A 57,671-nucleotide genomic window follows, 5' to 3' on the forward strand; every position below is an offset into this window, starting at 1 on the left:
TCGTGGGCTTCCCCGGCGAGACCGAGGAGGACTTCGAGCAGACGATGCACGTGGTCCGCGAGGCCCGCTTCACCCAGGCCTTCACGTTCCAGTACTCCAAGCGGCCCGGCACCCCGGCCGCGACCATGGAGAACCAGATCTCCAAGGAGGTCGTCCAGGCGCGCTACGAGCGTCTCGTCGCCCTCCAGGAGGAGATCTCCTGGGACGAGAACAAGAAGCAGGTCGGCCGCACCCTGGAGCTGATGGTCGCGGAGGGCGAGGGCCGCAAGGACGGCGCCACCCACCGCCTCTCCGGCCGCGCCCCCGACAACCGCCTCGTCCACTTCACCAAGCCGGAGCAGGAGGTCCGCCCCGGCGACGTCGTCACGGTCGAGATCACCTACGCCGCCCCGCACCACCTCCTCGCCGAGGGCGCCGTCCTCGACGTGCGCCGCACGCGCGCGGGCGACGCCTGGGAGAAGCGCACGGCGGAGAAGACCGCCAAGCCGGCCGGCGTCCTCCTGGGCCTCCCCAAGATCGGCGTCCCGGCCCCCCTCCCGGCAACGACGAGCGCCTGCACGGCCCACTGACCGCACGACGCACGCCACACCCCGCCCGAGGGCCCCGACGGCGAGCACCGGCGAAGGCCCGTGGCCCGCAACGGGTGCCGCGCGCTTCACACCGGCCGTCCGTGGCGACTGCGCATGCCGGGTGAGGCAGGGGCGGCAACGTGGTGTGCCCTGCGTCCCGGGTGGTGTGCTCTGCGTCCCGGGTGGTGCGCCCCGTGCCTCGCGTCGGTCGGGACGTGGTGGGGCGGGGGGTCGCAGTAGGCTGCCGATCATGCTTGTCGCCGCCGCTGTGTGTCCCTGCCCGCCCGTCCTCGTCCCGGAGGTCGCGGCGGGTGCCGCCGCCGAGCTGGATGCCGCGCGTGCCGCCTGCACGGACGCGCTCGGTGTGCTCGCCGCCGCCCGGCCCGACCTGCTGGTCGTCGTCGGGCCCGCCGAGCGGGCCGCGCGGGGCGTGTTCCCGCAGGGCAGCCGGGGGACCTTCCGCGGCTTCGGCGTGGCTGCCGACGTACGGCTCGGTGGTGGCGGCGACGGTGCGGACGAGGGGCGGGCGTTGCCTGCCTCGCTCGCCGTCGGCGCCTGGCTGCTGGAGAGGACCGACTGGGTCGGCGCCCCCGTCGAGGGGCTCGGGGTGGGCGATGATCTGGCACCCGAGCGGTGCGCCGAGGCCGGACGGGAGATCGCCGGCCGGGCCGCCCGGGTCGCGCTGCTGGTGATGGGCGACGCCAGCGCCTGCCGCACCCTCAAGGCCCCCGGCTACCTGGACGAGCGGGCGGCCCCCTTCGACGCCGGGGTCGCCCGTGCGCTCGGCGCCGCCGACCTGGCCGCGCTCGGCGGCCTCGACCCGGAGCTGGCGCGGGAGCTCAAGGCCGCCGGCCGCGCCCCCTGGCAGATCCTGGCCGGCGCGGCCGAGGACGCGGACCTCGCCGGCGCCCTGCTCTACGAGGACGCCCCGTACGGCGTCGGCTACCTCGTGGCGGCCTGGTCCTGACCGGAGGACGGCGGACGGCCGGGAGTCCGGTGACTCTCGGCCGTCCGCCGATCTCCGTGGTCCGTCCCGCTCAGGAAGCCGGCGGGGGACCCTCCGGCCGGGTCGGGGTGGTGCGGTCGGTCGGCTCGGCGCCACCCATGGCGTCCGGGTGCACGAACCGGTCCATGGCTCCCTTGGCCTTGCCCGTACCCGTGTGGATCTTGTCGCTGTACTTGCCCTTGGTCTTCTCGTCGACGACCCGCGCGGCCTTGTCGATGCCGTGCTGGAGCTTGTCGAACTTGTCCTCGTGCTGCTGCGCGAGGTGAGAGGCCTTGTCCTTGGCCGGGGCGAGCTTGGCCTTCAAACTGTCCAGAAGACGCATGGTCCACCTTCCCTCGTGGGCCGTCATGTGCGGGCGTTCTCACCGGCCTCGTTGTCGGCGGCCTCCTTGGCCGACTGCTGCCTGGGGATCTCGGTGCTCTCACCGGCGGCGACCGCGGCGGGCCTCGTCTCCGTCGTCGTGGCCGCGCCGTCTCCGCCGTCCTCGCCGGCCCCGGAACCGGCCGGCCCGGTGCCGTCCGGCTGGTGGCCCTCCGGCCCGGTGGTGACCGGCGCCTCGACGCTCGGCGCCTCGACGTCCGGCTCCTCCGTCGGCTTCGGCTTCCTCCCGAGGAATCGTGCAAAAACGCCCATATCCACTCCATACGTTACTCGTGCGGGCGAAATCCCGCGTCACCCGGTGCGTCCGTCTGCGTCACGCGGGTCACCGCCTCCCGGCGGTCGCGGCCGGGATCTCGCAACGGGCAACGAAGCCGGACACGGGGCCGTCACGTAACTCGTTCGAGACCCGCTTCCGAGGTTTGCGAGACTGGTGCGGTGAGCAGTGAACCCCTCGCCCCCCGTGTCATCGCCGTCGTCGGTCCCACCGCGGCCGGAAAGTCCGACCTCGGCGTCCACCTGGCCAAACGGCTCGGCGGCGAGGTCGTCAACGCCGACTCCATGCAGCTGTACCGGGGGATGGACATCGGCACCGCCAAGCTGACGCCCGACGAGCGGGACGGCGTGCCGCACCACCTGCTCGACATCTGGGACGTCACCGTCACCGCCTCCGTCGCCGAGTACCAGCGGCTCGCCCGCGCCCGCATCGACGCCCTGCTCGCCGAGGGTCGCTGGCCGATCCTGGTCGGCGGCTCCGGGCTCTACGTCCGCGGCGCCGTCGACAACCTGGAGTTCCCCGGCACCGACCCCGAGGTCAGGGCCCGTCTGGAGGAGGAACTCGCGCTGCGCGGCTCGGGCGCCCTGCACGCCCGGCTGGCCGCCGCCGACCCCGAGGCCGGCCGTGCCATCCTGCCCAGCAACGGCCGCCGTATCGTCCGCGCCCTAGAAGTGATCGAGATCACCGGCCAGCCCTTCACGGCCAACCTCCCCGGCCACGACTCGGTGTACGACACCGTCCAGATCGGCGTCGACGTGGCCCGCCCCGAACTCGACGAGCGCATCGCGCTGCGCGTCGACCGGATGTGGGAGGCCGGTCTCGTGGACGAGGTGCGTGCACTGGAGGCGCACGGGTTGCGCGAGGGCCGCACGGCGGCGCGCGCCCTCGGCTACCAGCAGGTCCTCGCGGCGCTCGCCGGGGAGTGCACGGAAGCGGAGGCGCGGACCGAGACCGTACGTGCCACCAAGCGCTTCGCGCGCCGTCAGGATTCGTGGTTCAGGCGCGACCCGCGGGTGCACTGGTTGAGTGGGGCCGCGGCGGACCGCGAGGAACTTCCGCGGCTGGCCCTGGCGTTGGTCGAACGACCGGTCACAGCCTGATCACGTCATGGCATCGGGATGCGCCACCGGTCATCCCGGCCTCCGGTGCCGTGCCATCATCGAGCTTCGATCGCAAGTGGAGTCCTAGGTTGGGAGGGCGCGTGGCGATGGAGGCCGGCCCTCGCGACACCGCACAAGACACCGAGCACGTCGCCCTCGAACCGGACGAGTCCGAGGAGGCCGACGGGCGGCTCTCGCCGGACGGCCCGGACGACGACACGGTGGGCGGGGTGACCGCCGACGGCCCCGAGCCGGAGGAGATGTTCGCGAGCGGCCCCGAGGTCGAGGTCGAACTCCGTCCGCAGCGCCGCCTGCGTCTGTGGCAGCTCGCCCCCATCGTGGCCCTGGCCGCGGTCGGCTCCCTGATGTTCGCCTTCCCGCTCGCCTTCGACTTCGGCGACAGCGGCGCGGTCATCGCGATGCTGGGCCTCCTCATCTGCTCCTGTGCCGCGGGCTGGGGCATGATGGCGGCCCGCAGGGTCGGCTACACGCTGCCGGGCTTCCCGCCGAAGGGCGCGGGCCGCAGGCCCGACTGGCGCGTGGTGATCGGTTACGTGGCCCTGGTGGCGATCGTGGTCGTCCTGGCCGTCTGGCGCGTGGCAAGACTGCGCTGAGAGGCGCCCCGAGCCGACCTGCGCCCCTTCACCGGCGCGGCCGGACCGCCGCGCGCCCCCTCCCGTACCCTCGAAGGATGAGCATCCCCTTCCTCAAGGGCCACGGCACCGAGAACGACTTCGTGATCGTCCCCGACCCCGGCAACGCCCTCGACCTCACCCCGGCCGCCGTGGCCGCCCTCTGCGACCGCCGCGCGGGCGTCGGCGCCGACGGCGTGCTGCACGTCGTGCGGTCCGCCGCGCATCCCGAGGCCAAGGGGATGGCCGCCGAAGCGGAGTGGTTCATGGACTACCGCAACGGCGACGGCTCGATCGCCGAGATGTGCGGCAACGGCGTCCGCGTCTTCGCCCGCTACCTCCAGCACGCCGGCCACGCCACGGAGGGCGACCTCGCCGTCGCCACCCGCGGCGGCGTCAAGGCCGTCCACATCGACAAGGCCGGCGACATCACCGTCGGCATGGGCCGCGCCCGACTCCCCGAGGGTGACGTCACCGTGAGCGTCGGCGAGCGCAGCTGGCCCGCCCGGAACGTGAACATGGGCAACCCGCACGCCGTCGCCTTCGTCGAGGACCTCACCGACGCCGGCGACCTCCACACCCCGCCCCCTTTCAGCCCTCCGTCGGCCTACCCGGACGGGGTCAACGTCGAGTTCGTCGTCGACCGCGGCCCCCGTCACGTCGCGATGCGCGTCCACGAGCGCGGCTCCGGCGAGACCCGCTCCTGCGGCACCGGCGCCTGCGCGGTCGCCGTGGCCGCCGCCCGGCGCGACGGAGCCGACCCCGCGGCCACCGGCACCCCGGCGACCTACACCGTGGACGTGCCCGGCGGACGGCTCGTCATCACCGAACGACCCGACGGCGAGATCGAGATGACCGGTCCCGCCGTGATCGTGGCCGAGGGCGAGCTCGATGCCGAGTGGCTGGAAAACGCCGTCCGTTGAGCCGACCGTACGTCGCGAACCGTGGTCCGGGGGGTCGTGCAACACCCGGATCCACGGCCCGCGTTGCCTGCTGTGGCGAGAAACACCGGTCACCCGCTGAACAGGTGGCGCAAAATCGTAAACCTTTGGAGCGTCGCTCGAATGGGTGATCCGTTTCACGCTCGGCCGGAGGCGGTCAATCGGGCGTGATGGGCTCGATAGCATCAAGCACCGGCACGGACGGGGGAACGTCGCCAATCCCTGAGCCGCGTATGCCCTGGGGCCCCGTCCGCCGGTACACGAGCCGGAGGTGCCCATGAGTGCGGAGGCCACGAACCCTGCGACGCCCGGACCTGTAGTGCCCTCAGCGGCCCGCAGGAAGGCCCGCCCCCGGATCGACCTGCGCAGGCTCGGCCGGGCCGCGTTGCTCGGCAACGCCGCGCGCGGGAAGCTCCCCGACGCCATCGGCCACGTCGCCGAGGCGCACCGCGCCCACTACCCCGACGCCGACCTCGAACCGCTGCGCCGCGCCTATGTGCTGGCCGAGTCCTCGCACCGCGGCCAGATGCGCAAGAGCGGCGAGCCGTACATCACGCATCCCCTCGCGGTCACCCTGATCCTCGCCGAACTCGGCGCCGAGACCACGACCCTGACGGCGTCCCTGCTCCACGACACCGTCGAGGACACCGATGTGACGCTCGACCAGGTCCGGGAACAGTTCGGCGAGGAGGTCCGTTATCTGGTCGACGGGGTGACGAAACTCGAGAAGGTCGACTACGGGGCCGCCGCCGAACCCGAGACGTTCCGGAAGATGCTCGTCGCCACCGGCAGCGACGTCCGTGTGATGTCGATCAAGCTCGCCGACCGCCTGCACAACATGCGCACCCTCGGCGTGATGCGCCCCGAGAAACAGGAGCGCATCGCCAAGGTCACCCGCGACGTCCTCATCCCGCTCGCCGAACGCCTGGGCGTGCAGGCCCTGAAGACCGAGCTGGAGGACCTCGTCTTCGCCATCCTCCACCCGGAGGAGTACCGGCACACCCGCGAGCTGATCGCGGGCAACGCGGCGCGCGCCGACGACCCCCTCGCCGAGATCGCCGACGAGGTGCGCGGGGTGCTGCGCGAGGCCGACATCCCGGCCGAGGTCCTCATCCGGCCCCGGCACTTCGTCTCCGTCCACCGTGTCGGCCGCAAACGCGGCGAACTGCGCGGCGCCGACTTCGGCCGGCTCCTGGTGCTGGTCAACGAGGACGCGGACTGTTACGCCGTCCTCGGCGAGCTGCACACCTGTCTGACCCCGGTGGTCTCCGAGTTCAAGGACTTCATCGCCGTACCGAAGTTCAACCTGTACCAGTCGCTGCACACCGCGGTGGCGCGCGCCGACGGCCAGGTGGCCGAGGTCCTCATCCGCACCCACCAGATGCACAAGGTCGCCGAGGCCGGAGTCGTCGCCCTCGGCAACCCCTACGCCCAGGCCGCCGACGCCCCCGCCGCCGACGACACGGCCGACGGCGAGCGCGCCGACCCCACCCGGCCCGGCTGGCTCTCCCGCCTCCTCGACTGGCAGAAGGCCGCGCCCGACACCGACACCTTCTGGTCCACCCTGCGCGAGGACCTCGCCCAGGACCGCGAGATCACCGTCTTCCGCCCCGACGGCGGCACCCTCGGCCTCCCCGAGGGCGCCACCTGCGTCGACGCCGCCTACGCCCAGTACGGCGAGGACGCGCACGCCTGTATCGGCGCCCGCGTCAACGGCCGCCTCGCCACCCTCAGCACGGTCCTGAAGGACGGCGACACCGTCCAGCTGCTGATGGGCCAGGACCCCGCCTCCGAGCCCTCCAGGGAGTGGCTGGAGCACGCCCACACGCCCGCCGCGCGCATCGCCATCCAGCGCTGGCTCGCCACCCACCCGGACAGTGCTGAGGAGCCCCAGGCCCCCGCCGCCGTCCCCACCCGCCCCACCCCGGAGGCCCCGGCGCTCGCCGTCCGCACCGACGGCGCCGTGGTCGCCGACCGGCCCGACGCGACCGTACGGCTGGCCGGCTGCTGCACCCCCGTACCCCCCGACGAGGTCGCCGGCTTCGCCGTCCGCGGGGGAGTGGTCACCGTGCACCGCGTGGAGTGCGCCGCGGTCGCCCACATGAAGAGCACCGGACGCCCCGAGGTCTCCGTGAGCTGGGGCGACAGCACCGCCTGCCGGGTCACCCTGGTCGCCGAATCGTTCGGCCGTCCGCATCTGCTCGCCGACCTCACCGAGGCCATGGCCCAGGAGGGCGCCGAGATCGTCTCGGCCACCGTGGAACCGCCCAGTCAGCAGCGCGTCCGCCACACCTACACGGTCGAACTGCCCGACGCGGCCCACCTGCCGGACCTGATGCGCGCGATGCGCAACGTGCCGGGTGTGTACGACGTCGGCCGGGCGCAACATCAGTGAAGTACCCGTTCGAGTGGATTGAGTGCGAGTCGTCCCCCTGAGCCGGGGGTGCACTGGTAGCGGTGGTCCATGCCGCTCACCCTCCGCACCCGCCCGCTCGCGGGACGCATCCGCCCGCCGAAGAGGTGCGGCCGCCAGCCCCGGCGCTGGAAGGCCGCACTCCTCGCCTCCGCAGTCTCCGTCGCCCTGCTCGGCGCCAGTGCCCCGCCGGCCCCGCTGGGCATCGGCGACCGGCTCTTCCCGTACCTCGGCAACCCGGGCTACGACGTGGCGTCGTACGACCTCTCCCTCACCTACTCCGGCAGCAACGACAAGCCGCTCCAGGCCGTCACCACCATCGATGCCTGGACGACCGCCGACCTGGACCGGCTCAACCTCGACTTCGCGCACGGCAAGGTCGAGTCCGTCGAGGTCGACGGCCGTCCCGCCGCCTTCGCCGGGGCCGGCGAGGACCTGGTCGTCACCCCCGACGAGCCGCTGCGGCTGGGCAGCTGGACCCGGATCACCGTGCGGCACACCAGCGACCCGGTGCCCGCCAAGGGCCAGGACGGCGGCTGGGTGCGCACCACGGACGGGCTCGCGATGGCCAACCAGGCCGACGCCGCCCACCTGGTCTTCCCGTGCAACGACCACCCCTCCGACAAGGCGATGTTCACCTTCCACGTGACCGCCCCCAACGGCTACACCGTCGTCGCCAACGGGCTGCCCACCGAGACCACCCGGATCGGCCGCACGACCACCTGGACCTACCGCACCCAGCACCCCATGGCCACCGAGCTGGCCCAGGTCTCCATCGGCCGCTCCGCCGTACTGCACCGCAAGGGGCCGCACGGGCTGCCCGTCCGGGACGTCGTCCCCAGCGCCGACGCCAAGGCCCTCGAACCCTGGCTGGCCAAGACCCCGGACCAGATCGCCTGGATGGAGAGCAAGGTCGGGGTGTTCCCGTTCGAGACCTACGGCGTGCTCATGGCCCAGGCGTCCACCGGCTTCGAGCTGGAGACCCAGACCCTCTCCCTCTTCGAGAAGGGCCTGTTCACCGAGCCCGCGTACCCCAAGTGGTACATCGAGTCGATCATGGTGCACGAGCTGTCCCACCAGTGGTTCGGCGACAGCGTCAGCCCGCGCGTCTGGTCCGACGTCTGGCTGAACGAGGGCCACGCCACCTGGTACGAGGAGCTGTACGCGGAGGAGAAGGGCAAGCAGCCCATGATCAACCGCATGAAGGCCGCCTACGGAGCCTCCGACCGCTGGCGCGCCGCCGGCGGACCGCCCGCCCGGCCCAAGGTCCCCGAACCCGGCCAGAAGATCGGCATCTTCCGCCCGAACATCTACGACGGCGCCGCCCTCGCCCTCTACGCCCTGCGCCAGGAGATCGGCAAGCCCGCCTTCGAGCGCCTGGAGCGGATCTGGGTCCAGCGCCACCGGGACGCCACCGCCACCACGTCCGACTACGTCCGGCTCGCCTCCGCCGTCGCCGGCCGCGACCTCACCGGCTTCTTCGACGCCTGGCTGTACGGCGCGAAGACCCCGCCGATGCCCGGCCACCCCGACTGGAAGCAGGCCCCGGCGCCGGCCAAGCAGTCCCACCGGTGACGACAGGGCGGCCCCTGCGATAACACGGTGCCGGGACGGGGCGTACCGTGCGACCATCGTGTCGTCGGCGCGCACGGGTCGCGGGGAATCCTCCGGGGTACTCGTACGTTGACAGAGCAGCGGGACGACACCCGCCGGCACCGGCACCCCATCGACGCGAAGGACCCAATGACCTCCTCTTCTTCCGCTTCCCAGGACAACAGGCGCCTCGCGCACGACTACCCCGACGGTCTTCGGGCCGATGCCCTGATGGAAGAGGACGTCGCCTGGAGCCACGAGATCGACGGAGAGCGGGACGGCGACCAGTTCGACCGCTCCGAGCGCGCGGCCCTGCGCCGCGTGGTCGGCCTCTCCACCGAGCTCGAGGACGTCACCGAGGTCGAGTACCGGCAGCTCCGTCTGGAGCGGGTCGTGCTGGTCGGGGTGTGGACCTCGGGCACCGTGCAGGACGCGGACAACTCCCTCGCGGAGCTGGCCGCCCTCGCCGAGACCGCGGGCGCCCTCGTACTCGACGGCGTCATCCAGCGCCGCGACAAGCCCGACGCGGCCACCTACATCGGCTCCGGCAAGGCCCTGGAGCTGCGCGACATCGTCGTCGAGACCGGCGCCGACACCGTCATCTGCGACGGTGAGCTGAGCCCGGGCCAGCTGATCCAGCTGGAGGACGTCGTCAAGGTCAAGGTCGTCGACCGGACCGCCCTCATCCTGGACATCTTCGCCCAGCACGCCAAGTCCCGGGAGGGCAAGGCACAGGTCGCGCTCGCGCAGATGCAGTACATGCTGCCGCGACTGCGCGGCTGGGGTCAGTCGCTGTCCCGTCAGATGGGCGGCGGCAAGGGCGGCGGCCTCGCCACCCGTGGTCCCGGTGAGACCAAGATCGAGACGGACCGGCGCCGGATCCGCGAGAAGATGGCGAAGATGCGCCGGGAGATCGCGGAGATGAAGACCGGCCGCGAGATCAAGCGCCAGGAGCGCCGCCGCAACAAGGTGCCGTCCGTCGCCATCGCGGGCTACACCAACGCCGGCAAGTCCTCCCTGCTCAACCGCCTCACCGGCGCCGGTGTCCTGGTCGAGAACGCCCTGTTCGCGACCCTGGACCCGACGGTCCGCAGGGCGGAGACCCCGAGCGGCCGCCTCTACACCCTGGCGGACACCGTCGGCTTCGTCCGGCACCTGCCCCACCACCTGGTCGAGGCGTTCCGCTCCACCATGGAGGAGGTCGGCGACTCCGACCTGATCCTGCACGTGGTCGACGGCTCGCACCCGGTCCCGGAGGAGCAGCTCGCCGCCGTGCGCGAGGTGATCAGGGACGTCGGCGCCACCGACGTACCCGAGATCGTCGTGATCAACAAGGCGGACGCGGCGGACCCGCTGGTCCTCCAGCGCCTGCTGCGCAACGAGAAGCGTTCCCTCGCCGTCTCGGCCCGCACCGGCCAGGGCATCCAGGAACTGCTGGCCCTGATCGACAACGACCTGCCCCGCCCGGCGGTCGAGATCGAGGCCTTGGTCCCCTACACCCACGGCAAGCTCGTCGCCCGCGCCCACAACGAGGGCGAGGTGCTGTCGGAGGAACACACCGCCGAGGGCACGCTCCTCAAGGTCCGCGTCCACGAGGAACTGGCGGCCGAACTGGCGCCGTATGTTCCGGCGCCGACTGTGTGACGCCTGGCGCAGGTGAAGGCCCCGCTCCCTTTCGAGGGAGCGGGGCCATCACCTTCAGCTACCGAGGGGCGCTGGGTCGCCGCATGGCTGGATCAGCCGCCCTCACTGATCGGCGAACTTCTCGCTGACCGCCTCGTACACACCCTTCGCCACCGCACCGAACCGCGGTCCGGCCAGCCACCCCGAACTCACCGGGCCGATCGACGTGTTGGACACCAGCGCCGACTTGCCGTCGGAGCCCGTCTCCACCCAGCCGCCTCCCGACGCACCGCCGGTCATCGTGCAGCCGATCCGGTACATGGTCGGCGCCGACGTGTCGATCGACAGCCGTCCCGGCTTGTCCGCGCACTGGTACAGCAACGACCCGTCGTACGGTTTCGCCGCCGGGTACCCCGTGGCCGTGATGCTGGACACCTTCGGCACGGCCGGGGCGTCGAAGTTCACCGGCAGCGCCGAACCGACCGTCTCCTCCAGGGACTTGCCGCCGCTGCCCTGCTCCGGGGTCACATGGATCACGGCGTAGTCGTACGACGCGCCGTCACCCCCCGTCTCCCCGCCCTGGTCGATCCACTGCTGCGAGGTCATCGCCCCGTCACCCCACCACACGCCGTAGGGTGCGATCTGCGAACGGGTGGCGCCCGCCAGCGCGGACCCGGTCAGCCCCTGGTCGTTGTACGACGGCACGAACGCGATGTTGCGGTACCAGCCGCCGCTCTTGCCGGCGTGCACGCAGTGGCCCGCCGTCCACACCAGGTTGGACTTGCCCGGGTGCGCGGGGTCCTCGACGACCGTCGCCGAGCAGACCATCGTGCCCTCGGGGGAGTCGAAGAACACCTTCCCGGACGTGGCCGCGCTGGAGTGGTACGCCGGCCGCACCGCCTTCGCCCGGACCGGGTCCGGCGTCGGGTCGGTCACCCCCTGGTCACCGGAGATGTCGTTGGCGTCGACGCCCTTGTCCTTGTCCGGGTCGTCGGCGTCCCGCATCCGGTCCGGGTTCCACAGCCCCTTGATGATCGGGTTGATGAAGTCGTCGGCCTCGCGCAGCCAGTCGTCCTTGTCCCAGTTCTTCCAGGCGCCGTGCTTCCACTTGTCGATGTCGATCCCGTGCTCTTTGAGCTTGTTCTTGATGTCGTCCGGGATCTTGATCTTGCCGTCGCCGGTGTCACCGGTGGCGGACGCGGACGCCTGCCCGCCGGCGTTGTCGTCGGTGCCGGAGCCGTCGCAGGCGGTGGCGGTCAGTGCCAGCGCCGAGGCGAGGGCGACGGCCGCCAGCGCACGGGGCGCGCCCCTTCCGCGGCGTAGGGCGAACGGCGGCCGGATGGATCGCATGGTGGTGACTCCCCCTGTCGGTAAGGAACTTCAGGCGCCACACACTATGCGCTCGCTGTGGGGGAGTTCCGATGGAAGGGCAACGGTTTCGCTACGGCCCGTATGCCCAGGCCACCCCGGCTGCGCCGGTGCTCGCGGGGGTCTGTACGGGGGAGTTCGAGGTCATGGGCGGAGTGGTGCGCCGTAGACATCGAATGAAGATCGTTACTTATCACCGTGTGACTATTATGGCGACTTGTGAGCGTATGGGCGGGGCGGTTCTCTCGGTACGGACCGAGCGGCGCGCCCGCCCGGCCGGCCCCGGCGGCGCCCGTCTCGACGGACTGACCGCGGCCGTCGTGGGCCTCGGATACGTCGGACTGCCGACGGCGCTCGGACTGTGGACGGCGGGGGCGGGGATCTCCTCGGCGTCGACATCAGCACCCGCCGACTGGACGACATCCGCCACGGCCGCGCCGACCTGCTACCCGACCAGCACGCGAGCCTGTCGCCCTCGCCGACGAACTCTCCGACGCCTGCGAGCACCTCGGCCTCTCCCCGCACCGCGTGATCGAGGCCGCCGTCGCCAAGCCGTACGGCGTCATGCCGTGGGCCAGGGCGAGACCGGCGGCTTCGCCCTGGCCGTCCGCAACGGGACCCGCAACGGGACCCGCGACGGGACCCGCGACGGGACCGGGACCGGGACCCGCGGCCTGCCCTGGCCGCGGGTGGTCGCGCTGCGGGTCTCCTAGCCGGCCCTCGTCACCACCGGGGCAGGCGCAGCTCGTACTCCGGGTGGATCCGGCGCATGTAGCCCGTGTCGTCGCGCGAGCGCATGCCCGAGTCGAGGTAGAGCCGGTGCAGCCGGTCCAGGGCCTCGTGGTCGAGTTCGACTCCGAGCCCCGGGCCGGTGGGCACCGCCACCTCGCCGTCACGGAACTCCAGCACACCGGGGACGATCACGTCGTCCGCGCTGTTCCACGGGTAGTGCGTGTCGCAGGAGTGGTCCAGGTTCGGGATCGCCGCCGCCACATGCGTCATCGCGGCGAGGCTGATGCCCAGATGCGAGTTGGAGTGCATGGACAGCGCCAGCCCGAACGCCTCGCAGACCGCGGCGAGTTCACGGGTACGGCGCAGCCCGCCCCAGTAGTGGTGGTCGGTGAGCAGCACCTGGATCGCGTCCTGCTCGACCGCCGGCCGCAGATGCTCCCAGGCGATCACGCACATGTTGGTGGCCAGCGGGAGCGGCGAGTCCTTCGCCACCGCGGCCATGCCCCCGATGGTCGCCGTCGGGTCCTCCAGGTATTCGAGGACGTCGGCCAGCTCACGCGCCACGTACCCCGAAGTCTCCACCGTCCAGGCGGTGTTCGGGTCCAGCCGCAGCGGCTGCCCCGGGAACGCCTCGGCCAGCGCCCGCATCGCCGCGATCTCCTCGTCCGGCGCGAACACACCCCCCTTCAGCTTGAACGAGCGGAACCCGTACCGCTCCTGCATCAGCCGCGCCTGCTCGACGATCCCGGCCGGGTCCAGGGCCGCGCCCCAGTCGTCGCCGACCGCCTCGCGGCCGTCCAGCGCGGGGTGCTCCGCCCACTTGTAGAAGAGGTACGCGGCGAACGGCACCGAGTCCCGCACCCGGCCGCCGAGCAGATCGCTGATCGGGCGGCCGAGCAGCCTGCCCTGCGCGTCGAGGCAGGCCACCTCCACCGCGCTCGTGGTCCAGCCGCGCTCGTGCGAACTGGGCACGGCCGGCAGCAGGGCCGCGTCGATCGCTGCCGCCACGGCCGTCGTGTCGAAGACGTCCATGCCCACGACCACCTTCGCGGCCGCCTCCAGCCGCTCCAGCCGGGCCGTGCCGCCCGGGGACTCGCCGAGCCCCACCGTGCCGTCCTCCAGCACGAGCTGGAGCACGATCCGCAGGGCGAGCGGCTCGTGGACGCCGTTCGAGTTCAGCAGGGGCGGGTCGCGGAAGGCGATGGGGGTGATGACCAGTTCCCTGATCCGGGTGGGCTTCATGCGTGGACGACCTCCAGTCCGTGGTCGATGAGTTTGGCGAGCCGTGCGACATGCTCCGGCGCGGCGTCGACGAGCGGTGCGCGTACGCCGCCCACGTCCAGACCGCGGATCGTCACCCCGGCCTTGACCAGCGCCACCGCGTACCCCGGCACCTCGTCGCGGAGCCGGACCAGCGGGCCGTAGAACTCGTCGAGCAGGGTGCGTACGACCGTCTCGTCGCCCGCCGCGAGCGCCCGGTGGAAGGCCAGGGCGATCTCCGGGGCGAAGGCGAACACCGCCGAGGAGTACAGGCCGACGCCGATGCCCCGGTAGGCGGGCGCGGTCATCTCGGCGGTGGGCAGACCGTTGAAGAAGGCGAAGTCGTCACCGCCGGGGACGGCCCGCACGGCACGGACGATCCGGTGCATCCGCTCGATGTCGCCGAGACCGTCCTTGAGGCCGGCGACCCGGGGCAGGGCGGCGATCGCGGCCGCGGTGTCCTCGGTCAGCCGGGCCGTACCGCGCTGGTAGAAGATCACCGGCAGCGCGGAGGCGGCGGTCACCTCCTCGACGTACCGCACCAGGCCCTGCTGCGGGGCGTTCACCAGGTACGGCGGCAGCAGCAGGATCCCGTCGGCGCCCGCCCGCTCGATACGGGCCGCCTGGTCGCGGGCGACCGGGACGGGGCCGCCCGCCGCCGCCAGCACCGGCACCCGGCCGGCGGTGACGGTGACCGCGACCCGGGTGGCCCGCTCGATCTCGTCGGCGGTCAGCGCGTGGAACTCACCGGTGCCGCAGGCGGCGAACACGCCTCCGGCACCGGCCGTCACACCGGCCTCGATGTGCCGGGCGAGCAGGTCCTCGTCCAGCGAGCCGTCCGCCGCGAACGGCGTGACCGGGAAGAACAGCACTCCTTGGAACTTCATGGCTCCCTCGTCGTGGGGCAGGTGGGTGGGCAGGTGCGGGGGTCAGCCCTTGGTGGCACCGGCCGCGATGCCGGTGACCAGCGAGCGCTGGAGGAGCAGGTAGACGATCAGGCTGGGGACGAGCGCGATGACCGCACCGGCCAGCACCACCCCCGAGCCGACCTCGGGGTCGGTGCGCAGGACGGACAGGGCGACGGTGACCGTGTAGTCGGTGGGGTCCTTGGAGGCGATCAGGGGCAGCAGGTACTGGTCCCAGATCATGACGAACCCGAGCACCCCGGCCACGCCCAGCGCCGGCTTGCACAGCGGCAGGACGATCTGCCACAGCATCCGGAACTCGCCGACACCGTCGAGACGCGCGGCCTCCTCGATCTCCGTGGGGATGTCCTTCATGAACTCGGTCAGCAGCATCACCGAGAAACCCCAGGCGCCGAGCGGCAGGATCACGCCCCACACCGTCCCCTTGAGGTCGACGCCGACCACCGGGACATGGCCCAGCACCAGGGAGAGCGGGATGGCGATGACCTCCTCGGGCAGCATCATCGTCAGCATGAACAGGGTCAGCACCAGCGCCTGGCCGCGGAACCGGTGCCGGGCCAGCGCGTACGCGGCCAGCACCGACACCGCCAGCTGGAGCAGCAGCGCGCCGCCCGCGACGACCAGCGAGTTGGTGAAGTAGTCCCAGATGCCGCGCTCCCCGGCGACCCGGACGTTCAGCAGCGTGGGGTGGTGCGGGAGGAAGGACAGCGAGGAGCCGCTCGGGTTCCTGCTGAGGGCGCCGGACAGGACGGTCAGGAACGGCCCGGCGAAGATCGCCAGCGCGAGCGCGCAGAGCAGGATGCGCAGCGCCCAGGCGGCACCCGGCCGGTCGCTCCAGCCGAGCGCGGTGTCGAACCGGGCCGGGGTGGCCCGTCCCTTCGCGGCCTTGGCGGGGGCCGCGGGCACCGGGGTCCGCACGGCGTCGATGGCGGGCGCGCTCATCGCACGTCTCCCCTCTTGCGGAAGTAGTTGACCGTGACGGTGAGCAGCAGCGTCACGCAGAGCAGCACGACGGAGGCCGCGGAGGCGCCGCCGATGTCGTTGCGGGTGAAGCCCAGGGTGTAGGCGCGGGTCATCCAGACCTCGGTGGAGCCCGCGGGGCCGCCGCCGGTCAGGACGTACACCTCGGTGAAGACCCGGAGCCCGCGGATGGCGGCCAGGGTGAGGACGATGCCGAGGGCGGGGCGGATGGCGGGATAGGTGACATGCCACAGGCGCTGCCGCAGCGAGACCCCGTCCATCGCGGCCGCCTCGTACAACGACCGGTCCACGCCCGCGAGTCCGGCCAGGATGATCACCATGTTGTAGGGGGCGGCGATCCAGATGCCCATGGCCATCGTCGACCACAGCGCGGTGTCCGGGTTGTCGAGGAACTGCGTGGTGCCGAGCCCGAAGACGCCCAGCACGCCGTTGATCACGCCGTCGGAGGTCGGGTAGTACAGCAGCCGCCACATCTCGCCGACCACCGCGGTCGCGGTGACGACCGGCAGGAAGACGGCGGTCCGGACCAGCTTCAGGGACCGCGTCTGGCCTTCGAGCAGCAGCGCCAGCACGAAGCCGACGACGATCGCGCCGAGCGACTGCCCGATGCCGAGGACGAGCGTGTGGCCGACCGCGTCCTGGAAGCGGTGGTCGCCGAGGACCCGGGAGTAGTTGTCGAGGCCGACCCACTGGTCGCCGAGGAACGGCCGCACCTTGAAGAAGCTCAGCCAGACGCCCTTGCCCATCGGCAGGAACTTGAAGACGAGGGCGAGCAGCAGCCCCGGGGCGAGGAAGAGCCACGGCAGCAGCGCCGTGCGGACGGAGCGGCCGCGCGCTCGCGGCGGGGTGGCCGGCGAGGCGGTCGCCGGGGTGGTCACGGTCGCGGTCACTTGAGCAGCCCCTGGTCCTTGAGATCGCCGGCGAGGGTGTCGTCGAGCTCCTTGAGCCCGGCGGCGACATCGCTGCCGCAGTAGGTGAACAGCGCGTTGAGGGTGTCGGCGGTGTCCTGCTTGACCGGAGCGAAGTCCGGCGCGTTCGGGAACTGCTCCGAGGCGTTCTCGTACGCCTTCTGCACGACGCTCCAGCGGTCGTCGCCGCGCACCTGCGCCGCGTCCAGCGTGGAGTTGACGGGGATGCGGACGACCGGCTGGTTCTTGCCGGTCATCGCGAGCCGCTGCCCCTCGGGCGAGACCAGGAACGCGGCGAGCGCTTCTTCCTGCTCGGTCTTGCCGGCCTTCGCGCCGAAGTAGATGTTCTCGCCGTCGGCCAGCACGGTGGAGCCCGCCGGACCCGCCGGTGCGGGCACCACCTCGTACTTGTCCTTGCCGAGCGTGGAGTCGTAGGTGGTGATGTTGTACGGCCCGGTCAGGTACATCCCGGCGTTGCCGTCCTGGAAGTTGGTGGCGGTGCCGGTGACCGCGGTGACCGCGCCGGGCTGGATGACACCGTTGTCACCGCAGAAGAGCTTGTTCTTCAGCCAGGTGACGGTGCGTACGGCCGCGGCCGAGTCCGCGACGGGGCGGTAGGTGCCCTCGCCGTCCGGTTCGATGAGCTTCGCCCCGCCCTGCCACAGGAAGCTGGCGCCCCACCAGGCGACGTACCCGTTCTGCGCGCTGCCCGGGACGACGATTCCGTACGTGTCCTTCTTGCCGTTCCCGTCCGGGTCCCGGTCGGCGAAGGCCTTCGCGACGGTCAGCATCTCGTCCCACGTGGTGGGTGCCTTGAGACCGAGCTTCTTCAGCCAGTCCTTGCGGATCATCAGGGTCTGGGCCTGGCGTGAGTACGGGATGCCGTAGTGGTTGCCGTCCAGCCCGATGGTCGACGTCCATGTCTTCGCACTGATCTCGTCGTGCCCCGCGATGGAGTCCGGGTCGACGGCCTTCAGCAGCCCCTGGGACTGGTAGCTCCCCATCAGCGCGGTGTCGTTGATCATCACGTCGGGCAGGTCCTTGGTGGACGCCCGGCTCTGCAACTGCTGGTCGAAGTTGATGACCGGCTGGTAGTCGATCTTTATCCCGGTCTTCTTGGTGAAGGCGGCGAAGACGCGCTCGTAGGTGGCGGCGGGGTCGGGGTTGCTCCGGGTCCAGACCTCCAGCGTGTTCGGGTCGCCGGCGCCCGCGGTGTCGGAACCGGAGCCGCAGGCGGCCGTTCCGAAGGCGAGTCCCGCTGCGGCGAGGACGGCTGCCAGGCGGCGACGTCGTCGGCGAACGCCCATGGGACCTCCGTGTTCCATGTTCATATCCGTGAACTCTCTTCACGAATCTAAATGATTGGCCAAGCTACGAATCGTTTCATCCGTATGTCAATACATGGCCGGAAGATTTCGCCCGGTCCGGCCCGTCGCCCGTCCGCTGCCCGCCCGTTGTCCGCCCCGCGTCCCTCCGCCACCAGTCCGCGGTCCCTGCGGCGCAAGTCCGGCGCCTGTGGTGGCGTTCGGTCCGGGCGTCGGCCCGGCGCCGGCCCGGCGTCCGGCCTGGCAGCGGTGCGGCGCCCGGCCCGGCATCTGTCCGGTATCGGTCCGGCATCGGCCCTGCGTTCGGTTTCGTGAAGGCAAGGATCTTGAGGCAACCCGTAACCCGTCGGACGGTCCGGGGTTGTAGCGGTGGGGGTCCGGCTGCCTGTGCCCGGCGCCCGCCGAGCAACTCGCCTCTGACCAGCGGGGAGGACAGCCAGCCGTGGCCGTGACGGAGTCGGTGACCGGGGGGACGTCCGGGGGAGCGCACGCGGCGCACGAGGGCATTCTGAGGCGCCAGTCGGCGCGTGAATCGAGGGCCCGGACCTACGCCCGCGCCCTGCCCATCGTGCCCGTCCGGGCCCGCGGTCTGACCATCGAGGGCGCCGACGGCCGCCGCTACCTGGACTGCCTCTCCGGCGCCGGCACCCTCGCGCTCGGCCACAACCACCCCGTCGTGCTGGAGGCGATCCGCAAGGTCCTCGACTCCGGCGCCCCGCTCTCCGTCCTCGACCTGGCGACCCCCGTCAAGGACGCCTTCATCACCGAACTGTTCCGCACCCTGCCGCCCGGCCTCGCCGACCGCGCCCGCGTCCAGTTCTGCGGGCCCGCCGGCACGGACGCCGTCGAGGCCGCCCTCAAACTCGTCCGGACCGCGACCGGCCGCACCGGCATCCTCGCCTTCACCGGTGCCTACCACGGGATGACCTCCGGCGCCCTGGCCGCCTCCGGCGGAGCAGCCGACGTCCGCGTCGCCCGGCTGCCCTACCCGCAGGACTACCGCTGCCCCTTCGGCGTCGGCGGCCCCCACGGCGCCGAACTCGCCGCCCGCTGGACCGAGTCCGTCCTCGACGACCCCAAGTCCGGCGTCCCGCTCCCCGCCGGCATGATCCTCGAACCCGTCCAGGGCGAGGGCGGAGTGATCCCCGCGCCCGACGACTGGCTCCGCCGGATGCGCCGCCTCACCGCCGACCGCGGCATCCCCCTGATCGCCGACGAGATCCAGACCGGCGTCGGCCGCACCGGCGCCTTCTGGGCCGTCGAGCACAGCGGAGTCACCCCCGACGTGATGGTCCTCTCCAAGGCCATCGGCGGCAGCCTCCCCCTCGCCGTCGTCGTCTACCGCGACGACCTCGACGTCTGGGAACCCGGCGCCCACGCGGGCACGTTCCGCGGCAACCAGCTCGCGATGGCCGCCGGTACGGCCACCCTCGCCCACGTCCGCGAGAACGGCCTCGCCGAACGAGCCGCCCTCCTCGGCTCCCGCATGCTCTCCCGACTCCGCGACCTCCAGACGGAGTTCCCGTGTGTCGGGGACGTCCGGGGCCGGGGCCTGATGATCGGTGTCGAACTGGTGGACCCGGAGTCGGAGACCGGGTCGGGGGACGGAGGGAGCCCCGGCGCGTTGGGCGGGGAGGGGAGCTCTTGGGGGCACCGTGACGTGGTGGAGGGGGCGGGCTCGGGCTACGGAGACGCCGCGGAGGGCATGGCTTCGGGCCACGGCGAGACGGCGGCGGAGCGCGCTCGGGGGCGGCGAGGGCGTGGCGACGCGGCCGGCGCGAGGGCATGGAGGTACGGCTCCGGGGCGGACACGGCGGCGCGGGACCCACGCGAGCCGGCCGACGCACGGCACTCGGACTCCTGGGACGAGACCGGGACGGGGCCGGGGGACTTCCGTGGTGCGGCGGGGATGGAGCCGGGGAACTCCCGTGGCGTGGCGGCGGAGCGGAGCCGGGCGGTGAGCCTTGCCGGGCCGCACGGCGAACACCGGTCGCGACCGCGCCCCGCCGCCCCCGAACTGGCCGCCGCCGTGCAACGAGCCTGCCTGGAGCGCGGCCTGATCGTCGAACTCGGCGGCCGCCACGCCGGTGTCGTACGCCTCCTCCCGCCGCTGACCATCACCGACGAACAGGCGGACGCCGTGCTGGACCGCCTCTCCGACGCCGTCGCCGCGGTGGCCCGTGACCCCGCCGCACACGGCGTCCGCAACCGCTGAAACCCGCATCATCCCCACCCCTCCCGCCTCTCCCACCTCTCCCACCAGGACATTCAGCACTCGAACCACCCCCGACCGACCCGGTCCGCCCCTCACCACGGCGAACTCCCGCACCGCACGAGCCCCGAGGACTCCCCCTTGAACGCCACCCCCACCCCCGACGACCACGGAGACCAAGGCCCACAGGGACGCCCCGTTCCGCTCGCCGAGTCGGTTCCCCAGCAACGAGGCCGCACCCTCCAGCCCGAGCGACCCCGCGAAGACACCGGGGACCTCCTGGAACACCCCGACCCGCACACCGCCGCCCAGGCCGCCGCCGTGGAGAACCTGCTGCGCTGCTGGGCACGGGAGACGGACCTCCCCGCGCCCGACACCGGCACCCTCCGCATCCCGCTGCCCGCCAGCGGTACGGCCCTGATCACCCCGGTCCGCCACTGGTCCCCCGCCGGCTGGCACCGCTTCGGCCCACCTCGCCTGGCCGGCACCCCCGACACCGCCCCACCCGTCGACGCGGTCACCCTCGCCGCCCTCCTCACACGCGAGACGCACGGGCGGGGCGAGAACGGCGGCCCTGGCGGCCCCGCCGGTAACGTGGACGGACGAGCCGACGGGGCGGGCCGAACCGACGGCGCGAGCGGACGCGCCGTGGGCGTAGGGAGGCAGGCCGAGGGAGGCACACCTCGTTGGGGCGACGGCCAGGACGGCCGAGCCGAGGGCCAAGGTGGTCGAGCCGATGGCCAGGGCGGCGGAGTGGAGGGCTTGGGCGGTCGGGCCGACGGTCTGGACGGTCGAGCCGAGGGCTTGGGCAGGTGGGCCGGGAGTGTGTTCGGCCGCACCGACCACGTTCCCGGCCAAGCCGACGGCACCCGCCGCTCCGCCAACGGCAGCCCCGGCCGATCTCTCGGCACCTCCGACATCGCCGGGCTCTCACCCGACATCGCCGAGGGTTCATCAGACATCGCCCGGAGTTCACTGGGCAACGCCGGGGTCACACCTGGCGCCGGGGACGGCCGCGATGCGTTGGGCATTCCGGAGGCTGCACCCGGCGACGGCGACGGCGACGGCCACGCTGACCGCGACAGCGAACCCGGAGTCGCGGGCGTCACCGCTGGTGCTGGTGCTGGTGCTGGTGCTGGTGCTGGTGCCGGTGCCGGTGCCGGTGCCGGCGACGACGCCCCCGGCATCCCCGGCATCCCCGGCAGCCCCTGGTCCAACCCCGGCGGTCCTCAACCCACCCCCACCCCAGGCCCCGAGCCCACCCCCTCCGCCCCGCTCACCCCCGACGACGGTGACCTCGTGGCCCGGGTCGCCGACTCCCTGCGCCGCACGGTCACCTTCATCACCGACCGGCGTACCCGTCCCGCCGACGGCCCCGACCGTTTTCTCGCCGCCGAGCAGGCGCTTCTGCTCGGGCACCCGCTGCACCCGACCCCGAAGAGCCGCGAGGGTCTCACCGAGTCCGAAGCCCGGCTCTACTCACCGGAGCTGCGCGGCTCCTTCCCCCTCCACTGGATGGCCGTCTCCTTCTCCCTTCTTGCCACCGACTCGGCCTGGACCGAACGCGGTCGCCCCGTCACCGCGCCGACACTCCTGGAACGCCTCGCCGGAGCGGCCCTGTCGCTGCCGTTGCCCGACGGCTTCGCCGCCGCCCTGCCCCTGCATCCCTGGCAGGCCCGCGAGGTCCGCCACCGTGAGGAGACCGCGGCCCTCCTCGACGCCGGACTCCTCCGTGACCTGGGCCCTCTCGGCGCCCCCTGGTCTCCCACCTCCTCCGTACGCACCGTGCACCGCACCGGCGCCCCCGCCATGCTCAAACTGTCGCTCGGCCTGCGCATCACCAACTCCCGCCGGGAGAACCTCCGCAAGGAACTCCACCGAGGCGTCGAGGTGCACCGCCTGCTGCGCACCGGCCTCGCCAAGCAGTGGCAGGCGGCCCACCCCGGCTTCGACATCGTGCGCGACCCCGCCTGGCTGGCTGTCGACAGCCGGGACGGCCGACCCGTGCCAGGACTCGACGTGATGATCCGGCACAACCCGTTCACCCCGACCGACGACGTGTCCTGCGTCGCGGGCCTGGTCGCACCCCGGCCCCTCGACACCTCGGCCGCGAAGGGCCGGCCCCGGCCGTACCGCTCCCGGCTGGCCAGGGTCGTCGCCCAGCTCGCCGAGCGCACCGGACGCCCCGTCGGCGCTGTCGCCACCGAGTGGTTCCTGCGCTACCTGGAGCAGGTCGTCCGCCCGGTGCTCTGGCTCGACGGCGAGGCCGGCATCGCCCTGGAGGCGCATCAGCAGAACACGCTGCTTCTGCTGGACACCGACGGCTGGCCCATCGGCGGCCGCTACCGAGACAACCAGGGCTACTACTTCCGGGAGTCCCGGCGCACCGACCTCGACGCCAGGCTGCCCGGCATCGGAGAGCACAGCGACACCTTCGTCTCCGACGAGGTCACCGACGAACGCTTCGCCTACTACCTCGCCATCAACAACGTGCTCGGCCTGGTCGGAGCGTTCGGCTCCCAGCGGCTCGCCGACGAGCGCCTGCTGCTCGCCGCGTTCCGCCGGTTCCTCGCCGACGCGGCTTCCGGGCCCGCCCCGCTGTGCACCTCCCTGCCCGGTCTCCTGCTCGACTCACCCGTGCTGCGCTGCAAGGCCAACCTGCTGACCCGCCTGCACGGCCTCGACGAACTCGTCGGCCCGGTCGACACCCAGTCCGTCTACGTCACCATCACCAACCCCCTCCACTCCCGACCTTCCTGACCGCCCCAGCCCCAGCACCGGCCCCTGCACCAGCGGCCACCCCCGCACAGGCTCCCCGCTCACCGCCCTTCCCCACCGAATGCGTCAAATCCGCCAAATCCACCGAATGCACCGACCTAGGAACATGACCCACCTCGTCTCCTGAGAGGAGCGCAGCGTGCCTCCCGCCGACGCGAGCGCCGACGCAGGCCCCGTACCGGCCCACCCCGCCCACGCCGTCCACCCCGTCCACTCGGGCCGCTCCGGACCCGTCGAGGACGGCAGGGACTGCGAGGACACCCTGGACCTCCGCCTGCCCGATGAATTCCTCGCCCTCTTCACCGGGAGGACGGCCGCCGCCCGTGCCGGTGGGACAACCGGCCCCGGTAGCAGCAGCGGCGGGGGAGAAGTCCGTCGCGCACCCGCCCCCTCGCAGGACACTTCCGTCTCGCTCGCCTCTGCCCGCTTCACCGACCCGGACGTCAACCCACCGGGCCCTCTCGACGCACTCGATCTGCTCGATCAGGTGGACAACTGGGGTCCCACCGCGACACCCGTCGGCACCTTCCACCTCGTGCCGGTCCGCTCCGACCGCCTTGAGCGTGACCTGCCGATCATCAGCCGCTGGATGAACGCCCCCGAGGTCGCCGCGTTCTGGCAGCTGGCCGGTTCACCGACGCTGACGGAAGGCCATCTGCGCAGCCAGCTCATGGGCGACGGACGCAGCGTGCCGTGTCTGGGCATGCTCGACGGCACCCCGATGAGCTACTGGGAGATCTATCGGGCCGATCTGGACCCGCTGGCCCGCCACTATCCGGCCCGCCCGCACGACACCGGGGTCCACCTCCTCATCGGCGATGTCTCCGACCGACGGCGCGGACTGGGATCCGCCCTGCTCAGAGCCGTAGCCGATCTCGTCCTCGATCGCCGGCCCGCCTGTGCGCGTGTCGTCGCGGAGCCCGATCTTCATAACACCCCCTCCGTGGCCGCCTTCCTCAACGCGGGCTACCGCTACGCCGCCGAGGTCGACCTGCCTGCCAAACGGGCCGCCCTCATGATCCGGGACCGGTCCCTACGTCATCTGATGTAGCGCTGAGTGATCGTGTGTACACATGTAGTACGAAGCGGCGCCCGGTCGAGTTCCCGCTCGCTCGGAAGAAATTCGACTCGGAGAAATCCGAGCCGCAGACGGACGAGCCGCAGACGGACGAGCCGCAGGCAAACGGGCTGGATGAGAACCAGCCGCAAGCGAACGGGCCGCATGCGAACGGGCGGATGGCCACGAGTCCCTCGCCCCTTCGCCGCCTCGCCCCTCTGCTCAGGAGCCCCGGCGTGATCCCACTCCCCGTCGCGGCCGTGATCGCCCGATTGTCAGTGCCGGGCCGTAGGGTGGTCGCGCTATGACGAAGCCCTCACTCCCTGAACTCCTGCACGCCGCTGTCGCAGCCGTCGGCGGTACGGAGCGCCCCGGCCAGGTGACCATGGCCGAATCGGTCGCCGAGGCGATCGACGACGGATCCCATCTGCTGATCCAGGCCGGCACCGGCACCGGAAAGTCGCTCGGCTATCTGGTGCCCGCGCTCGCGCACGGGGAGCGGGTCGTCGTGGCGACGGCGACCCTGGCCCTGCAGAGACAGCTCGTGGAGCGGGACCTCCCGCGGACCGTCGACGCCCTGCACCCGCTGCTGCGTCGGCGGCCCGAGTTCGCGATGCTCAAGGGCAGGTCGAACTATCTGTGCCTGCACCGGCTGCACGAGGGCGTCCCGCAGGACGAGGAGGAAGGCCTCTTCGACCAGTTCGAGGCGGCCGCCCCCACCAGCAAGCTCGGCCAGGACCTGCTGCGGTTGCGCGACTGGGCCGACGAGACCGAGACCGGTGACCGCGACGGCCTCACGCCGGGCGTCTCCGACAAGGCCTGGGCCCAGGTCTCGGTCTCCTCCCGGGAGTGCCTCGGCGCGTCCAAGTGCGCCTACGGCGCCGAGTGCTTCGCCGAGATGGCCCGCGAGCGCGCCAAGCTCGCCGAGGTCGTCGTCACCAACCACGCCCTGCTCGCGATCGACGCGATCGAGGGCGCCCCCGTCCTCCCGCAGCACGAGGTGCTGATCGTCGACGAGGCGCACGAGCTGGTCTCGCGCGTCACCGGCGTCGCGACCGGAGAGCTCACCCCGGGCCAGGTCAACCGGGCGGTGCGGCGCGCCGCCAAACTGGTGGACGAGAAGGCCGCCGACCAGCTCCAGACCGCCGCCGAGGGCTTCGAGCGGCTGATGGAGCTGGCCCTGCCGGGCCGCCTGGAGGAGATCCCGGAGGACCTCGGCTACGCCCTGGCGGCTCTCAGGGACGCCGCCCGTACCGTGATCTCCGCGCTCGGTACGACCCGCGACAAGTCGGTCCAGGACGAGGACGCGGTGCGCAAGCAGGCGCTGGCCTCGGTGGAGACCGTCCACGACGTGGCGGAACGGATCGTGAACGGCTCCGAGTGGGACGTCGTCTGGTACGAGCGCCACGACCGCTTCGGCGCGTCCGTCCGCGTCGCCCCGATGTCCGTGTCGGGTCTGCTCAGGGAGAAGCTCTTCGCTGACCGCTCGGTCGTCCTCACCTCGGCGACCCTCAGGCTCGGCGGCGACTTCAACGGCGTCGGGGCCTCCTTGGGCCTCGGCCCGGAGGGCACCGAGGGCGATGACCTCCCGCAGTGGAAGGGCGTCGACGTCGGTTCGCCTTTCGACTACCCGAGACAGGGCATCCTCTACGTCGCCAAGCACCTGTCCCGTCCCGCGCGGGACGGCGACCGCGCCGACATGCTGGACGAGCTGACCGAGCTGATCCAGGCCGCCGGCGGCCGCACCCTCGGTCTCTTCTCCTCGATGCGGGCGGCCCAGCAGGCCGCCGAGGAACTGCGCACCCGGATTCCGGAGTTCCCGATACTCCTCCAGGGCGAGGAGACCCTCGGCGAGCTGATCAAGAACTTCGCCGCCGATCCGAAGACCTGTCTCTTCGGCACCCTGTCGCTGTGGCAGGGCGTCGACGTCCCGGGCCCCAGCTGCCAGCTGGTCGTCATGGACAAGATCCCCTTCCCGCGCCCCGACGACCCGCTGATGAGCGCCCGGCAGAAGGCCGTCGAGGACGCCGGGGGCAACGGCTTCATGGCGGTCGCCGCCACCCACGCCGCGCTGCTGATGGCCCAGGGAGCCGGCCGCCTGGTCCGCGCGTCGGGGGACCGGGGCGTGGTCGCCGTGCTCGACCAGCGGCTCGCCACCGCGCGGTACGGCGGCTACCTCAAGACGTCCCTGCCGGACTTCTGGTACACCACGGACCGTAACCAGGTCCGGAAGTCGCTGGCGGCGATCGACGCGACCGCGCGGCAGGCGGAGGCGGAGTGATCGCGGGTTAGCCTGTCCCGGCCCGGGACAGGCTAACCCGCGATACGAACCGGCAGGCGCCGGAGCCCGGACAGCACAGGGCCCCGGAACCGGCGCAGGGGTTCCGGGGCCCGGTCAGAGGGCGCGGACGGCACAGCCGCCCGCCGCAGGCGTCACACGCGCCGCAGTACCGCGACGACCTTGCCCAGGATGGTCGCGTCGTCGCCGGGGATCGGCTCGTAGGCCGAGTTGTGGGGGAGGAGCCAGACATGGCCGTCCTCGCGCTTGAAGCGCTTGACGGTGGCCTCGCCGTCGAGCATGGCGGCGACGATGTCGCCGTTCTCGGCGACCGGCTGGCGGCGGACGGTGACCCAGTCCCCGTCGCAGATCGCGGCCTCGATCATCGAGTCACCGACGACCTTCAGCACGAACAGCTCGCCGTCACCGACCAGCTGCCGGGGCAGCGGAAAGACGTCCTCCACCGACTCCTCGGCGAGGATCGGCCCACCGGCGGCGATCCGGCCGACCAGCGGGACGTACGACGCGGCGGGCTTGCCGGCGGTGTCCGTGGGCTGCACGCTCACGGCCTGGTCGGAGCCGCGCACCTCGTACGCGCGCGGGCGGTGCGGGTCGCGGCGCAGGAAGCCCTTGCGCTCCAGCGCCATCAGCTGATGTGCGACCGAGGAGGTGCTGGACAGGCCGACGGCCTGGCCGATCTCCCGCATCGACGGCGGGTAGCCGCGTCGTTGCACCGAGTCCCTGATGACCTCGATCACCCGGCGTTGCCGGTCGGTGAGGCCCGAGCTGTCGGCCCGGATGCCTGGAGGTCGGCCTGGCAGGGAGCGCTTGTGTCCCTCGGGATTCACGGCTTCGTTCATGGCATGCACCGGGTCGAGTCGGCCCTGGGAGCGGTCCTGGGCGGTGATGGTGGCGCTGTCTGCGGTGGTGGTCACGTCGGCCCCTCTCGATGGTCTCCCTGCTGGACAACGGTAGTTGCTTTCGAAAGGTTGCGCCAAACACACGTTCGAGTGAAAAAACAAGGTTCATCGGGCGCGATCGTGTGCCTGGGTGTATGGCTGACGCGGGACCCGGCGGACAAAAGGGCTCATTGTTGTACTCTTCGCCGCCGAGGTGGTGGCACTGGTGAGTGCGCCCAGTCTGCCACCCGGGCCGCTGCCGACCGGGATGCCCGTCCCGATCTGCGCCGGAGCCGCACGTGACCTCCGTGCGGCGCCCACCGTATCTCCGTATCCGCCGTAGCGGTACGTGTGCGACACGCGCAAACTGTCGATGTGTCAGTCGATCCCTACATCTAGTGGTTGGATTGCTACAGCAGCCCACAAGTTGTGGTCCCCCGGGTCTCCGAGCCCTCCGCGATCGCCTATGCTTGGGGCTGCTTCGAGGGGCCCATGAGGCCCGGCGAGGCCATCGAGTCTGCTGTGAGGAGGGTTGGAGATCATGCACTGCCCCTTCTGCAGGCACCCCGACAGCCGTGTGGTCGACAGTCGTACGACCGACGACGGCACGTCGATCCGCAGGCGCCGCCAGTGCCCTGACTGCTCCCGTCGTTTCACGACCGTGGAGACGTGCTCGCTCATGGTGGTCAAGCGGTCCGGGGTCACCGAGCCGTTCAGCCGTACCAAGGTCATCAACGGCGTGCGCAAGGCATGTCAGGGGCGGCCTGTCACCGAGGACGCACTCGCCCAGCTCGGCCAGCGGGTCGAGGAGGCGGTGCGGGCCACCGGAAGCGCCGAGCTGACCACCCACGACGTGGGGCTGGCCATACTCGGTCCGTTGCAGGAGCTCGACCTCGTCGCCTACTTGCGGTTCGCCTCCGTCTATCGGGCGTTCGACTCGCTCGAGGACTTCGAGGCCGCGATCGCCGAGCTCAGGCAGGCCGCGCAGGACCCCGTCGCGGACGACGAAGACGCGGGAGCGGGGAGCCAGGAGGACGGACACGGGCCGGGCGGGCCCGCTGAGGTGCCCGCGCCCGTTCACATCGTCGGCTGACGGGCGGACCGGAACCGGGCGGATGGCCCGGATCCGGCGGTCGGACGGTGATCCAGGACTTGTCGCGGGTGGCAGCTGAGGGTGCCCGCGACATCGGAACAGAACAGCGTGCCACGGGAACATCGTGGCATTTCAGGGCGTTTTAGCCCGTACAGGGAGGCGGCATGACAGAGACGGCGAGCGGCCCGGCACGGAGTTCCCGCGCGAAGGGGACGAAGGCCACCAAGGGTCTGCGTATCGAGCGCATCCACACCACCCCCGGCGTGCATCCGTACGACGAGGTGAGCTGGGCGCGCCGTGACGTCGTCATGACCAACTGGCGCGACGGCTCGGTCAATTTCGAGCAGCGTGGCGTCGAGTTCCCCGACTTCTGGTCGGTGAACGCGGTCAACATCGTCACCAGTAAGTACTTCCGTGGTGCCGTCGGCACCCCGCAGCGCGAGACCGGCCTCAAGCAGCTGATCGACCGCATCGTGAAGACGTACCGGAAGGCCGGCGAGGACTACACGTACTTCGCCACGCCCGACGACGCCGAGATCTTCGAGCACGAGCTGGCGTACGCCCTCCTGCACCAGATCTTCAGCTTCAACAGCCCCGTGTGGTTCAACGTGGGCACCCCGCAGCCCCAGCAGGTCTCCGCCTGCTTCATCCTGTCCGTCGACGACTCCATGGAGTCGATCCTCGACTGGTACAAGGAAGAGGGCATGATCTTCAAGGGCGGCTCCGGCGCCGGCCTGAACCTCTCCCGGATCCGTTCCTCCAAGGAACTGCTCTCCTCCGGCGGCAACGCCTCCGGCCCGGTCTCCTTCATGCGCGGCGCCGACGCGTCCGCCGGCACCATCAAGTCCGGCGGTGCCACCCGCCGCGCCGCCAAGATGGTCATCCTCGACGTCGACCACCCCGACATCGAGGACTTCATCGAGACCAAGGTGAAGGAGGAGGAGAAGATCCGCGCGCTGCGTGACGCGGGCTTCGACATGGACCTGGGCGGCGACGACATCACGTCCGTCCAGTACCAGAACGCCAACAACTCGGTCCGCGTGAACGACGAGTTCATGAAGGCGGTCGAGCAGGGCGGCCAGTTCGGTCTGCGGGCCCGGATGACCGGCGAGGTCATCGAGGACATCGAGGCCAAGAGCCTGTTCCGGAAGATGGCCGAGGCCGCCTGGGCCTGTGCCGACCCGGGCATCCAGTACGACGACACCATCAACCACTGGCACACCTGCCCGGAGTCCGGCCGGATCAACGGCTCGAACCCCTGCAGCGAGTACATGCACCTGGACAACACGTCCTGCAACCTCGCCTCGCTGAACCTGATGAAGTTCCTGAAGGACGACGGCAAGGGCCACCAGTCCTTCGACGTCGAGCGCTTCGCCAAGGTCGTCGAGCTCGTCATCACCGCGATGGACATCTCCATCTGCTTCGCGGACTTCCCGACCCAGAAGATCGGCGAGAACACCCGCGCCTTCCGCCAGCTCGGCATCGGCTACGCCAACCTCGGCGCCCTGCTGATGGCGACCGGTCACGCCTACGACTCCGACGGCGGCCGCGCCCTCGCCGGTGCCATCACCTCCCTGATGACCGGCACCGCGTACAAGCGCTCGTCCGAGCTCGCCGCGGTCGTCGGCCCGTACGACGGCTACGCCCGCAACGCCGACGCCCACAACCGCGTCATGAAGCAGCACGCCGACGCCAACACCACGGCCGTCCGCATGGACGACCTGGACACCCCGGTGTGGGCCGCGGCCACGGAGGCCTGGCAGGACGTGCTGCGCCTCGGCGAGAAGAACGGTTTCCGTAACTCCCAGGCGTCCGTGCTCGCCCCGACCGGCACCATCGGTCTGGCGATGTCCTGCGACACCACCGGCGTCGAGCCCGACCTCGCCCTGGTCAAGTTCAAGAAGCTGGTCGGCGGCGGCTCGATGCAGATCGTCAACGGCACGGTCCCGCAGGCCCTGCGCCGCCTGGGCTACCAGGAGGAGCAGATCGAGGCGATCGTCGCCCACATCGCCGAGAACGGCAACGTGATCGACGCTCCCAGCCTCAAGCAGGAGCACTACGAGGTCTTCGACTGCGCCATGGGCGAGCGTGCCATCTCCCCGATGGGGCACGTCCGCATGATGGCCGCGATCCAGCCGTGGATCTCCGGTGCCATCTCCAAGACGGTCAACATGCCGGAGACGGCGACCGTCGAGGAGGTCGAGGAGATCTACTTCGAGGCCTGGAAGCTCGGCGTCAAGGCGCTCGCGATCTACCGCGACAACTGCAAGGTCGGCCAGCCCCTCTCCGCCAAGACCAAGGAGAAGGAGAAGGAGGAGGTCGCCGAGAAGGCCGAGGCGACCATCCGCGAGACGGTCGAGAAGGTCATCGAGTACCGCCCGGTCCGCAAGCGCCTTCCGAAGGGTCGTCCCGGCATCACCACGTCCTTCACCGTCGGCGGTGCCGAGGGCTACATGACGGCCAACTCCTACCCGGACGACGGCCTGGGCGAGGTCTTCCTGAAGATGTCCAAGCAGGGTTCCACCCTCGCGGGCATGATGGACGCCTTCTCCATCGCGGTCTCCGTCGGCCTCCAGTACGGCGTGCCGCTGGAGACGTACGTCTCGAAGTTCACCAACATGCGCTTCGAGCCGGCCGGTATGACGGACGACCCGGACGTGCGGATGGCGCAGTCGATCGTCGACTACATCTTCCGCCGCCTGGCGCTGGACTTCCTGCCCTTCGAGACGCGCTCCGCGCTCGGCATCCACTCCGCCGAGGAGCGTCAGCGTCACCTGGAGACCGGTTCGTACGAGCCGTCGCTCGAAGACGAGGTCGACGTCGAGGGTCTGGCCCAGTCTGCGCCGCGTGCCCAGGAGCTGAAGGCCGTCGCCTCCCCGAAGGTAGAGGCCAAGCCCGCCCTGAAGCAGGCGCACACCAGCGCCGAACTGGTGGAGATGCAGCTGGGCATCCAGGCCGACGCCCCGCTCTGCTTCTCCTGCGGTACGAAGATGCAGCGGGCCGGTTCCTGCTACATCTGCGAGGGCTGCGGCTCGACCAGCGGTTGCAGCTGATCTCGGGCGCCGCTGAGGCGTAGATCATCTGTCCAGGGCGGTGGAGCCGGTTTCCCGGCTCCACCGCCTTCGGCATGTGTGGCACCTGGCTGTCGGGTTCGACGCAGCGTGCCGCCCCGCCGAGGGCTTGTCGCCGCGATCGCTGATTCACTACAACGAGCACATCGCAGCCGCGGCTCTGCGGGCAGACAGAGAACGCGTTCGCCGAACGGGCCGCTGGCTGGTCCGACACGGGGCGGATCGATGCTCGGTCACCGTTGGGCTCGCCTTGGTCGCCGCCGTGGGAACGCCAGACGACATCCCGATGGTCCAGACGATCGGACTGCTCTCCAACCGCTTCGGGCCGTTGGCGGCGCATGCTTTCGAGAGCCGGCCATGGGGAGTGGAGGCCTTGCTGTGGCTTGCCGAGCGAGTCACCGGATGGGGGCGTGTCCATGTCGTTGAAGCTCTCCGCAGACTCGACGACCCGGCTGCCCGACCCTGGCTGCTCCGCAGAGCATGTGACGGCGATTTCCTCAACGGCTACTTCGCAGGCAAGGTGGCCACCGTTGCGAAACTCCATGAGGCGCTTGGAGACCTCGACACGGACGGCGAGATGGTCGACCACGCCGGTCGGCTCCTGCGCCTGATGCGTCTCGGTGCTCGACCGGGCGGAGTGGATCCCGGCCGCGTGCCGGGCTCGCGACGGAGGACACCCGGATGCGGTGGCCCGCCGACCACCGGGCGCCCCAGCTGCGGCTGAGCGCGTTCCCCGATCGAGCGTCGGATGCCCAGGAATAGCGCACACCGGGAATAAGTGATCTCCACCAGGACGAGTCGTGGCGAGGTGATGAGGTGGCGAGGTAAGGGGCGTCGACCACGGCCGACGCCCCTTACCTCGTGCTCCTCGCCGTTCGCCGTCAGGGGCGGCCGAGTCCGCCCATGGCCTGGCTGAAGACCACGGGGTCGTCCTCGAACCCGTGCAGGCCGGGCCGGAAGGACCAGTTGCCGGACCCGTCGCGCACGAACTCCGCGACGGCGGCCGCGGTGGCCCCGAGGACCGAGCCGAAGTCGTCCTGGGCCAGCACGTTGTAGCCCTCGCGGACACGCACCGCCGGGTTCAGGACGTTCACGAACGTCCGGTGCACGGAGCGCTGCTGGATGACGACTCCGACGACCACGCGCGTGTACCGGCCGTCGAGCCGGTCCAGTTCGAGCGTCATCACCTCGTCCCAGCCGAAACCCTTGCCGTCCTGGCTGTCCCGGTTGAGGAAGATGGTGCCGTCGGGCGAGCGGCTGTCGAAGTGCACCAGATAGGCCGGAGTCCCGTAAGGATCACCCGCCAGGAACGTCGCGCCGATGATGTCGAGATCGGTGGGCGGCTGCCCTGACGGGCTCGGATCCCACTGCACAGCGACCTCGACCTTGCCGATCGCCTTGCTGAAACCGCTCATCACGCGTCCCCTTCCCCCTAGAGGTCCACTGCCCCAACTGATGGGCTGCCAAGGCTCTTTGTTAATCGTGCCACGTGCGCGGGGGCGCATGCGCGGGTGATCTCAGCCGGAGCGTGACCGACGCCACGCCGGATGGCCTTACGATGGCGCGGTGCTGGTCAAGTGGATTCGCTGCACCGTGGTGGACCGCCGGGGCTTCGAGCGGGGGCAGCGAAAATGGGCGGGGCTCCTGGGAGAGCCGGGTTTCCGGGGACAGGGCGGGGGCTGGAGCAGGCAGCGACCCGGAGTGGCGCACATCTTCGCCTTCTGGGAGAGCCGTGCCTTCTACGACTCCTTCATGGCGCGTTCCCATGACCGTCTGGCCGCGTCCCAGGTCGGTACGTTCAAGGACGCGCAGGTCAAGCTGTTCGAGTACCGGTTCGACGTGAAGACGGGCTTCGAGCCGCGTTTCACGGACAGCGACCTGGTCCGGGTGGCCCTCTGCCGTGTGCACGAGGAGCGTGTCGAACACTTCACGCTGATGCAGGAGAAGGTCTGGAACCCGGCGATGGCCGGCTCCCCGGGCATGATCCGCGGCATGTTCGCCGAGGCCCCGGCGAACGAGTTCATGGTGCTGTCCATGTGGCGTTCGGCCGCCGAACACGGCAAGTACCGCACCGAGCGGGTGGAGCGCCTGGCGCTGCGTGCCCAGACGGAGGCCGATATCGCGGCGCTCACGGGCGACATCGTGGAGCTCGAACCGAGCTGGATAGTTTGAAATTCCAACTCTCAATTTGTGTGACCTGCGCTGTATAGGGCCCATCCGAGTGCTCGATTTTTCGTCACTCGATCTAGGGTTTTGGCATGGCACGACCACGGCGCATCGTCCTTGTCCGGCACGGCGAGTCAACCGGCAACGTCGACGACTCCGTGTACGAGCGGGAACCCGACCACGCGCTGGCCCTGACGGACCGGGGCTGGCAGCAGGCCGAGGAGACCGGGAAACGTATCCGGGAGATCTTCGGCCGGGAACCCGTCAGCGTGTACGTCTCCCCGTACCGCCGTACCCACGAGACCCTCCGCGCCTTCCACCTCGACCCGGATCTCATACGCGTACGGGAGGAGCCCCGGCTGCGCGAGCAGGACTGGGGAAACTGGCAGGACCGCGACGACGTGCGCCTGCAGAAGACGTACCGGGACGCGTACGGGCACTTCTTCTTCCGCTTCCCCCAGGGCGAGTCCGGGGCCGACGTCTACGACCGCGTCGGAGGATTCCTGGAGAGCCTGTTCCGCAGCTTCGAGGCGCCGGACCACCCGCCCAACGTGCTCCTGGTGACCCATGGCCTGGCGATGCGGCTGTTCTGCATGCGCTGGTTCCACTGGACGGTCGCGGACTTCGAGTCGCTCTCCAACCCGGGGAACGCCGAGATGCGGATGCTGGTGCTCGGCGACGACGGCAAGTACACACTCGACCGGCCCTTCGACCGGTGGCGGGACCCGGAGCCCTACTGGATGAGCGGCTAGGCTGGCCGCGATGACCTCCTCCGACTCCCCGATCCCCGGGCGCCTGGACCGCGCCCTGGCCAGCCTGCGCGGACTCGCCGTCGGCGACGCGCTGGGCTCGCAGTTCTTCGTGCCGGCCAACTATCCGCTGCTCAAGCGGCGCGAGCTGCCGCCGGCCCTCTGGCAGTGGACCGACGACACGGAGATGGCCTGCTCCGTCGTCGCCGTCCTGGCCGCCCACCACCGCATCGACCAGGACGCGCTGGCCCACTCCTTCGCCACGCGCCACGACTTCGACCGGGGCTACGGCCCCGCCGTCAACCGCCTGCTCCGCCTCGTCCGCGAGGGCGGCGACTGGCGTGAGCTGGCCGCGGCGCTCTTCAACGGGCAGGGATCCTGGGGCAACGGCGCCGCGATGCGCATCGCGCCCCTGGGCGCCTGGTACGCCGACGACCCGGAGCAGGCCACCCACCAGGCCGAGATCTCGGCCTACCCCACGCACCAGCACCGCGAGGCCGTGGTCGGCGCCATGGCCGTCGCCGCGGCCGCCGCCCTGGCGGCCGCCCCCGGCGGTCCGCCGAGCCCCGGAGCGCTCCTCGACGGGGTCGTGGCGCTCGTCCCCAGGAGCGCCGTCGGCCAGGGCCTGCGGCGCGCCCGCGACATGCTCGACTACGGCGACGCGAGCACCGTCGCCGCCGTCCTCGGCTGCGGACGGCGGACGACCGCCCACGACACCGTCCCCTTCGCCCTCTGGTCGGCGGCACGCGCCCTCGGCGACTACGAGACGGCCTTCTGGACGACCGCCCAGGTGGGCGGTGACGTGGACACCACCTGCGCCATCGTCGGCGGCGTCCTCGCGGGCGGTACGGCGGGAGCGCCGCCGGTCGCGTGGGCGGAGCGGACGGAGGCGCTCCCGCCGTGGGTGTCCGCGGGGACGGGGACCGCCGTCGGCGGGTGACCTGCGCGGGGTGACCGGCGCCGGCGCGGGGATCGGCTGCAGTGGGGCTCGGTGCTTCCGGATGTCCTGGAGCCGAGTCGCTCCGCAAGCCGTCGACACTCTCCGCACCCGGCGGGAACTCTGTGTGACCGCGAGACGTTTTCCCGGTATCCGTTCCGTGCTCCGGCCGAGTGCGGACGGCGGGGAAGGCGACGGAGCGGTCGGGGGTGCGGATGGTGTGGATCGGATGGGCTCTGGCGGCGGTGTACGTGGCGCTGGCGGCCGTGCCGTGGACGGCCGGGCCGCTGCCGTCGGAGTCTGCCTCCTGGCGGCGATCCGGCCGTTCACGGCACCGCGCGGACCTGGTGGGGTCAGCCCATCCCCGGGCCGGCCGTACCGGCGAGGGCTTCGAGATCGCTCCTGCGGACCTTGATCACCAGCCAGGCGGTGAGCAGACCGAGCCCGGCCATGGCGGCCGCGGGGATGAAGGCGGTCGAGATTCCGTGCGCGAGCACCTCGTGTCCCCAGGGCGCGGGCAGCTGACGGGACTTGGCGAACTCCGCCTTCTGTTCCGGCGAACCGTCGGCGAGGAACCTCGGCAGCTGCTTCTTCGCCTCGTCCTTGCTGGCCGATCCGAAGACCGTGGTCAGGATCGACAGGCCCAGCGAGCCCCCCACCTGCTGCATGGCGTTGAGGAGTCCGGACGCCGCGCCCGCCTCGTGCTGGGCGACCCCCGAGACGGCGGTGACGGTCGCGGTCACGAAGTTCAGGCCCATGCCGAACCCGAAGATCAGCATCGGGCCCAGGATGCCGCCGAGGTACGAGCTGTCGGGCTTGATGAACGTCTGCCAGGTCAGCCCGACGACCACGAGCGCCGAGCCGGTCGTCATGAACGGCTTGGGGCCCAGGGTGGGCAGGAGCCGCTGCGACAGCCCCGCGCCGACGGCGATCGCGGCCGTCACGGGCAGGAAGGCCAGGCCGGCCCTGATCGGGCTGTAGCCGAGCACGTTCTGCACGAACAGCACGATGTAGAAGAACATGCCGAACATCGCCGCGGCCAGGCTCAGCATGATCACGTAGGTGCCGGAGCGGTTGCGGTCGGCGAACATCCGCAGCGGGGTGATGGGTTCCTTCGCCCGGGTCTCGATGAAGACGAAGGCCAGCAGCAGGACCACCGCGGCGCCGAACGACCCGAGGGCCAGGCTGTCGTGCCAGCCGTTCTCCGAGGCCCTGATGAAGCCGTACACCAGGGACGCCATGCCCAGGGTGGAGGTCAGCGCCCCCGCGATGTCGAACCGTCCGGGGTGCCGCTCGGACTCGCTGATGTACTGCGGGGTGAGAGCGACGATCAGCAGGCCGATCGGCACGTTGACGAAGAGCACCCAGCGCCAGTCGAGCCAGTCGGTGAGCATCCCGCCGGCCAGCAGGCCGATCGCGCCACCGCCGGCGGAGACGGCGGCGAAGACACCGAACGCCCGGTTCCGTTCAGGTCCTTCGGGGAAGGTCGTGGTGATCAGCGCCAGCGAGGTGGGCGACGCGATCGCGCCGCCCACGCCCTGCAGCGCGCGGGCCGCCAGCAGTTGCCAGGGCTCCTGGGCGAGGCCGCCGAGGAGCGAGGCGAAGGTGAACAGCAGGATGCCGGTCATGAACACCCGGCGGCGGCCGAGGATGTCACCGGCACGGGCGCCGAGCAGCAGCAGACCGCCGAAGGTGAGCGTGTAGGCGCTGACCACCCAGGTGAGGTCTGTGGTGCTGAACTTGAGGGCGTCTTGAATGTGCGGGAGCGCGATGTTCACAATCGTCGCGTCAAGTACCACCATGAGCTGGCAAGCAGCAATCACGGTGAGCGCGATGCCGGGCCGTCCCGCTCGGCGTGCCGCTCCCGGTTTCTGGTCCGATATCAGCTGAGAGGTCGTCACTGTGGGTCCCCCACGAAGGTGTTAGTGAACGCCCGCGTTCACTGTCGCGTCAACGGTAGTGAGTCCCCGGTAGAGAACGCAAGCGTTCACTTAATTGTGCGTCGCGTGCCGCGTCCCCCTTGTGTCGGCGCGCGCCGTGCCCCCGCTCCGGAATCCCCGCCTCACCCTCGCTCGCTGGAGAAACTCAGATGGATACCTCGCGCTGGACCGCCGCCCCGGCCCAGACGGCCTCCCCCCGTCGTCGTGGCGCGGTCCTCGAACGCGCGATCCTGGACGCGGCCTTGGAGCAGCTCAGCACCGTCGGCTGGAACGGCCTCACCATGGAGGGTGTCGCCGCCGGTGCCCAGACCGGAAAGGCGGCGGTCTATCGTCGCTGGTCCTCGAAGGAGGAGCTGGTCGCCGACGCGCTCCAGGCCGGCCTGCCGCCCCTGGAGGAGGCGCCCGACCTCGGGAGTGTGCGCGAAGACCTGCTGGCCCTGTGCGGGCAGGCCAGGGACGCGATGTTCTCGAGGCCCGGCTTCGCGCTGCGGTCGGTGATTCACGAATGCGATCCGATGCAGGTCGAGCGCTTCCATACCGTGATCTTCGAAGGGGTCGTGGAGCCGACCACCAGGCTGATCGGAGAGATCATCGATCGTGGAATAGAGCGGGGAGAGGTGCGCGCAGGCGCGGCCAACGACTATGTCCTCGATGCCATTCCGGCGATGATGATGTACCGCAACAAGATTTGTGGGAGCGAATGGGGTGACCAGGAGGTCAAGGAGATGATCGACGGATTCATGCTTCCGCTGCTGCTGTCGCACGGAGCCTGACCGATGTCTCCGGCGCTCCCCGACGTCATACCGGAAGCCGGGGTGTCGCTCGGGGATCAGCGCGGCGTACCCTAAGGGCGCCATGCCGTACGAACCACCTACTCACACCGTCGAGCGCTCCCTTCGCGCCACGACCGGAGCGAAGGTCATTGCCGGTGTCGACGAGGTGGGGCGCGGCGCCTGGGCCGGGCCCGTCAGCGTCTGTGCCGCGGTCACCGGTCTCCGTCGGCCGCCCGACGGCCTCACCGACTCCAAGCTGCTGACCGTCAAGCGGCGTACGGAACTCGCCGAGGTGCTGCGGGGGTGGGTCACGGCCTACGCGTTGGGCCATGCCTCGCCGGAGGAGATCGACGACCTCGGGATGACGGCCGCGCTGCGGCTCGCGGCGGTCCGTGCCCTGGAGGCGCTGCCCGTCCGGCCCGACGCGGTCATCCTCGACGGGAAGCACGACTACCTCGGCAGCCCGTGGCAGGTGCGCACGGTCATCAAGGGTGACCGATCGTGCGTGGCCGTCGCGGCGGCTTCGGTGATCGCCAAAGTTCAGCGCGACAAAATGATGGCCGAACTGGGTATCGACCATGCAGACTTCGGATTTGCGGACAACGCCGGGTATCCGTCACCCGTGCACAAGGCCGCACTGGAGGAGCGGGGCCCCACCCCGTACCACCGGTTGTCGTGGGCGTATCTTGATGCGCTGCCCCAGTGGCGGCACCTCAAGAAGGCCCGCAGCTGGGCGGAAGGAAGCGCCTCCGGGATCGAGGGCCAGCTCGGCTTCGATTTCTGAGGTTCCAGTCGCACTGTTGTGCCACCCGGTTCACCTGACCAGCACCAACGTTTGATAAAAATCAGCTCATGCCTCTCATTCCCGAGGAGCCTCAGATTCACGAGAGTGCCCAGGGTCCCCGCGTCACCCCGGCCAGTGGCCGAACCGCGCCGACCCCCCGCCCCGTACCCGGCCCCCGCCCCGCGGCCCCGTCGCGTCCCGGTCGTCCAGGCCCTCTGCGGCCCACGCCGCCGGTGCAGCGCTCGCCGCGTGACGTGGCCAAGCCAGGCCCGACGGGCCCGGCCGTGACCGCCGCGACAGCGGCGGCCCCGCAGATCCAGCTGGTCCCGGCCAAGGTCGAGAGTGCTCTCGACGCGGCCGAGGAAGCAGTGGACCTGCTCCTCGAATCGGGCCGTGCCCCCGGAGACGTGCTGGTGATCACCACCGGTGCGCAGCACCCGTGGGCCGACCACGAGCTGTCCTTCGGCGAAGCCTCCTACTGGGCGCAGCACGACGCGGGTGACGACGTCTTCTACACGGACGCCGCCACCGCCTCCCGTGCCGCGACCCGCCCCGTGGTCGTCGTCGCCGTCAACGGCGGCTCCGACGACGTCGCCGCCACCGCCCTCCCGTTGGCCCTCTCCCGGGCCGGCGCCCTGCTGATCGTCTGCGGCGACCCGCAGCGGATCAACTCGGTGCTGGGCGTGGGCGTCTGAGCCACCTCCGGCACCTCTGGGACTCCAGAGGTACCGAAGGGGCTGCGGCGACGGACTCGCACAGCGCTGCCTTCAGTGTGCCCGCACACCCGGCGACGGCCGCCGTCCGTCGCCAAGCCGCCGCCCCGGCGGACGGAGAACGCGTGCACCGGGCCGGCCCTGTCGAGTGACCCGGCGGCGGGGCGTCCGCTCCGGGCGGAGCCGACGCCCCCGCCCGGCCCGCTGCACGACACGTCCAGGGTGCCGTGCCCGGAGACGAGCGCCCGGCCCGTGCCCCTTCGAGGGCCGGAGCTCAGCGGGCGGCCGCGCGGCGCAGTACCTCGGAGACGGCGCCTCCGGTGCGCGGTGACAGCGGCGGGGCCTCCGACAGGGCGAAGGGCTCGGGAGGCGAGTCCGCGTTGGGACGTCGGCCGCCACGACCCTCGCCGAGCACCTGCCAGCCGTCACGCGTCAGCGTGATGTACGCCCCGCAGCGCAGCCCGTGCAGCGTGCAGGCGTCGCGCAGCCCCCACATCCAGGCCCCGTCCTCCTCCGTCCAACGCGCGTCCCCGTCGCGGCAGTAGAGCAGGACGGCGGTCCGCACGGGCGTGCGGCGGCGCAGGTCGTGCGGGATCACCCGGCGGAGCTGGGCCAGCAGCGCGTTGCGGAACATCCAGCCGTCGGCCGGGGCCGAGCGCCGGGTGAACGAGGCGCTGGCGCACAGCCGTTCATCCGGGTCGAGGACAGCCACGACCGCCGTGGTCGGTCTGGGGCGATGCCGGGCGTGCAGCCCGCTGACCACCTCGCGGGGGTTGCGCAGCAGCGGTATTCCGGCGTCGGCCCACTCTGCGGGCTCGAGCAGGCGACTGGCGGAAGCGGCGGACGCGGACGTCGACAACGATGCCGCCGAGGACGGAGCGAATCCGAAGGTCACGTTCCTCCCTTCGGCTACGCGCCCACACTGCGGGCGAGATCGGATTCGGGGGAGCGCACACCGCAGCGAAACCCAGCCGGGTCACAGACCAGCCGTGCGGGGAGCGGACCTCAATTCTTCCTGTCGAACTGGGATGCGGCAACGAGCAAATGGGGCCACCGGCTGTTATCTGGTGGTGTGTGACATATATCCCTACCCCGTGAGGTGCCGGGCGACCCCTGAGACGCTCGACCGAGGCGCCTTCACGCGCAGACCTTCGTGTCCCATTCGATCGTCCGCGGCCCGATCAGCCCTGAACGGCCAGCACCAGAGGCAGCACCCCTCGCGCCCCGGACCTCCGGAGCAGCCGTGCGGCGACCGCCAGGGTCCAGCCGGTCTCGGTGAAGTCGTCCACGAGCAGGACCGGGCCCTGAGCCTCGGCGAGGGCTGCGACGAGGGCGGGCGGTACGGTCAGCACACCGTCGAGGGCCTTCAGCCGCTGGGCGCTGTTGCTGCGCGACACCCGGGGAGCGTCATCGGCGTACTCCACGGAACCCAGCAGGGGCAGTCTGCCGATCTCCGCGATGCGCGCCCCCAGCGAGTGGACCAGGCGGGGCCTGGAGTGCGAGGCGACGGTGACGACACCCACCGGGCGAGGCTGCGCGTCGGCCGCGCCAGGGGCCCAGCCGCCGGGACCCTTCGCCCAGTCGGCCAGTACCTCCACCACGGCACGGGCCACGTCGTCCGGCACCGGCGCGTCCGGGGCCTGAGGCGCGAACAGCGGGCGAAGCCGATTGCCCCAGCCGATGTCCGACAAGCGCCCCAAGGCCCGCCCGGGCGCACTCTGTTCACCGGCCGGGATGCGTCCCTTGAGCTCGATGCCGATCGCCGGCAGGCCCGTCGGCCACATCCGCCGGGGCTCCACCTCGACACCGGCGCGGCCCAGGTCGACCCGGGCGGCGTCCACCGCGGCCGACGAGGTGTCCGCCGTGAAGCGAGGCCGTGCGCAGTTGTCGCAGCGGCCGCACGGCTTCGCTCCCTCGTCGTCCAGCTGACGCTGCAGGAATTCCATCCGGCACTCCGCCGTGGCCGCGTACTCGCGCATCGCCTCCTGCTCGGCCCGGCGTTGGCGCGCGACCCAGTCGTACCGCTCCGCCTCGTAGGTCCAGGGCTGCCCGGTCGCGATCCAGCCGCCCTTGACCCGCTTGACCGCGCCGTCCACGTCGAGGACCTTCAGCATGCTCTCCAGCCGGGAGCGGCGCAGTTCCACCAACGGTTCCAGGGCGGGCAGCGACACCGGGCCACCGGCCCGGGACAGGACGTCCAGGGTGCGGCGCACCAGATCCTCCGGCGGGAAGGCCAGTGAGGCGAAGTACTCCCAGATCGCCTCGTCCTCCCGGCCCGGCAGCAGGAGCACCTCGGCGTGCTCGACCCCGCGCCCCGCACGGCCCACCTGCTGGTAGTAGGCGATGGGGGAGGAGGGCGAGCCCAGGTGGACCACGAAACCGAGGTCGGGCTTGTCGAAGCCCATCCCGAGGGCGGAGGTGGCGATCAGCGCCTTGACCCGGTTGGCGAGCAGATCGTCCTCGGCCTGCTGCCGGTCCGCGTTCTCCGTCTTCCCCGTGTACGACGCCACGGTGTGCCCGCGCTGCCGCAGGAAGGCGGTGACCTCCTCGGCCGCGGCGACGGTGAGTGTGTAGACGATGCCGGAACCCGGCAGCTCGTCCAGATGGTCCGCGAGCCAGGCCATCCGGTGCGCGGCGTCCGGCAGCCGCAGCACGTTCAGGCTGAGGCTGTCCCGGTCCAGCGGACCGCGCAGCACCAGCGCGTCCGACGCGCCGCCGGTGCCCAGCTGCTCGGCGACATCGGCGGTCACACGGGCGTTGGCCGTGGCGGTGGTCGCCAGCACCGGTACACCTGGCGGGAGGTCGGCGAGCATGGTGCGCAGCCGTCGGTAGTCCGGCCGGAAGTCGTGCCCCCAGTCGGAGATGCAGTGCGCCTCGTCCACCACGAGCAGCCCGGTCGCCGCGGCGAGCTTGGGCAGCACCTGGTCACGGAAGTCGGGGTTGTTGAGGCGCTCCGGTGACACGAGGAGGACGTCGACCTCGCCGGCCGCGATCTCCGCCTGGATCGCGTCCCAGTCCTCGGTGTTGGAGGAGTTGATGGAGCGGGCGTGGATACCGGCCCGGGCCGCGGCCTCCACCTGGTTGCGCATGAGCGCGAGCAGCGGCGACACGATCACCGTCGGACCGCTGCCGTCGGCCCGCAGCAGGGAGGTCGCCACGAAGTACACCGCGGACTTGCCCCACCCCGTGCGCTGGACGACCAGGGCCCGGCGCCGGTCGGCGACCAGCGCCTCGATCGCCCGCCACTGGTCCTCGCGCAGCCGGGCCGTACCCGTGCCGTCCCCGACGAGACGGGCGAGGACGGCGTCCGCCCGGGCCCGGAGATCCGCGTTGCTCGTGTGCTCCATGCACCCATACAACAGGACGGGACGGACAGCCGGGCGGGCTGTGGACGAGCGCGGCGGCATTGTCGTGTCCCTGATTCGACTTATCCACAGCCTCAGGCGGAAGTGCGAGATCCGCGAGATCGTCACCGCATGACGAATCACAGCGAAACCGCTGAACCATCCGAAAACGGAGACATCCCGGGAGCCGCCGCCCCCTTCGGGCAGCCCGCCCACGAGGCGCAGGTCACCCTGCGCACCCCGGCCGAACTCGCCGATGCCCTGCCCTATCTCCTCGGGTACCGCCCCGAGGACAGCATGGTCCTGGTGGCCCTGCACGACCGGGGCGGCCGCGGCCGCTTCGGGGGACGGGCCAGGCTCGGCATCCCCGCGAACAGGGACGACTGGGAATCCGCGGCCCGCCAGCTGGCGCAGGGCCTGGTGACAGGCGGCGAGCGCAGGGGAGCCCGGCCCGAGCAGATGGTCGCCTACGTCTGCCAGGAACCGGCGCCCGGCGAGTCGGGACGCGACGTGATGCGCCGGCTCGCACCGCTGGCTCAGCTCCTGCGCACGGAATGCGGCCGCCTCGACGTGCCCGTGATCGAGGCGCTGTGCATCGCGGACGGACGCTACTGGTCCTACTGCTGCCCGGCTGAGGAGTGCTGTCCTGTCGACGGCACACCCATGGGCCTGCCGGGCACCTCGGTGCTCGCGGCCGCCGCCACCTACGCCGGCATCCAGGTGCGCGGCACCCTCCGCGAACTGCGCGCCAGGCTGCTGCCCTGGGAGACCGGTGCCGCGCTGGAACAGGAGACCGCCCTGGACCGAGCGGGAACGGCACTGGTGCCCCGCATCCTCGACGACACCTTCCGCGCCGAGGTGGCCGAGCAGACCCTCGCCCTCGCCGAGCGGCTCATGGGCCGCTACGCCGCGGCGGCCCCGGTCCCGGGCATCCACGAGGCGGACCTCCGCGACGACGGACTGCTCGCCCACGACGAGGCCGCGACCCTGATCCTGGGTCTCCAGGACCGCACCACCCGCGACCGGGCGGCCGCCTGGATGGAGGGCGACGAGGCCGGACCGGCCCTGCGCCTGTGGCGAGCCCTGGCCCGCCGTTGCGTGGGCCCGTACAGCGAACACGCCGCCGCTCCTCTGACCCTGGCCGGCTGGGTCGCCTGGTCGGCCGGCGACGAACTGGAGGCGCGGGAGGCCCTGGCGATGGCCCTGGGCGCCGACCACGACTACCTCTTCGCCCGCCTGCTGCACCAGGCATGCAACGAGGGACTGGACCCGGAGTCGATCCGCCGCTGCCTGCGCACCGAGCGCGCGGGCCGCGTTCCGGCCGCGAGCGCGACACCGACCCATGACAGCGATCCCCACCCGGCCGAACCCGTTCCCCACCTGGCCGATCCCGGTCCGGCCGTTCCCGATCCGGTCGATGCGGATGCCGACCACACACCGATCGCGCCCTCCGGCCCGAGGCGCCGACGCCGGACGCGCACCACGGACAGCACCGACGGCCGACGTTCACGGCCGGAGGGCACCCGTCAGCGGCAGACCACCCCGGGCCATCCCCGCCCCGGCACGTCCAGGCCGGCCGGCGCCACGCGCACGCGGGCGGCGCAGAAGAGCGACTCCCGGGACGACCGCACACCACAGAGCGGCATCGGGCCCGCAAACCCCGGCAGTCAGGGGGACGCATGAACGAAGCGCTGCCAAGCCTCGGTCGGCTCCGTGCTGCATGTGGTCTCACCGGCCGTGAGTGGCGTCGCGACCGCCGACCGCCGGCCCCGCGCAGGATCGGACTGCTGTTCCTCTCGGTCTTCCGGCGCAGGCCGGTCGGCCCGAATGCCCCTTCACCACACCGCCATTCGGTCGGCTTCGACGAGCGGAGGCGTGACCAGGAGGAGTCGGCCTCCGTTCACCTGAGTGGCGGAACGCCTGGACGAGCCGTTCCGCCGGCCGTCCCCCGTCCCCACCGAGCACTCCGTCCGATGCCCGGCGTGGCCCAGGCGTACAGAGAGCAGAAGAAGCCTCCCCATGCATCAGCCGACTCCGCCCTCCACCGCCGCCACCGACCGCCCACTCCGCGACGGACCGTCCTGGCTCACCTCCACGGACGGTGTCTCGCGGCAGCAAGGCAACCGCCCATCCCGGTCCACGCCCGCGCGAACGGCTCCGACCGCACCGGCTCCGGGGCGGGTCGGCGGGCTGCCGCCGACACACACCGCCATGATCTGTGTCGCGCTGCCCGGCCTCGCCATCTCCACGGAACAGGCCCAGCTGACCGGCCGTGGTCTGGAGGGGTTCTACCGAGCGGGCCGGCGACTGCTCGCACGCTGCCAGGTCCGTGTCGCCGGTCGCGAACCGCTCGCCGTGCAGGCCCGGATGACGGGAGCGGACTCCGCTCGCTTCATCGGCACGGTGAGGGTCTCTCCGGTGGCCGGTCCGGATCCCGACGTCGTCGTGGAACGGACCCGGCGCGCCGACGGCACCGAACGCATCACCCTGTACAGCTGCGCGCCCCACCCCTTGCGCCTGCCACTGGAGGTGGCCCTCGGCACGGACCTCGCGGACCTCGGTGCCATCGCCTCCGGCATCCCCGGCCCCGAACTCCCGGCCAGTGTCCACGGTTCGGGTCTTCGCTGGACCGCACCCACCGGCAACGCGGCGGTCACGGCGGAGCCGCCGCCCACGGACGCGATGGCCTCGGCAGGGCTGCTGTGCTGGGAGTTCGAGCTGGCGCCGGGGGGAACGGAGAGCGTGGAACTACGGGTACGCCAGGACGGCGTCGGCCCCCTGCGAGCCGTGGGCCGCGCCGCGACCAGCCCGCTGTCGCCGGCCAGGGCCACGGGCGACGATCCCAGGATCACGGCACTGCTCAGGACGAGCATCGACGACCTCCAGGCGCTGTTGCTCCGCGACCCCGCGCACCCCTCCGACACCTACCTCGCGGCCGGGGCGCCCTGGCGCTGCGGTCCGGCCCTGGCCGACGCGCTCGCCGCGGCCCGGATGACCCTGGCCCTCGGCACCCGTCTCGCCGCGGGCACCCTGCGCACCCTGGCCCGCGCCCAACTGCGCGGTCCGGGGGCGCGCAACGGCATGATCGTCGGCCCGCGACGCGACGCCGGAGCCCAGTTGCCACCGGCCTGCACGGGCATCGAGGCCACCCTGCTCTTCCCCGTCCTGCTGGCGGAAGCCCGCCGCTGGGGACTGCCGGAACAGGAGACACGGGAACTGCTGCCCGCGGCCGAACGCTGCCTGGCCTGGCTGCGCACCACGGTGGGCGACCACACCTACCTCCGCGACCCGCAGCCGGGCGGCCCCGCGCGCTGCGAGACCCAGGCCCACGCCCACCGGGCGGCCCTGCTCGGCGCCGACCTCCTGGACGCCTACGACCGGCCGGGCGGTGCCGGGCTGCGCGAGTGGGCGAGGGAGCTGAGGAAGGCGTTCCGGGAGGACTTCTGGGTGGAGGACCGAGGGGGCGGCCGTCCAGCGGCGGCCCTGGACCCGGACGGGCGTCCCCTGAACCAGCTCGGCTCCACCGCCGTCCACCTGCTCGACACGGGCCTGCTCGGGGCGGGCGAGCCGGCCGCCGGTCTCCTCGACAGGGTGCAGACGGAGCAGCTCGCCCGACTGCTCGGCGGTCCGGCCATGGACTCGGGGTGGGGGCTGCGCGGGCTGGGGACGAAGGAAGCGGGACACAACCCGTTCGGCCACCGGGCCGGGGCCGTCCGGGTCCAGGAGACGGCACTCGCCGTCGCCGGGCTGACCGCCGCGGGCTACGAGAGGGAGGCGGGCGGACTGCTGAGGGGCCTGCTGGCGGCGGCCGAGCACTTCGGCCATCGGCTGCCCGAGATGTTCGCCGGAGAACAGCGCACCGACGGAAGCGCCCCTCTGCCGCACCCCGCGGCCTGCCGTCCGGCGGCCACCGCGGCCGCCTCCGCGGTCCTGCTCCTGACCGCGCTGGCCGGCATCCGCCCCGACGCCCCCGCCGGCACCGTCACCCTCCGGCCGGCCCACAGCGCGCCCCTCGGTGAACTCGGCCTGACCGGACTGCGGATCGCCGGCTCGCCCTTCTCGGTGCGGGTCAGCAGGCTGGGTCTGGCCATGGTCGAGGAGGCGGCGGGCGGCCTTCAGTTGGGGGTGTGACCCGCCTGCGGGGATGGCGGACCCGGCACGGCGTGACGGCCACGGCGAAAGGGCGGCCGAGCCTCGGACACCCGCCGGAACGAACCCCGGGGTGCATACCGGAGCGAAGTGGATCAGCTGCCGAAGCAAGCGGCGAAGGGAGTGTTTATCGTCAGGCAGACGACTATGATCACCGCATGCCCTACGACCCGTCAGCTTTTCCGCCCTTCGCCGTCACCGTGGACCTGGTCGTGCTGACCGTGCGCCGCCATGCCCTGTGCGCGCTGGCGGTCCGCAGAGGCGAGCCGCCGTTCCAGGGGCGCTGGGCGCTGCCGGGCGGTTTCGTGCGGGAGGACGAGGATCTTTCGCAGGCGGCGGCGCGGGAACTCGCGGAGGAGACCGGGCTGAGCGCCCACGACCCCGACGCCCCCGCTCAGGACGGCGGAGCCCACCTGGAACAGCTCGCGACCTACGGCGACCCCAAGCGCGACCCCCGGATGCGGGTGGTCAGCGTCGCCCACCTCGCTCTCGCACCCGACCTGCCCGCACCGCGCGCGGGCGGCGACGCCAGCAACGCGCGCTGGGCACCCGTCGAGGAACTGCTCGCGCAGGGTGGCTACGGCCGGGACGGCGAGCCCGTCGCGCCGCTCGCCTTCGATCACACCCAGATCCTGTCCGACGGGGTCGAGCGGGCCCGCTCCAAGATCGAGTACTCCTCCCTGGCCACCGCGTTCTGCCCGCCCGAGTTCACGGTCGGCGAGCTGCGCAGGGTCTACGAGGCGGTGTGGGCCGTGGCGCTCGACCCGCGCAACTTCCATCGCAAGGTGACCGGCACTCCCGGCTTCCTCGTCCCCACCGGCGGCACGACCACTCGCCAGGGTGGTCGCCCCGCCCAGCTCTTCCGTGCCGGAGGCGCCACTCTGCTCAACCCGCCGATGCTGCGGCCCGAGGTGTGACCGGCCGACGGCGGGAACCCCGCGAGGTTTAAAACCCGCCATACCAGGAAAACCGGGCATTCCGCGCTATCTTCCCTAAGGTGATCCAGGCCTTCGGACTGACCAGCAATCCCCGCAAGGTGCACCCGCTCGCCGTCGACGACGTGACCTTCGAGGCGCGCGCGGGCCGCGTCACCGCACTCCTGGGTGAGGCGGGCGCGGGCAAGACCACGGTGCTCAGACTCATGCTCGAACTTCAACAGGGCCGTGGCATCACCTACTTCAGGGGCCGCCCCCTGCACCGCATCGCCCATCCCGCGCATGAGGTCGGCGTGCTCCTCGGCGATGTACCCGGTCACCCGGCCCGCTCCGTCCGCGGACACCTGCGGATGCTGTGCGCGGCGACAGGGGTTCCGGCCCGGCGCGCCGACGAAGTGCTCGAAGCGGTCGGCCTCGTCAGTCTGCGCGAGGAACGCCTCGGCACGCTGTCGCGCGGCATGGACCGTCGGCTCGGGCTGGCCTGCGCCCTGCTCCCGGACCCGCACACCCTCGTCCTGGACGAACCCACGGCCGGTCTCTCGACCCGCGAGGCGCACTGGCTGCACGACACGCTCCGGGCACACGCCGCTCTGGGCGGCACGGTCCTCTTCACCACCGCGGTACCCAAGGAAGCCGCCCGCGCCGCCGACCGGGTCGTCGCCCTGAAGGCCGGGAAGCTCGTCGCGGACCAGGAGGCCACCGAGTTCGCCCGCACCCGGTTGCGTCCACGCGTCGCCGTCCGCACCCCCCACGCCGCCCGGCTCGCCGCTCTCCTCACCAAGGAGGCCCGCACGGCCCACCGCTCCGTGGAGGTCGTCCGGGAAGACGGCAACCGCCTGTCGGTGTACGGCAGTACGACCGCCGAGGTCGGCGAGGCAGCGTTCCGCCACGGCATCCTCGTCCACCAACTCGCGGACGAGGTGGGAGACATGGTCCTGGGTGTCGTAGTGGATCCGCCGACGGACCAGCGGCGGCGGGGTGAGAGCGAGGGCGGCCGGGCAGCTGTGGAGGGCCTCCGACCGGCCGGTCCTCAGACGACCGTTGGAGGGACGCCTGCCGCTGCCGGTCGCCGGGACGTGCTCGCTGCTGCGGAGCGGCGCGAGGGCGCGGACGCGTCTCCGACCGCCCCGCAGCCCCGGACGGCACTCGGCCGGCCTCAGTCTGCGAGCACCTCGGAGTCGGCGCACCGGCCGCGCGCGACCGACGAGGAGCCGGGCCGTGGCTCGTCGGCGACGGACGCGGAACAGCCCGGTGCGACCGGACCCCACCGGTCCGCCGCCGAGGTGTGCACCGACCGCCCGACGCTCGCGTCCGACTCCTCGCCGCCGAACACGGACGTCTCCGCACACACACGTCTCACCGACTCCCACGCTTCGGTAGCGGCCCAGAACTCCAGCGCCTCCCCGTTCACCAAGCCGTCGGCGTCCACCGGGGCCACCGAGCCGTCCGGCCAGGTCACATCCATCAGAACGACGGCCGCCGTACCCGCCCAGCCGCCCGGCTCGTCAGGGTCCCACCAGCGGCCGGCTGCCGCGGGCGCCCAGCCATCGCCTGCCGGGTCCCTCCACCCGCCCGTACTCCCGGCCCCTGGCGCCCCACCCGCCTCCGCCGTATCCCCCCGGCCTTCCGCACGCTCCGTATCCGCCGAAGTTTCCACGGCTCGGCCGTCGATCGGCTCCGTACCCGTCGAGGTCTCGTCCGTTCACTTTTCGAACGACTCCGTGCCTGCCGGGAGCCCGGCCGCTCAAGAACCGACCGTCTCCGCGTCCGCTGAGCCTCCCGTCGTCCAGCGGTCGGCCCGTCCCGTGCCCGATGAGGACTCGACCGCTCAGCTTTCGACCGGCTCCGGACCCACCGAGGTCCCGACCGATCAACCGCCGACCGGCTCCGCGTCCGCCGGGCTCCCCGTTGATCAGCCGTCGACCCGCCCCACACCCGCCCAGGCTCCGGCTGCCCAACCGCTGGTCGACTCCGCACCCGCACCCGCACCCGCCCAAGGCCGCGCAGCCCGGAAGCCCACCGACTCCGCACACGGCGAAGAACCCACCGCCCAGCTCCGCGCCAGGCATCAGCGCTCGCACCCCCACCAGCCCGGGGCTGCCGGCGGCGGCGTCCGTGGGGACGCCATTCCGTCCCCCGCCCACTCGGCACGGCGGGCCATGGCCGCCGCTCCCGGTGCCCAGTCCTCCCTCCCGCCCCCCATCTCCGTCCGCTCCGCCCCGAGCCCGCTCCGTCCGCTGCGCTACGAGCTTCGTCGGGCGGCCGGGATCGGCGCCGGGTTCCTCACCTGTGGTGTCGTGCTGGTGGTGTCCGCCGTCACCGCTGTCCTGCTCGCCAGGCTCGGGCACACCCCCCAGGCGCGGCTGTTCGCGGCCTGGCCGCGCGAACTGCCGCTGCCCCCGGCGGCGCTCGGTGCCGGGCTGCTCGGCGCGCTGGCCTTCGGGGACGAGTTCCGCCACCCCGCGCTGGCGGCGGACCGCGGTACCGTCCCCCGCCGGCTGGGGCTGCTCACCGCGAAACTGCTGGTCTCCGGGGCCACCGCGATGCTGCTCTCGTTCCTCACCCTGGGCTGCGACGCCGAAGTGCTCTACCTCGTCTACGGTCGGGAGCCCGCCCAGGTTCCCGCCGACTGGCTTTCACTCACCGTGAGTTGGTTCGGGCTGGTCGTCGGCTGCTCCTGGGCCGGAGTGCTGGCGGCCGGTGTCTTCCGGTCCACCTCGGCCGGACTCGCCGCGGTGCTCGCCGTACCCGTGCTCGTCGTGCCTCTCGTACACAAGGCGCTGCAGGGACCGAGTGTGCGGATGGCCGCCGGGTTCCCGGCGCGGATGCGGGAAGCCCTCTTGCTCCAGTGGCCCTTCGGAGGCGGCCGGTACCTGGTCGGAGCGGTCCGGGTGCTGGTCCAACCCGTGGGCGGGGCAATGACGTTGTCGCTCACGGCGCTGCTCTGCGCGTATGTGTTCACCACCCTGCGGGCCAGGGCCCGATGACCATGGGCCGGGCGCTTCCGGTCCCGCCGTGCGCACAACTCCCCGCAGAAAGCCCGTTTCTTTCCGATAAGTCGTCAATTGCGACGGGGTGAGCGATCACCCTTTCGTGTGCTTTTCACCAAAGACCTCAAGGGAGTTGGAGACAGCGCCGACAAAGGATGCGTGAGTACCCTTGCGCACACCATGATGACCGCCGCCCGCTCCGCAGACTCTGGTCTGGTCGGCCCGGGCGAACTCGACCGCTACCCCTATACGGAAGCCCCCGTCACCGACCGTGTGGGTGTGCCCTCCTGGGAGGGCCCGGACCCGGAGCTGGGCCGTGTGGGACGACGCGCCGCGGGCAGCCGTGGCCGCGGGCTCCACGGTCAACTCGTCCAACAACTGGGTCAGATGATCGTCTCCGGCGACCTGGGCGCCGACCGCCCGCTGGTGCCCGAGGAGATCGGCCAGCGTTTCGAGGTCTCCCGCACCGTCGTCCGCGAGTCCCTCCGGGTCCTGGAGGCCAAGGGCCTGGTCAGCGCCCGCCCGAACGTCGGCACGCGCGTGCGCCCCGTCAGTGACTGGAACCTCCTCGACCCGGACATCATCGAGTGGCGGGCCTTCGGGCCGCAGCGCGACGACCAGCGCCGTGAGCTCAGCGAGCTGCGCTGGACGATCGAGCCGCTCGCCGCCCGCCTCGCCGCCGGCCACGGACGCGAGGACGTCCAGCAGCGCATGTGCGACATGGTCGAGATCATGAGCCACGCCATGGCGCAAGGCGACGCCCTGACGTTCTCGCGCGCCGACGCCGAGTTCCACTCGCTGCTCATCCAGGTCGCCGGCAACCGCATGCTGGAGCACCTCTCCGGCATCGTGTCGGCGGCCCTCCAGGTCTCCGGAGGCCCGGTCACCGGCTGTGACCGGCCGAACGAGACCTCCCTGGCCCAGCACGCGCGCATCGTCGACGCACTCGGCACCGGCGACGGCCTGGCCGCCGAATCCGCGATGCGCCAACTTCTCACCGTCCACCCCGAGGTGGAGCGTGTGGTGCCCGCCCCGCGCGAGCACTGACCCGCGCGGAGCGCAGAGCGTGCCGAGCGCGTCGAGCACCGAGTGCGGTGCGTGCCGAGCGCGGTGCGACGGGTCGGTGCCGTGCCCCCGGGGTGCCTCGGCCCGGGAGCCCGCTCCCGCCGGACCCCGCCGGATCCCCATCAGGGCTCCGGCGGGGTCCGGCGGCGCGGCGGACCGGTGGGGTGCGCGGTGACCGGTCGTGCGTCGGGTCGCACGGAAGGGTCGTACGTCAGGTTGTACGACGGATTGTGCGGCGGCCCCGTGGTGATCACGCGGTGTGCTCGCGGCGTGCTCACGGCGTGGTGTTCCGTCGGTGTGGTGTGGTGTGGTGTGCCGTCGCCGGAGGCGGCCGCAGGCGCGGTGCGAGGTTCCTGGACAGGTCTCGCGAAGGTGGTGTGACGCGCCCCGGGGTGGTCCGAACGGTCGGAGAGATCATCGACGGCAACCTCTGACCATGTCTGACCGTTTTTGAGCGCTTACGGGGTGTGACTCGGGCCACGTAGATTGGGCGTAACGCTCTTGCGAACAACGCGATGACCTAAGAGGTGACAGCCGCGGAGGGAATACGGACGCCATTCATGGCGCTGTGTATCTCCCCGGCCCCCGCCCGCGCCGTCGGCCCAATCCCCAAGCCGGCGGTCGGCTCCAGTCCGTCCCGGACGGGGCCGGAAGCCGTTTTCCAACGTTCCGAGAGGTTGTTCGTGTCGGCCAGCACATCCCGTACGCTCCCGCCGGAGATCGCCGAGTCCGTCTCTGTCATGGCTCTCATTGAGCGGGGAAAGGCTGAGGGGCAGATCGCCGGCGACGATGTGCGTCGGGCCTTCGAAGCTGACCAGATTCCGGCCACTCAGTGGAAGAACGTACTGCGCAGCCTCAACCAGATCCTTGAGGAAGAGGGTGTGACGCTGATGGTCAGTGCCGCGGAGCCCAAGCGCACCCGAAAGAGCGTCGCAGCAAAGAGTCCGGCCAAGCGCACCGCCACCAAGACGGTCGCCGCCAAGACGGTGACCACCAGGAAGGCCACGGCCACGGCCGCCCCCGCCGTGTCGTCCGCCGCGTCCGACGATCCTGCCGAGGAGACGGCGGCCGCGAAGAAGGCCGTCGCCAAGAAGGCCCCCGCCGCCAAGAAGGTGGCCGCGAAGAAGACCGCGACCGCCGCCAAGAAGACGGTGGCCAAGAAGACCGCCGCCAAGAAGGACGACGTCGAGGTACTCGAGGACGAGGTCATCGAGGAGGCCAAGGCCGGCACCGAGGAGCCCGAGGGCACCGAGAACGCGGGCTTCGTCCTGTCCGACGAGGACGAGGACGACGCGCCGGCGCAGCAGGTCGCCGCCGCCGGTGCCACCGCCGACCCGGTCAAGGACTACCTCAAGCAGATCGGCAAGGTCCCCCTGCTCAACGCCGAGCAGGAGGTCGAACTCGCCAAGCGCATCGAGGCGGGTCTCTTCGCCGAGGACAAGCTGGCCAACGCCGACAAGCTGGCCCCGAAGCTCAAGCGCGAGCTGGAGATCATCGCCGAGGACGGCCGCCGCGCCAAGAACCACCTCCTGGAGGCCAACCTCCGCCTGGTGGTCTCCCTGGCCAAGCGCTACACCGGCCGCGGCATGCTCTTCCTGGACCTCATCCAGGAGGGCAACCTCGGTCTGATCCGCGCGGTCGAGAAGTTCGACTACACCAAGGGCTACAAGTTCTCCACGTACGCCACCTGGTGGATCCGCCAGGCGATCACCCGCGCCATGGCCGACCAGGCCCGCACCATCCGTATCCCGGTGCACATGGTCGAGGTCATCAACAAGCTCGCGCGCGTGCAGCGTCAGATGCTCCAGGACCTGGGCCGCGAGCCCACCCCGGAGGAGCTGGCCAAGGAACTCGACATGACCCCGGAGAAGGTCATCGAGGTCCAGAAGTACGGCCGCGAGCCCATCTCCCTGCACACCCCGCTGGGCGAGGACGGCGACAGCGAGTTCGGTGACCTCATCGAGGACTCCGAGGCCGTCGTCCCGGCCGACGCCGTCAGCTTCACGCTCCTCCAGGAGCAGCTGCACTCGGTGCTGGACACCCTGTCCGAGCGCGAGGCGGGCGTCGTCTCCATGCGGTTCGGTCTCACCGACGGTCAGCCGAAGACCCTCGACGAGATCGGCAAGGTGTACGGCGTCACGCGTGAGCGCATCCGCCAGATCGAGTCCAAGACCATGTCGAAGCTGCGCCACCCGTCGCGCTCCCAGGTGCTGCGCGACTACCTCGACTAGTCGACCGCGGCGATCGAACGGATCGCGGTAGTACGACGTCGAAGGCCCGGCCTCCCCACGGGGAGCCGGGCCTTCGCGCTGCGGACCGCGGTGCTCTGGACGACTCTGGGTGTTCCAGCACCACCCAGAGTGAGGAGCGTGCATGCGCCGTCCTTCTGCCCCCGTTCTGATCAGGCCGCTGATCCTGGCGGCCGTGGCCACCGCCATACCGTTGGCCGGCACGTCCCCGGCCGTCGCCGACAGCGTCGTCGTCGGCGGCTTCCCCGTCGATGTCTCCCAGACGCCCTGGACGGTCGCGCTGTCCAGCCGTGACCGGTTCGGAGGTACACGGGCCGGCCAGTTCTGCGGGGGCGTGGCGATCGGCCGGACCACGGTGCTGACCGCGGCCCACTGCGTGGCCGACGACGTCATCGGAGGACCGTCCGGCCGGGTGGACGACCTCAAGGTCATCACCGGACGCACGGATCTGCTCTCCGCGCAGGGCCAGGAGATCCCCGTGACCGACGTCCGCGTCAATCCGCGCTACGACGCCGACGCGAACACCGGCGACTTCGCCGTCGTCACCCTCGCCCAGCCCCTGCCGGACGGCGCGGTCATCGCGATGGCTCCGCAGGGCGACACCGCGTACGCACCCGGCACGGGCGCCCTGGTCTCGGGATGGGGCGACCTCACGGGCGGCGGCGACTACTCGCGGCGGCTGTACGCGGCACGCGTCCACGTGCTGTCCGACGAGACCTGTGAGCGGGCCTATCCGGGCGGCCCCGAGGGCACCTACCGAGCCGACTCCATGGTGTGCGCGGGCGAGGAGCGGGGCGGCCCCGACGCCTGTCAGGGCGACAGCGGAGGACCGCTGGTCGCCGACGGGAAACTGATCGGGCTCGTGTCGTGGGGGAGCGGCTGCGGACGCGCGGGGAACCCGGGCGTCTACACGCGCGTCTCCGAGGTCGTGAAGGCGCTGGGGCCCCGGGGTGCCCTCAGCGGCTCGCGCGGGTCTCACAAGCGCCACTGAGGCCCTCTGTACGGATACGACGAAGGGCGGCCGCTCCCCTGGAGGAGCGGCCGCCCTTCACCGGCCTGTGCCGGAGCTGGCTCGTCGTGGATGCGAGAGGTCAGCGCTCATCTTCGGAGGCGGTGGCAGGAACGGTCGTCAGCCGCTCCGTCTCGTCCTGTATCTCAGCGGCGATCTTCTTGAGTTCCGGCTCGAACTTGCGGCCGTGGTGGGCGCAGAAGAGCAGTTCTCCGCCGCTGAGCAGCACGACGCGCAGGTATGCCTGGGCGCCGCAGCGGTCGCAGCGATCGGCGGCCGTCAGGTGGCTCGCGGGGGTCAGAACAGTAGTCACGTCGCCTCTTCTCTAGCTCGACGAGCTGTCGTACCAGGGTCAACATCCAACCAGCCCGAAAACGTTCCCGCTCGGGGCTTCTCCTCGAAAAAAAATCTTTCGAGGTGGCCGTCTGCTACCGGTTGGCGGCGAATGTGCCGTATTGCGTGTCTTGATGTGCTTACGGGTTCGCGCGGTTCATCGGTCTCATCCTCCCGGCCGGGTTGCCGGTTGTTTGTGAGGACGTGCCCGGAGCCTAAATGGTTCATGCCTCGAAGGGAACGTGATATGTACTTCACTCCATCGAGGGATCGAACACGCATGCGACTCTGGACTAGTGTGAGTTCAGACGAGGGTGGCGTTACAACGGCTCTACCAGGCCTCGGTACCCTCTGAGCGGCGACCGAAGCCGACCCCTTACCCAAAAGGGGCTCCAGTGAAATTCAGCGAGGAGCGAACCGCGTGACCGCCGATACGTCCGTGCCGTCCACAGCGCTGCTGGCAGGAGCAGACCGGGACGGCTCCAACTACACCGCGCGGCACCTGCTCGTCCTCGAGGGCCTCGAAGCCGTGCGCAAGCGCCCCGGCATGTACATCGGCTCGACCGACAGCCGTGGCCTGATGCACTGCCTGTGGGAGATCATCGACAACGCCGTGGACGAGGCCCTCGGCGGCTACTGCGACCACATCGAGGTCATCCTCCACGACGACGGCTCCGTCGAGGTCCGTGACAACGGCCGTGGCATCCCCGTCGACGTCGAGCCCAAGACCGGACTGTCCGGCGTCGAGGTCGTCATGACCAAGCTGCACGCCGGCGGCAAGTTCGGCGGCGGCTCCTACGCCGCCTCCGGCGGTCTGCACGGCGTCGGCGCCTCCGTGGTCAACGCGCTCTCCGCGCGTCTCGACGTCGAGGTCGACCGCGGTGGCAACGTGCACGCCATCAGCTTCCGCCGCGGTGTGCCGGGCGCGTTCACCGGCGTCGGTCCGGACGGAAAGTTCGACGCCGCCAGCGGACTGCGCAAGATCAAGAGGGTGCCCAAGACCCGCAGCGGCACGCGCGTGCGCTACTGGGCCGACCGCCAGATCTTCCTCAAGGACGCCAAGCTCTCCCTGGAGACGCTCCACCAGCGCGCCCGCCAGACCGCGTTCCTGGTGCCGGGCCTGACCATCGTGGTCCGTGACGAGTACGGCCTCGGCGAGAGCGGCAGTAAGGGCGAAGAGTCGTTCCGCTTCGACGGCGGCATCAGCGAGTTCTGCGAGTACCTGGCCACCGACAGGCCGGTCTGCGACGTCCTCCGCTTCTCCGGACAGGGCACCTTCAAGGAGACCGTCCCGGTCCTGGACGAGCACGGCCAGATGACCCCCACCGAAGTCACCCGCGAACTCGGCGTGGACGTCGCGATGCGCTGGGGCACCGGCTACGACTCGAACCTGAAGTCGTTCGTCAACATCATCGCCACGCCCAAGGGCGGCACCCACGTCGCCGGCTTCGAGCAGGCCGTCCGCGAGACCATGAACGAGGTCCTGCGCGCCAAGAAGCTGCTCCGCGTCGCCGAGGACGACATCGTCAAGGACGACGCCCTGGAGGGCCTCACCGCCGTCGTCACCGTCCGGCTCGCCGAGCCGCAGTTCGAGGGCCAGACCAAGGAGGTGCTCGGCACCTCGGCGGCCCGTCGGATCGTGAACAACGTGATCTCCAAGGAACTGAAGGGGTTCCTCACCTCCACCAAGCGCGACGCCGCCGCCCAGGCCCGCGTGGTCATGGAGAAGGTGGTCGCCGCCGCGCGGACCCGTATCGCGGCCCGTCAGCACAAGGACGCGCAGCGTCGCAAGACGGCCCTGGAGTCCTCGTCGCTGCCGGCCAAGCTCGCCGACTGCCGCAGCGACGACGTCGAGCGCAGCGAGCTCTTCATCGTCGAGGGGGACTCCGCGCTCGGTACGGCGAAGCTGGCCCGGAACTCCGAGTTCCAGGCGCTGCTGCCGATCCGGGGCAAGATCCTCAACGTGCAGCGGTCCTCGGTCACCGACATGCTCAAGAACGCCGAGTGCGGCGCGATCATCCAGGTCATAGGGGCGGGCTCGGGCCGCACCTTCGACATCGACGCGGCGCGCTACGGCAAGATCATCATGATGACCGACGCCGACGTCGACGGCTC

The 57,671-nt window shown here is 71.4% G+C and carries 43 protein-coding genes (2 of these 43 cut by a window edge); 29 read left to right on the plus strand and 14 right to left on the minus strand.

Going from position 1 to position 57,671, the window contains the following annotated elements; translation table 11 throughout:
- Positions 1 to 569, plus strand: partial view of a tRNA (N6-isopentenyl adenosine(37)-C2)-methylthiotransferase MiaB gene (gene miaB / locus ACZ619_RS29455; RefSeq protein ID WP_469605116.1) — the 3' end only. The gene continues 961 nt to the left of window position 1, outside the view; the window shows 569 of its 1,530 coding nt (coding positions 962-1,530); the start codon falls outside the window, past its left edge; it ends in the stop codon at positions 567 to 569.
- A 250-nt stretch (positions 570 to 819) separates the two neighbouring features.
- Positions 820 to 1,536: a class III extradiol dioxygenase subunit B-like domain-containing protein gene (locus ACZ619_RS29460; RefSeq protein ID WP_469605119.1), complete on the plus strand. Its 717-nt coding sequence runs from the start codon at positions 820 to 822 to the stop codon at positions 1,534 to 1,536.
- Positions 1,537 to 1,606: 70 nt separating this feature from the next.
- Here the strand turns inward: ACZ619_RS29460 and ACZ619_RS29465 are convergent, their stop codons facing one another.
- Complete coding sequence (locus ACZ619_RS29465; protein ID WP_469605122.1) at positions 1,607 to 1,897, minus strand: antitoxin; 291 nt, start codon at positions 1,895 to 1,897, stop codon at positions 1,607 to 1,609.
- 23 nt (positions 1,898 to 1,920) lie between these two features.
- On the minus strand, positions 1,921 to 2,208 hold the full coding sequence (locus ACZ619_RS29470; RefSeq protein ID WP_469605125.1) for a hypothetical protein: 288 nt from the start codon (positions 2,206 to 2,208) through the stop codon (positions 1,921 to 1,923).
- A gap of 183 nt (positions 2,209 to 2,391) precedes the next feature.
- On the opposite strand from ACZ619_RS29470, the gene miaA reads away from it, so the two are divergent.
- The 6 genes from miaA (at position 2,392) to hflX (ending at position 10,553) form a co-directional block, all read left to right on the plus strand.
- Entirely contained in the window at positions 2,392 to 3,330 is a 939-nt protein-coding gene (gene miaA / locus ACZ619_RS29475; protein WP_469605128.1) for a tRNA (adenosine(37)-N6)-dimethylallyltransferase MiaA, read from the plus strand.
- Between the two features lie 107 nt (positions 3,331 to 3,437).
- Entirely contained in the window at positions 3,438 to 3,944 is a 507-nt protein-coding gene (locus ACZ619_RS29480; protein WP_469605354.1) for a hypothetical protein, read from the plus strand.
- Between the two features lie 77 nt (positions 3,945 to 4,021).
- The gene (gene dapF / locus ACZ619_RS29485; protein ID WP_469605131.1) at positions 4,022 to 4,885 is read left to right on the plus strand and encodes a diaminopimelate epimerase; all 864 of its coding nucleotides are present in this window, start codon (positions 4,022 to 4,024) and stop codon (positions 4,883 to 4,885) included.
- 295 nt (positions 4,886 to 5,180) lie between these two features.
- Complete coding sequence (locus tag ACZ619_RS29490) at positions 5,181 to 7,298, plus strand: RelA/SpoT family protein (RefSeq protein ID WP_469605134.1); 2,118 nt, start codon at positions 5,181 to 5,183, stop codon at positions 7,296 to 7,298.
- Between the two features lie 69 nt (positions 7,299 to 7,367).
- Positions 7,368 to 8,891 carry a M1 family metallopeptidase gene (locus ACZ619_RS29495; RefSeq protein ID WP_469605136.1) on the plus strand — a complete coding sequence of 508 codons (1,524 nt, stop codon included), beginning with the start codon at positions 7,368 to 7,370 and terminating at the stop codon, positions 8,889 to 8,891.
- A gap of 168 nt (positions 8,892 to 9,059) precedes the next feature.
- Positions 9,060 to 10,553 carry a GTPase HflX gene (hflX, locus tag ACZ619_RS29500; protein ID WP_469605138.1) on the plus strand — a complete coding sequence of 498 codons (1,494 nt, stop codon included), beginning with the start codon at positions 9,060 to 9,062 and terminating at the stop codon, positions 10,551 to 10,553.
- Positions 10,554 to 10,655: 102 nt separating this feature from the next.
- On the opposite strand, the gene ACZ619_RS29505 is transcribed toward hflX, so the two are convergent.
- Entirely contained in the window at positions 10,656 to 11,882 is a 1,227-nt protein-coding gene (locus ACZ619_RS29505) for a trypsin-like serine peptidase (RefSeq protein ID WP_469605141.1), read from the minus strand.
- A 587-nt stretch (positions 11,883 to 12,469) separates the two neighbouring features.
- Here ACZ619_RS29505 and ACZ619_RS29510 point away from each other — a divergent pair.
- The gene (locus ACZ619_RS29510) at positions 12,470 to 12,613 is read left to right on the plus strand and encodes a hypothetical protein (RefSeq protein WP_469605143.1); all 144 of its coding nucleotides are present in this window, start codon (positions 12,470 to 12,472) and stop codon (positions 12,611 to 12,613) included.
- 10 nt (positions 12,614 to 12,623) lie between these two features.
- On the opposite strand, the gene ACZ619_RS29515 is transcribed toward ACZ619_RS29510, so the two are convergent.
- Genes ACZ619_RS29515 through ACZ619_RS29535 form a run of 5 tightly spaced genes read right to left on the minus strand, consistent with a single transcriptional unit; the run spans position 12,624 to position 18,014 of the window.
- Positions 12,624 to 13,874, minus strand: coding sequence for a glucarate dehydratase family protein (locus ACZ619_RS29515; protein WP_469605146.1), 1,251 nt, complete (start codon positions 13,872 to 13,874; stop codon positions 12,624 to 12,626).
- Complete coding sequence (locus tag ACZ619_RS29520; RefSeq protein WP_469605148.1) at positions 13,871 to 14,779, minus strand: 5-dehydro-4-deoxyglucarate dehydratase; 909 nt, start codon at positions 14,777 to 14,779, stop codon at positions 13,871 to 13,873. Before ACZ619_RS29520 ends, ACZ619_RS29515 begins: the two co-directional genes overlap by 4 nt.
- A gap of 42 nt (positions 14,780 to 14,821) precedes the next feature.
- The gene (locus ACZ619_RS29525; protein WP_469605151.1) at positions 14,822 to 15,760 is read right to left on the minus strand and encodes a carbohydrate ABC transporter permease; all 939 of its coding nucleotides are present in this window, start codon (positions 15,758 to 15,760) and stop codon (positions 14,822 to 14,824) included.
- Positions 15,757 to 16,689 (minus strand): carbohydrate ABC transporter permease, encoded by a 933-nt coding sequence (locus ACZ619_RS29530; RefSeq protein WP_469605154.1) that lies wholly within the window; start codon positions 16,687 to 16,689, stop codon positions 15,757 to 15,759. The genes ACZ619_RS29525 and ACZ619_RS29530 overlap by 4 nt, the downstream gene beginning before the upstream one ends.
- Positions 16,686 to 18,014 (minus strand): sugar ABC transporter substrate-binding protein, encoded by a 1,329-nt coding sequence (locus tag ACZ619_RS29535; protein WP_469605156.1) that lies wholly within the window; start codon positions 18,012 to 18,014, stop codon positions 16,686 to 16,688. The genes ACZ619_RS29530 and ACZ619_RS29535 overlap by 4 nt, the downstream gene beginning before the upstream one ends.
- A 460-nt stretch (positions 18,015 to 18,474) precedes the next feature.
- On the opposite strand from ACZ619_RS29535, the gene ACZ619_RS29540 reads away from it, so the two are divergent.
- The 4 genes from ACZ619_RS29540 to ACZ619_RS29555 all read left to right on the plus strand — a co-directional run bounded on the left by ACZ619_RS29540 (position 18,475) and on the right by ACZ619_RS29555 (position 26,360).
- Entirely contained in the window at positions 18,475 to 20,247 is a 1,773-nt protein-coding gene (locus ACZ619_RS29540) for a diaminobutyrate--2-oxoglutarate transaminase family protein (RefSeq protein ID WP_469605158.1), read from the plus strand.
- Between the two features lie 318 nt (positions 20,248 to 20,565).
- Positions 20,566 to 23,004 carry an IucA/IucC family protein gene (locus tag ACZ619_RS29545; protein WP_469605357.1) on the plus strand — a complete coding sequence of 813 codons (2,439 nt, stop codon included), beginning with the start codon at positions 20,566 to 20,568 and terminating at the stop codon, positions 23,002 to 23,004.
- A 157-nt stretch (positions 23,005 to 23,161) separates the two neighbouring features.
- The gene (locus tag ACZ619_RS29550; protein ID WP_469605161.1) at positions 23,162 to 24,073 is read left to right on the plus strand and encodes a GNAT family N-acetyltransferase; all 912 of its coding nucleotides are present in this window, start codon (positions 23,162 to 23,164) and stop codon (positions 24,071 to 24,073) included.
- Between the two features lie 310 nt (positions 24,074 to 24,383).
- Positions 24,384 to 26,360, plus strand: coding sequence for an ATP-dependent DNA helicase (locus ACZ619_RS29555; RefSeq protein ID WP_469605163.1), 1,977 nt, complete (start codon positions 24,384 to 24,386; stop codon positions 26,358 to 26,360).
- A gap of 152 nt (positions 26,361 to 26,512) precedes the next feature.
- Here ACZ619_RS29555 and lexA read toward each other — a convergent pair whose 3' ends face one another.
- Positions 26,513 to 27,292, minus strand: coding sequence for a transcriptional repressor LexA (gene lexA, locus ACZ619_RS29560; protein ID WP_362579448.1), 780 nt, complete (start codon positions 27,290 to 27,292; stop codon positions 26,513 to 26,515).
- Positions 27,293 to 27,797: 505 nt separating this feature from the next.
- Between lexA and nrdR the strand changes: the two genes are divergently transcribed.
- Both nrdR and ACZ619_RS29570 read left to right on the plus strand, forming a co-directional pair.
- Positions 27,798 to 28,349 carry a transcriptional regulator NrdR gene (nrdR, locus tag ACZ619_RS29565; RefSeq protein WP_469605165.1) on the plus strand — a complete coding sequence of 184 codons (552 nt, stop codon included), beginning with the start codon at positions 27,798 to 27,800 and terminating at the stop codon, positions 28,347 to 28,349.
- A gap of 164 nt (positions 28,350 to 28,513) precedes the next feature.
- Positions 28,514 to 31,402 carry a vitamin B12-dependent ribonucleotide reductase gene (locus tag ACZ619_RS29570; protein WP_469605168.1) on the plus strand — a complete coding sequence of 963 codons (2,889 nt, stop codon included), beginning with the start codon at positions 28,514 to 28,516 and terminating at the stop codon, positions 31,400 to 31,402.
- 899 nt (positions 31,403 to 32,301) lie between these two features.
- On the opposite strand, the gene ACZ619_RS29575 is transcribed toward ACZ619_RS29570, so the two are convergent.
- Complete coding sequence (locus ACZ619_RS29575; RefSeq protein ID WP_469605171.1) at positions 32,302 to 32,835, minus strand: TerD family protein; 534 nt, start codon at positions 32,833 to 32,835, stop codon at positions 32,302 to 32,304.
- Positions 32,836 to 32,986: 151 nt separating this feature from the next.
- On the opposite strand from ACZ619_RS29575, the gene ACZ619_RS29580 reads away from it, so the two are divergent.
- The 3 genes from ACZ619_RS29580 (at position 32,987) to ACZ619_RS29590 (ending at position 35,275) form a co-directional block, all read left to right on the plus strand.
- Entirely contained in the window at positions 32,987 to 33,592 is a 606-nt protein-coding gene (locus ACZ619_RS29580) for a YdbC family protein (RefSeq protein WP_469605173.1), read from the plus strand.
- An 86-nt stretch (positions 33,593 to 33,678) separates the two neighbouring features.
- The gene (locus tag ACZ619_RS29585) at positions 33,679 to 34,338 is read left to right on the plus strand and encodes a histidine phosphatase family protein (RefSeq protein ID WP_469605175.1); all 660 of its coding nucleotides are present in this window, start codon (positions 33,679 to 33,681) and stop codon (positions 34,336 to 34,338) included.
- A 10-nt stretch (positions 34,339 to 34,348) separates the two neighbouring features.
- A complete protein-coding gene (locus ACZ619_RS29590; RefSeq protein WP_469605178.1) occupies positions 34,349 to 35,275 on the plus strand; it encodes an ADP-ribosylglycohydrolase family protein in 927 nt (308 codons plus the stop codon).
- Between the two features lie 350 nt (positions 35,276 to 35,625).
- Here the strand turns inward: ACZ619_RS29590 and ACZ619_RS29595 are convergent, their stop codons facing one another.
- Entirely contained in the window at positions 35,626 to 37,173 is a 1,548-nt protein-coding gene (locus ACZ619_RS29595; RefSeq protein ID WP_469605180.1) for an MFS transporter, read from the minus strand.
- A gap of 188 nt (positions 37,174 to 37,361) precedes the next feature.
- On the opposite strand from ACZ619_RS29595, the gene ACZ619_RS29600 reads away from it, so the two are divergent.
- The 3 genes from ACZ619_RS29600 (at position 37,362) to ACZ619_RS29610 (ending at position 39,464) form a co-directional block, all read left to right on the plus strand.
- The gene (locus tag ACZ619_RS29600) at positions 37,362 to 37,985 is read left to right on the plus strand and encodes a TetR/AcrR family transcriptional regulator (protein ID WP_469605183.1); all 624 of its coding nucleotides are present in this window, start codon (positions 37,362 to 37,364) and stop codon (positions 37,983 to 37,985) included.
- A gap of 82 nt (positions 37,986 to 38,067) precedes the next feature.
- Entirely contained in the window at positions 38,068 to 38,769 is a 702-nt protein-coding gene (locus ACZ619_RS29605) for a ribonuclease HII (RefSeq protein WP_469605185.1), read from the plus strand.
- 68 nt (positions 38,770 to 38,837) lie between these two features.
- Positions 38,838 to 39,464 (plus strand): hypothetical protein, encoded by a 627-nt coding sequence (locus ACZ619_RS29610; protein ID WP_469605188.1) that lies wholly within the window; start codon positions 38,838 to 38,840, stop codon positions 39,462 to 39,464.
- Between the two features lie 292 nt (positions 39,465 to 39,756).
- On the opposite strand, the gene ACZ619_RS29615 is transcribed toward ACZ619_RS29610, so the two are convergent.
- Together ACZ619_RS29615 and ACZ619_RS29620 are read right to left on the minus strand one after the other, a co-directional pair.
- The gene (locus tag ACZ619_RS29615) at positions 39,757 to 40,377 is read right to left on the minus strand and encodes a hypothetical protein (protein WP_469605191.1); all 621 of its coding nucleotides are present in this window, start codon (positions 40,375 to 40,377) and stop codon (positions 39,757 to 39,759) included.
- Positions 40,378 to 40,663: 286 nt separating this feature from the next.
- Entirely contained in the window at positions 40,664 to 42,829 is a 2,166-nt protein-coding gene (locus ACZ619_RS29620) for a RecQ family ATP-dependent DNA helicase (RefSeq protein ID WP_469605193.1), read from the minus strand.
- Between the two features lie 129 nt (positions 42,830 to 42,958).
- On the opposite strand from ACZ619_RS29620, the gene ACZ619_RS29625 reads away from it, so the two are divergent.
- The 7 genes from ACZ619_RS29625 (at position 42,959) to ACZ619_RS29655 (ending at position 55,205) form a co-directional block, all read left to right on the plus strand.
- Positions 42,959 to 44,509, plus strand: a complete 1,551-nt coding sequence (locus ACZ619_RS29625; protein WP_469605196.1) for a DUF4192 domain-containing protein — start codon at positions 42,959 to 42,961, stop codon at positions 44,507 to 44,509.
- Between the two features lie 528 nt (positions 44,510 to 45,037).
- A complete protein-coding gene (locus ACZ619_RS29630) occupies positions 45,038 to 46,957 on the plus strand; it encodes a glycogen debranching N-terminal domain-containing protein (protein ID WP_469605198.1) in 1,920 nt (639 codons plus the stop codon).
- A 176-nt stretch (positions 46,958 to 47,133) separates the two neighbouring features.
- Positions 47,134 to 47,892, plus strand: a complete 759-nt coding sequence (locus tag ACZ619_RS29635) for an NUDIX hydrolase (protein ID WP_469605201.1) — start codon at positions 47,134 to 47,136, stop codon at positions 47,890 to 47,892.
- A gap of 80 nt (positions 47,893 to 47,972) precedes the next feature.
- Positions 47,973 to 50,897 (plus strand): ABC transporter ATP-binding protein, encoded by a 2,925-nt coding sequence (locus tag ACZ619_RS29640; RefSeq protein ID WP_469605204.1) that lies wholly within the window; start codon positions 47,973 to 47,975, stop codon positions 50,895 to 50,897.
- Positions 50,898 to 51,059: 162 nt separating this feature from the next.
- The gene (locus tag ACZ619_RS29645) at positions 51,060 to 51,947 is read left to right on the plus strand and encodes a FadR/GntR family transcriptional regulator (protein WP_469605207.1); all 888 of its coding nucleotides are present in this window, start codon (positions 51,060 to 51,062) and stop codon (positions 51,945 to 51,947) included.
- 701 nt (positions 51,948 to 52,648) lie between these two features.
- The gene (locus ACZ619_RS29650) at positions 52,649 to 54,196 is read left to right on the plus strand and encodes an RNA polymerase sigma factor (RefSeq protein ID WP_469605209.1); all 1,548 of its coding nucleotides are present in this window, start codon (positions 52,649 to 52,651) and stop codon (positions 54,194 to 54,196) included.
- 142 nt (positions 54,197 to 54,338) lie between these two features.
- Positions 54,339 to 55,205: a S1 family peptidase gene (locus ACZ619_RS29655; RefSeq protein WP_469605212.1), complete on the plus strand. Its 867-nt coding sequence runs from the start codon at positions 54,339 to 54,341 to the stop codon at positions 55,203 to 55,205.
- 100 nt (positions 55,206 to 55,305) lie between these two features.
- Here ACZ619_RS29655 and ACZ619_RS29660 read toward each other — a convergent pair whose 3' ends face one another.
- Positions 55,306 to 55,536 carry a DUF7455 domain-containing protein gene (locus tag ACZ619_RS29660; RefSeq protein ID WP_046728668.1) on the minus strand — a complete coding sequence of 77 codons (231 nt, stop codon included), beginning with the start codon at positions 55,534 to 55,536 and terminating at the stop codon, positions 55,306 to 55,308.
- A gap of 441 nt (positions 55,537 to 55,977) precedes the next feature.
- Here ACZ619_RS29660 and ACZ619_RS29665 point away from each other — a divergent pair, with 441 nt between their 5' ends.
- Positions 55,978 to 57,671: the 5' portion of a DNA gyrase/topoisomerase IV subunit B gene (locus ACZ619_RS29665; protein ID WP_469605214.1), read on the plus strand. 430 nt of this gene lie beyond the right edge of the window; the window shows 1,694 of its 2,124 coding nt (coding positions 1-1,694); its start codon is at positions 55,978 to 55,980; its stop codon lies off the right edge, out of view.

The organism is Streptomyces sp. NPDC104367, assembly GCF_055583825.1.

Excerpts from the sequence above, each read along its gene's own strand:
- ACZ619_RS29460 (WP_469605119.1), top strand. The coding sequence starts at position 820 with ATGCTTGTCGCCGCCGCTGTGTGTCCCTGCCCGCCCGTCCTCGTCCCG.
- ACZ619_RS29465 (WP_469605122.1), bottom strand. The coding sequence starts at position 1,897 with ATGCGTCTTCTGGACAGTTTGAAGGCCAAGCTCGCCCCGGCCAAGGAC.
- ACZ619_RS29470 (WP_469605125.1), bottom strand. The coding sequence starts at position 2,208 with ATGGGCGTTTTTGCACGATTCCTCGGGAGGAAGCCGAAGCCGACGGAG.
- ACZ619_RS29480 (WP_469605354.1), top strand. The coding sequence starts at position 3,438 with ATGGAGGCCGGCCCTCGCGACACCGCACAAGACACCGAGCACGTCGCC.
- dapF (WP_469605131.1), top strand. The coding sequence starts at position 4,022 with ATGAGCATCCCCTTCCTCAAGGGCCACGGCACCGAGAACGACTTCGTG.
- ACZ619_RS29490 (WP_469605134.1), top strand. The coding sequence starts at position 5,181 with ATGAGTGCGGAGGCCACGAACCCTGCGACGCCCGGACCTGTAGTGCCC.
- ACZ619_RS29495 (WP_469605136.1), top strand. The coding sequence starts at position 7,368 with ATGCCGCTCACCCTCCGCACCCGCCCGCTCGCGGGACGCATCCGCCCG.
- hflX (WP_469605138.1), top strand. The coding sequence starts at position 9,060 with ATGACCTCCTCTTCTTCCGCTTCCCAGGACAACAGGCGCCTCGCGCAC.
- ACZ619_RS29505 (WP_469605141.1), bottom strand. The coding sequence starts at position 11,882 with ATGCGATCCATCCGGCCGCCGTTCGCCCTACGCCGCGGAAGGGGCGCG.
- ACZ619_RS29515 (WP_469605146.1), bottom strand. The coding sequence starts at position 13,874 with ATGAAGCCCACCCGGATCAGGGAACTGGTCATCACCCCCATCGCCTTC.
- ACZ619_RS29520 (WP_469605148.1), bottom strand. The coding sequence starts at position 14,779 with ATGAAGTTCCAAGGAGTGCTGTTCTTCCCGGTCACGCCGTTCGCGGCG.
- ACZ619_RS29525 (WP_469605151.1), bottom strand. The coding sequence starts at position 15,760 with ATGAGCGCGCCCGCCATCGACGCCGTGCGGACCCCGGTGCCCGCGGCC.
- ACZ619_RS29535 (WP_469605156.1), bottom strand. The coding sequence starts at position 18,014 with ATGGGCGTTCGCCGACGACGTCGCCGCCTGGCAGCCGTCCTCGCCGCA.
- ACZ619_RS29555 (WP_469605163.1), top strand. The coding sequence starts at position 24,384 with ATGACGAAGCCCTCACTCCCTGAACTCCTGCACGCCGCTGTCGCAGCC.
- nrdR (WP_469605165.1), top strand. The coding sequence starts at position 27,798 with ATGCACTGCCCCTTCTGCAGGCACCCCGACAGCCGTGTGGTCGACAGT.
- ACZ619_RS29570 (WP_469605168.1), top strand. The coding sequence starts at position 28,514 with ATGACAGAGACGGCGAGCGGCCCGGCACGGAGTTCCCGCGCGAAGGGG.
- ACZ619_RS29575 (WP_469605171.1), bottom strand. The coding sequence starts at position 32,835 with ATGAGCGGTTTCAGCAAGGCGATCGGCAAGGTCGAGGTCGCTGTGCAG.
- ACZ619_RS29585 (WP_469605175.1), top strand. The coding sequence starts at position 33,679 with ATGGCACGACCACGGCGCATCGTCCTTGTCCGGCACGGCGAGTCAACC.
- ACZ619_RS29590 (WP_469605178.1), top strand. The coding sequence starts at position 34,349 with ATGACCTCCTCCGACTCCCCGATCCCCGGGCGCCTGGACCGCGCCCTG.
- ACZ619_RS29600 (WP_469605183.1), top strand. The coding sequence starts at position 37,362 with ATGGATACCTCGCGCTGGACCGCCGCCCCGGCCCAGACGGCCTCCCCC.
- ACZ619_RS29605 (WP_469605185.1), top strand. The coding sequence starts at position 38,068 with ATGCCGTACGAACCACCTACTCACACCGTCGAGCGCTCCCTTCGCGCC.
- ACZ619_RS29610 (WP_469605188.1), top strand. The coding sequence starts at position 38,838 with ATGCCTCTCATTCCCGAGGAGCCTCAGATTCACGAGAGTGCCCAGGGT.
- ACZ619_RS29620 (WP_469605193.1), bottom strand. The coding sequence starts at position 42,829 with ATGGAGCACACGAGCAACGCGGATCTCCGGGCCCGGGCGGACGCCGTC.
- ACZ619_RS29625 (WP_469605196.1), top strand. The coding sequence starts at position 42,959 with ATGACGAATCACAGCGAAACCGCTGAACCATCCGAAAACGGAGACATC.
- ACZ619_RS29630 (WP_469605198.1), top strand. The coding sequence starts at position 45,038 with ATGATCTGTGTCGCGCTGCCCGGCCTCGCCATCTCCACGGAACAGGCC.
- ACZ619_RS29635 (WP_469605201.1), top strand. The coding sequence starts at position 47,134 with ATGCCCTACGACCCGTCAGCTTTTCCGCCCTTCGCCGTCACCGTGGAC.
- ACZ619_RS29655 (WP_469605212.1), top strand. The coding sequence starts at position 54,339 with ATGCGCCGTCCTTCTGCCCCCGTTCTGATCAGGCCGCTGATCCTGGCG.